Genomic DNA, 55,469 nt, shown 5'->3' with positions numbered 1-55,469 from the left:
GGTGCGACCGGCGCGGATGCGCTGCGGATCGCGTACTCGCCCTGTCCGAACGACACCTTCGTCTTCGACGCCTGGGCGCACGGCCGGGTCCCCGGCGCGCCCGCCCTGGACGTCACCTTCGCGGACATCGACGTCACGAACGCCTGGGCCGAGCGCGGGTCCGCGGACCACGACGTGCTGAAGGTCTCGTACGCCGTACTGCCCTGGGTCCTGGACGAGTACGCGCTGCTGCCCTGCGGCGGGGCGCTGGGCCGGGGCTGCGGCCCGCTGGTGCTGACCCGGGAGCCGGGCGTGGACCTGGCGGGGAGGACGGTGGCGGTGCCGAGCGAGCGGTCGACGGCGTACCTGCTGTTCCGGCTGTGGGCGGCGGACGTGCTGGAGCAGGGCGTGGGCCGGGTCGTCGTGATGCCGTTCCACGAGATCATGCCGGCGGTGCGGGACGGCCGGGTGGACGCCGGGCTGGTGATCCACGAGGCCCGGTTCACCTATCAGGACTACGGGCTGCACTGCCTGGCCGACATGGGCGCGCACTGGGAGGACACCACGGGCCTGGCGATCCCCCTCGGCGCGATCATCGCGAAGCGCTCGCTGGGCGCGGAGCGGCTGCACGCCCTGGCGGAGGCGGCGCGCGCGTCGGTGCGGATGGCCTGGGAGGACCCGGAGGCCTCGCGGCCGTACGTTCGGGCGCATGCGCAGGAGCTGGACCCGGCGGTGGCCGACCAGCACATCGGGCTGTACGTGAACGAGTTCACGGCGAACCTGGGCGAGCCCGGGTACGCGGCCGTGCGGGGGCTGCTGACGCGGGCCGCGGCGGAGGGGCTCGTACCGGCGGTGCGGCCGGAGGCGCTGGCCTTCCCTTAGCGGGGGCCGGCCTTCCCGTAGCGGGGGTGAGGGGTGCGGGAACGGAAGCGCTCCGCCACCCCTTCGGGTGACGGAGCGCGCCGACGGCTCCCGTGCGGAGTCCGGGGCTCAGACGTCGAGCTGGTCGGCCACGGCCCGCAGCAGGCCGGCGATCTTCGCGCCGTGCACCTTGTCGGGGTAGCGGCCTCGCTCGAGCATCGGCGTGATGTTCTCCAGCAGGGTGGTGAGGTCCTGGACGATCGAGGCGAGCTCGTCGGGCTTGCGGCGCTGGGCGGCCGCGACCGAGGGGGTCGGATCCAGCACGGTCACCGAAAGGGCCTGGTCACCGCGCTGCCCGGCGACGACGCCGAACTCGACGCGCTGGCCGGGCTTGAGTGCGTCGACCCCGGCGGGGAGCACGGACGAGTGGACGAAGACGTCGCCGCCGTCGTCCCGGGAGAGAAAGCCGAAGCCCTTCTCGCTGTTGAACCACTTGACCTTGCCGGTAGGCACGTCTGTTCCTCGTCCTTGTACTCGTCGGGGTCCGTTTCGCCGCAAAAACGGCTCTGGACAGCAGGAGAGCGGGTCGCGTGACCCGCCTGCCCCCAGGCTAATGCTCCAGGGCCCTGTGACAAGACGTCCCCGGGTCCTTCCTGCGGGCGGCTCAGGACAGGGAACTACCCTGGTCGGGTGACTGGTACTCCTGCTTCCGCCGCTTCCGCCGGTTCTGCTGCCGCGGCCGGCTCCGACGAGGCCCGGCCCGGCGACGGGCTGGTGCGGGCCGGCGGCATCGTGTTCATCGTCGGCGCCGTCGCGACGCTGGTGACGATGGCCCCGCTGTTCCTCGGCACGGATCCCTTCCCGCCGGTCGCGTACGCCGTGTGCATGCTGATGGGCGTCGGCTTCGCGATCTCGGGCGCGGGCGTGCTGCGGTCGGCCGCGGCGCAGCGGCGCGAGGCCCGGTCCGTCCAGGCCCGTACGGGGCGCTAGCTCCGCCAGGGCTCGTACGGGGCTCTAGGCGGGCTGGGGCGGCTGGGCCCTCGGTCAGGCCGGGCCGGTCAGACCGACGCGGTCGGCTCGGCTGCCGTGCGGTGCTCCCGGTACGCGGCCAGCCAGGCCGGGAGTTCCGTCAGGTCGGCGAGGACCACGTCGGCGCCGGCCGCGCGCAGCTCCTCCGCCGAGCAGGGGCCGGTCGGTACGGCGACCGAGACCGCCCCCGCCGTGCGGGCCCCGCGTACGTCGCCCACGTGGTCGCCGACGTACACCGAGGCGCCGTGCTCGCGGAGGGCCTCCGCCTTGGCCTCGGCCCAGAGCCAGCCGATGACGGCGTCGGGGTGCATCCCGAGGTGGTCGAGGTGCAGCTTGGCGTTCGGCTCGTGCTTGGCGGTCACGACGATGGCCCGCCCGCCGGCCGCCCGCACCGCCTCGATGGCCTCGCGGGCCCCCGGCATCGCGGGGGTGCGGTCGATGGCGTGGGAGGGGTAGAGCTCCCGGTAGCGGTCGGCCATCTCGGGGATCTGCTCCTGCGGGAACCAGTAGGCGAGTTCCTCGTCGAGCGGGGGGCCGAGGCGGGTGACGGCCTGGTCGGCGTCGATGAACGTGCCGGTGCGGGCGGAGAGCTCCAGGTAGGTGGCCCTGATGCCGGGGCGGGAGTCGATGAGCGTCATGTCGAGGTCGAAGCCGACGGTGAAGGGGGCGGGGGTCGGCTGCGGGGTCGCGCTCGGGTTCGGGTTCGGGGTGGCATCAGGGGTCATGCGGCCATTCTTGCGGACGGGGGTGGCGGGTGGGGGAACGCGGGGTGACGCTCCGCTGCGCGGGGGCTGGTTCCCCCACCCCGCCCCTTCCCGATCCCGGGGCTCCGCCCCGGACCCCGCGCCTCAAACGCCGGCGAGGCTGGGATTTGCTGCGCAAATCCAGCCCGCGCAGGGGGTCCCCCCGGACGAAGTCTGGGGGAGTTTGAGCGCACCGGGCGCGCAGCGCACGGTCCGGGGGTCCGGGGGCCTGCCCCCGGTTTCGGGAAGGGGCGGGTAGGGGAACCGGACCCGTGCACCGGGACCCGGGGTCACGGGCGGCGGGAGCGCCACGCCAGGTACAGCGCCGACGCGACCGCCGCCCCGCGGACCACCCACGGCCACAGCCCGGTGAACGCCTCGTCCGCCCGGTCCGCGGCCAACGCCTCCCCCCACCTGCCGTCCGAACGCCCCCACAGCCACACCAGTGCCCCGCCCAGCACCGCGCCCGGCAGCCCGAAGACCACCACCTTCTTCTCGGTCGGCCCCAGCACCCGCGAGGCGTACGCGACCAGCCAGCCCGCCGCGAGCAGCAGCCAGGACCCGCTGACCGCACCGCCGACCAGCACCGCCGCGGCCAGCAGCAGGAAGACGTGCGGCCGCGGCCCGCGGTCGGCGGCCGGTCCGGCGGCAGGGGGCGCCTCCGCGGCCGGTACGGACTTCAGCTGGCGGCGGCGCTCGCGCAGGGCCCGTACGACGGTCCGGGTGCGACCCACCGGTTCGGGGGGTGGAGGGGCGGAGGCGGCGGCAGGGGCCCCGGTGCCGGACGCGTCAGGCTCCCCATCCTCGCCTTCGGCGCCATCAGCGTTCTCTGCGTCCTCGGCCTCCGGCCGCGGCTTGCGCAGCATCGCCGGGATCTCGATGCCGCCCGCGAACCCGGCGGGCACCTCCGGGCCGGCGCCGAAGGGCAGGGGTTCGACCCGCCACCAGTCGGGTTCCGCTCGGCCCGAGCCGAGTTCGTCCTCGCCCGCGAGGTGCGGCGGCAGGGCAGCCGTGCTTGACGGGGGCGCGGGCGGCGGGGGCCCGTCCGACGCGGGCTTCTTGCGGAAGAAGCGGGCGGCCCGCTGCTGCGGCACGGCCGCCGCGCCCGGGGAGGCCGCCGCGCCCGGCGAACCCGAGGAACCCGGCGAGCCCGGCGCGCCCGGCGCGCCCGCGGAGCCGACCGCAGGGGCTTCGGGGCGCGGGTCCGGCACGGAAGCGGAGGCACCGCCACCGCCACCGCCACCGCCGGACACCGTCGCGACGACCTCCTCCGGGCTGCCGATGCGGGCCAGGATGCGGCGTACCGCGGCCGGGGTGTCCGGCTCGTACTTGGCTCGCTGCCGGTCGATCTCGTTGCGGAGGCCGGATACGAGCCTCATGCGGTCCCCCGACGGGACCTGCTGACGCTGTGCCAGATCACCGATCCGGCTCAGGTAGTCGTAGACCAGCTGGTCGCTCTCGATTCCCACGCCCCGGCTCCCTCCCGTACCGCCAGAGCTGACGTTAGCGCCTGCCCCGCGGGGACAGGGGCTAACGTTGGCCGGATCGACCAGGAGGCGAACGTGTCCGAAGGAAGCAGCCCGACCGCCGCCGCGGTGTCCGACGGCGCCGCGGCGCCCGTCGCCGCACCCCGTTCCCTCGCGGAGGCCCTGCGCGCCCGCGACGACGCCTCGCTCGCGGGCCTGCTGCGCGCCCGCGCCGATCTGCTGGGGCCCGTACCGGGGGACCTGACCCAGCTGGCCACCCGGGCCGGGACCCGCGCCTCCGTGGTGCGCGCCCTCGAACGCCTCGACCGGTTCGCGCTCCAGACCGCGGAGGCGCTGGCGGTGGCTCCGGACCCGTGCCCGTACGGGGTCCTCGAAACGCTGATGACGGGCGACGAGCCGGAGGAGGGAGGGGGATGGGCCTTCTCCACGGGCCCCGGCCCCGGATACGCGCCCGACCCCGCCTCCCCCGCCGCCGTCCGCCGCGCCCTGCCCGCCGCCGTCGCCCTGCTGCGCGAGCAGGCGCTGCTGTGGGGCGACGACCAGCGGATGCGGCTGGTGCGCACGGCCCGCGAGCTGCTCGCGCCGGCCGCCTCCCGGCCCTCGCCCACCGGTCTCGGCCCGACCGTCGCCGAGGCCACCGCCGGGATGTCCCCCGGCCGCGTGCAGGAGATCGTCGCCTCGGCGGGGCTGCCCGCCACCCACGACCCGGTGTCGGCCGTCACCGCGCTGACCTCGCTGTTCACCGACCGGACCCGGATGGCGGCCCTGCTGGACGAGGCCCCGGCGGAGGCGCACGTGCTGCTGGGTCGGCTGGTGTGGGGGCCGCCGTACGGGGAGGTGACCGCCGATCCGGCGCCGCCGGTGCGCTGGCTGCGCGACCGCGGGCTGCTGCTGCCGGTGTCGGCGCGGACGGTCGTCCTGCCCCGCGAGGTGGCGCTGTACCTGCGCGGCGGGCGCGCCCACCGCACGCCCGAGCCGGTGGCCCCGCCCGTACCGGCCGCGCGCGAGCACCGTCCACAGCTTGTGGACGGCAATGCGGCCGGGCAGGCCCTGGCGGCCGTCGCCACGGTCGCCGAGCTGCTGTCCTCCTGGGAGCACGCCGGGCCGCTCGTCCTGCGCGCGGGCGGGCTGAGCGTCCGCGACCTCAAGCGGACCGCCGCGGCCCTCGACCTGACCGAGCAGACCACGGCCTTCTGGATCGAGCTCGCCTACGCGGCCGGGCTGCTGGCCAGCGACGGCGAGGCGGACGAGCGGTACGCGCCCACGCCCGCCTACGACGACTGGCTGGAGCTGCCCCCGGCCGAGCGCTGGTCGGTGCTGGCCGCCGCCTGGCTGCCCGCCACCCGCACCCCCGCCCTCGTCGGCGAACAGGACGCCAAGGGCCGCACCCTGGCCGCCCTCGGCCCGGACCTGGACCGCTCGCCGGCCCCCGAGGTCCGCCGCCGGGTGCTCGGCCTGCTGGCCGCCCTCCCGGAGGGCGGCGCGCCCGACGCGGACGCCGTGCTGACCCGGCTGGCCTGGGAGCGGCCGGTGCGCGGGGCGGGCGACCTGCGGGCCCGGCTGGCCCGGTGGACCCTGGACGAGGCCGAGCTGCTGGGCGTCACCGGGCGCGGCGCGCTGTCCTCGTACGGGCGCGCGCTGTACGACGTACCGCCCGCGGGGCACGACGCCCGCCCGGGCGGGGACGCGCAGCCGGACGGGGGCCCGCACCCGCAGGACCCGCACCACCACCCGCACCCCGGGCTGCGCCCCCACCCCGCCGCCGCGGCCCTGCTGGCCCCGCTGCTCCCCGAGCCCGTGGACCACGTCCTGCTCCAGGCCGACCTGACGGCCGTGGCCCCGGGTCCGCTGGAGCGGCACCTCGCCGACACGCTGGCCGTGCTGGCCGACGTGGAGTCGAAGGGCGGCGCGACGGTCTACCGCTTCACCCCCGGCTCCGTACGGCGGGCGCTGGACGCCGGGCGGACGGCCGCCGACCTGAAGGAGTTCCTGGCGGCGCACAGCCGTACGCCGGTCCCGCAGCCCCTCGCGTACCTGGTGGACGACGTGGCCCGGCGCCACGGGCACCTGCGGGTCGGGGCGGCCTCCTCGTACGTGCGCTGCGACGACGACTCGGTGCTCGGCGAGATCCTCGCCGACAAGCGGTCGGCGGGCCTGGGGCTGCGCCGCCTGGCCCCGACCGTCCTGGCCTCCACCGCCGAACCGACCTCCCTGCTCGACGGGTTGAGGTCCCTCGGCTTCGCCCCGGCCGCCGAGTCCGCCACCGGCGACGTGCTCGTCGCCCGCGCCGCCGCGCACCGCACCCCGCCGCGCACTCCGCCCGTGCCCGTCCCGGACGGCCCGCCGCTCCCGGACGCCACCCTGCTGTCCGCGGCGGTACGGGCCATCCGCGCCGGAGACCTCGCGGCGACCGCCGTCCGCAAGGAGCCGGCGGCCTCCGCTCCCGGTGCGGCGCCGCTCGCGCCGGGCGAACTCCCGCGCACCAGCTCCGCGGAGACCCTGGCCACCGTGCAGGCGGCGGCCCTGACGGGCTCGGCGGTGTGGATCGGCTACGTGAACGCCGACGGGGCGGCCAGCCAGCGCGTCATCGCCCCGGTCAGGGTCGAGGGCGGGTTCGTCACGGGCTACGACCACACCGCCGACGAGGTCCGCACGTACCCGCTCCACCGGATCACGGGCGTGGCCGAACTGGCCGAGGACCAGGTGTAGCGGCGCCCACCGGGCCGGGGGCCGTACCGCACCCCGGCCCGCCCCGTAAAACCGCTGGCAGCGGCCACCCCGCAGCGCGCACCCTTTCCCCATGCCCGAGCCGACCCGCGAACAGCCCCTGCCGCACCGCCAGATCAGGGCCCTGCACACGGAGACCACCGTCACCGTCTACCAGGCCTACGCCCCGCGCCTGGGCCTGCCCGCCGCCCGCGACGGCCGCTTCCCGGCCGCGTGGAAGCGGGAGCGGATGACGTGGATCAAGCCCTCGTTCCTGTGGATGATGTACCGCTGCGGCTGGGGCGCGAAGACCGACCAGGAGACCGTGCTCGCCGTCGAGATCACCCGCGCGGGCTTCGAGCGGGCCCTCGCCGGGTCCTGGCTCTCCCACCACGACCCGCGCGTGCACGCCGACAAGCAGGCCTGGAAGGACGGGCTGGCCGGCCGCGAGGCCCGCGTCCAGTGGGACCCCGAGCGGGACCTGCACCTGCGCCCGCTGCCCCACCGCTCCCTCCAGCTCGGCCTGTCCGGCTCCCTGTCCCGCGCCTACGCCGACGACTGGACGGTCTCGATCCGCGACGTCACCCCGCTGGCGCACGGGGTCCGCGCCCTGGTCCGCTCCGGCGACACGGCGGCCGCCCGCGCGCTCCTGCCCCGCGAGAGCCCGTACCCGCTCCCCGAGGGCCTGCCCGCCCACCTGCGCTGACGCCGCCCGGCGGGCCCGTACCGAAAGCAGCTGCGCTGACCCGCCCCGCAGCGCGGGCCGTACGGCACACTGGAGGTTTGGCCGTGCGCACCCGGACGGCCGCCGCCCCCCTGCCGGAAACCCGGGAAGGACGCACGCCAGGTGAACGGTCCGCTCATCGTCCAGAGTGACAAGACGCTGCTCCTCGAAGTCGACCACGAACTCGCCGACGCCTGCCGCCGGGCCATCGCGCCCTTCGCGGAGCTGGAGCGGGCGCCCGAGCACATCCACACCTACCGGGTGACCCCGCTGGGTCTGTGGAACGCGCGCGCGGCCGGGCACGACGCCGAGCAGGTCGTGGACGCCCTCGTGGAGTACTCGCGCTACCCGGTGCCGCACGCCCTGCTGGTGGACGTGGCCGAGACCATGGCCCGGTACGGGCGGCTGACCCTGTCGAAGCACCCCGTGCACGGGCTGGTGCTGACCAGCACCGACCGGCCGGTGCTGGAGGAGATCCTGCGCTCGAAGCGCATCACCCCGCTGGTGGGGGCGCGGATCGACGCGGACACGGTCGCGGTGCACCCCTCGGAGCGGGGGCAGATCAAGCAGACCCTGCTGAAGCTGGGCTGGCCCGCCGAGGACCTCGCCGGGTACGTCGACGGGGAGGCGCACCCGATCGACCTGGCCGAGGACGGCTGGGCGCTGCGCCCGTACCAGCGGCAGGCCGTGGAGGGGTTCTGGCACGGCGGCTCGGGTGTGGTGGTGCTGCCCTGCGGCGCCGGGAAGACCCTGGTCGGCGCGGGTGCGATGGCCGAGGCGAAGGCGACCACGCTGATCCTGGTGACGAACACCGTGTCGGCGCGCCAGTGGAAGCACGAGCTGGTGAAGCGGACCACGCTGACCGAGGACGAGATCGGCGAGTACAGCGGTACGCGCAAGGAGATCCGGCCGGTCACGATCGCCACGTACCAGGTGCTGACGACGAAGCGGAAGGGCATCTACCCGCACCTGGAGCTCTTCGACTCCCGTGACTGGGGCCTGGTCGTCTACGACGAGGTGCACCTGCTGCCGGCGCCGGTGTTCAAGTTCACCGCCGACCTCCAGGCGCGGCGGCGGCTGGGGCTGACGGCGACGCTGGTGCGCGAGGACGGCCGGGAGTCGGACGTGTTCTCGCTGATCGGCCCGAAGCGGTTCGACGCCCCGTGGAAGGAGATCGAGGCGCAGGGCTACATCGCGCCCGCCGACTGCGTGGAGGTCAGGGTGAACCTGACCGAGAGCGAGCGGCTCGCCTACGCGACGGCCGAGACGGAGGAGAAGTACCGCTTCTGCGCGACGACGGCCAGCAAGCGGAAGGTGACCGAGGCGCTGGTGAAGAAGCACCGGGGCGAGCAGACCCTGGTGATCGGCCAGTACATCGACCAGCTGGACGAGCTGGGTGCGCACCTGGACGCCCCGGTGATCAAGGGCGAGACGTCCAACGCGCAGCGGGAGAAGCTGTTCGACGCCTTCCGCGAGGGCGAGATCAGCGTGCTGGTGGTGTCGAAGGTCGCGAACTTCTCCATCGACCTGCCGGAGGCCACGGTGGCCATCCAGGTCTCGGGGACCTTCGGGTCCCGCCAGGAGGAGGCGCAGCGGCTGGGCCGGGTGCTGCGGCCGAAGGCGGACGGGCACGAGGCCCGGTTCTACTCGGTGGTGGCGCGGGACACGATCGACCAGGACTTCGCGGCGCACCGGCAGCGGTTCCTGGCCGAGCAGGGGTACGCGTACCGGATCCTGGACGCCGACGAGCTGCTGGCCGGCGGCTGACCGGCCGGACCGGACAGGGGGCGCGGGTGGCGGCCGCCGTCAGCGGCGGACCACGCCCGCGTCCTCGGCGTACTCGCCGAGCACGACCACGCTGACGGCGGTGGCCGCGAAGACCTTGAAGGCGCGCAGCAGGCTGCCGACGCGGTGCGGGGGGTGGGTGTCGGAGGTGGCGGTGGCGCCGCTCGGGCGGGCGCCCTGCAGGGGGGTGAAGGTTGCGGTGCTCATGTATCCATGGTGCGCCGCCGGCGGCCCCGGCACATCGGCCCGCGGGCGGAACCGCGGGGCGCGCGGGGTCCTCCTCACGTCGCACGGCATCCCCCGCAGGGCTACCCGGGGTCTCATACCTCCGGTCGTTCACCCCTACGGGTGCGGGCGCCCGGCCCGGTTCCCCGGCCCGTAATCCGTTCGCCTCCGCCCCGCCCGCTGACTACAATCTCCGCTCTTGCCGCCTCCCGCCTCCGCGCCGGGGAGAGCCGCCGCCCGGACGGAAACCGGCCGGCTCACGTCACCGCCCGATCCCGAGGACTGATCCAGAGAGCTGGAGGCAGCACCGTGCCCGCGCACGCCCCCGAACACCAGCAGGACACCGCCCGTACGCCCGCCGAGCCCGCCGGACCGGCGGGGGCGTCAGACCCCGCCGACCCGCTCGGCCGCGAGCGCGCGCACCTGGCGGCCTCCCGGTCCGCGCTGCGCGCGATGCGCGAGGACGTCGAGTCCCTCGACATCCGCGACGTGACGGCGAACTGGGTCAACGCGATCGTGCTCCAGGCCCAGATCGACGACCGCATCAAGGCGCTGGCCGACCTCGCGCACACCCCGCTGTTCTTCGGCCGCCTCGACTACCTGCACGCGCCGGGCGCGGACCGGGCGGAGGGCGCCGGGGGCGAGCAGTTCTACATCGGCCGCCGGCACGTGCACGACGGCGAGGGCGACCCGATGGTGATCGACTGGCGGGCGCCGGTCTCGCAGCCGTTCTACCGGGCCTCCAAGCAGGACCCGCAGGACGTCGGGCTGCGCCGCCGCTTCGGCTACACGGGCGGGGAGCTGACGGCGTACGAGGACGAGCACCTGTCGGACCCGGCCGAGGCCGCGGGCGTGAGCAAGCTGCTCCAGCAGGAGATCGAGCGGCCGCGCGTGGGCCCCATGCGGGACATCGTGGCGACGATCCAGCCGGAGCAGGACGAGATCGTGCGGTCCGGGCTGTCGGGCTCGGTGTGCGTGCAGGGGGGTCCGGGGACCGGGAAGACGGCCGTGGGCCTGCACCGGGTGGCCTACCTGCTGTACGCGCACCGGGACCGGCTGGCCCGTACCGGCACCCTGGTCATCGGGCCGAACCGGTCCTTCCTCCACTACATCGAGCAGGTGCTGCCGGCCCTGGGCGAGCTGGAGGTCAAGCAGGCCACGGTCGGCGACCTGGTGGCCCGCCCCGGCGTGGAGGTCCGCGCCGAGGACCCGGCGGCGACGGCCGTGGTCAAGGGCGACGCGCGGATGGCGGAGGTGCTGCGGCGGGCGGTGCGCGGGCACGTCACCATGCCGTCCGAGCCGCTGATGGTGGTCCGCGGCTCGCGGCGCTGGCGGGTGCCGGCGTACGAGCTGGAGGAGATCGTCACCGAGCTCCTCGGGCGCGACATGCGGTACGGGGCGGCCCTGGCCGCGCTGCCGCAGCGGATCGCGCACGCGGTGCTCGTACGGATGGAGCAGGCGGGCGAGGCCCCGGACGACCGGGTGCAGGACCAGGTGGCGCGCAACGCGGCCGTCAAGGCGGCGGTGAAGCAGGTGTGGCCGGTGGTGGACCCGGCGAAGCTGGTGCTGCGGCTGCTGGCGGACGCGGAGTTCCTGGCCGTACACGCGGAGGGGGTCCTCACGGAGGACGAGCAGAAGCTCCTGCTGTGGCCCAGGCCCTTCCGCAGCGTGAAGTCCGCGAAGTGGTCCCCGGCCGACCTGGTCCTGATCGACGAGGCCGCGGACCTGGTCGAGCGCACCCATTCGCTCGGGCACGTGGTCCTCGACGAGGCCCAGGACCTCTCCCCCATGCAGTACCGGGCCGTCGGCCGCCGCTGCACGACCGGCTCGGCGACCGTCCTGGGCGACCTGGCCCAGGGCACCACGCCGTGGGCCACCCGCAGCTGGTCCGAGGCCCTCGCGCACCTGGGCAAGCCGGAGGCGGTACTGGAGGAGCTGACGGCGGGCTTCCGCGTGCCGCGCGAGGTCATCGCGTACGCGTCCCGGCTGCTCCCGGAGATCTCCCCCGGGCTCGCCCCGGTCTCCTCGGTCCGCGAGAACCCCGGCTCACTGGTCGTACGGCGGGTCGGGCACGACGGGGAGGACCCGGCAGCGACCGGAGCGGAGGGGAGCGGCGGTGCGGGACCGGAGGGCACCGGACCGCAGGCCCTGGTCCCCGCCGTGGTCGAGGCCTGCCGCGAGGCCCTGCGGCACGAGGGCTCGGTCGGCCTGATCGCCGCCGACGCCCGCCTGCCGCTGCTGGCGGAGGCCCTGACCGCGGCCGGGCTGCCGTACCTGGCCCCCGGCGAGGAGACCACGGCCGAGTCCCGCCTCACCCTGGTCGCGGCCTCCCTGGCGAAGGGCCTGGAGTACGACTACGTGGTCCTGGACGAACCGGCCGCCGTCGTGGACGGCGAACCCGACGAGCGCACGGGCCTGCGCCGCCTGTACGTCTGCCTCACCCGCGCCGTCTCGGGCCTCACGGCCCTCCACCACGCCCCGCTCCCTGCGGCCCTGGCCGCCGCGGACGGCGGCGCGGCGGCCTGAGCGGCGGGGCGGGGCGGCTGCGCCTCACCCGCACGGCGGCGTCAGCCGTCGAGGGCCCGGCGCCAGTCCTCGACCGCGGCCGGGGAGACCGGGGCGTCCCAGCCGTCGGGGCGGGCCGCGCCGCCGATGTGGAAGGCGTCGATGCCCGCGGCGAGCAGTTCCGGCACGTGGGTCAGCTGGAGTCCGCCGCCGACCAGGATCTGCGGCTCGTACCCCGGCTCGCCCCGCCGGGCGGCCTCCGCGACCAGGACCGGGAGGCCGTCCTGGACGCCGGAGGCGGAGCCCGCCGTGAGGTAGGTGTCGAGGCCGGGGAGGTCGGCGAGGGCCTTGCGGAGCTGGTCGCGGTCGGCGGCGCGGTCGATGGCCCGGTGGAAGGTCCAGCGGCAGCCGTGGAGCTCGGCGGCGAGGGTCTCCACGGCCTGGAGGTCGGGCGTGCCGTCCGGGAGCAGGAAGCCGAGTACGAACTCCTCCGCGCCCTCCGCGCGCAGCCCGCGGGCCGCCTCGACCAGGGCGTCGAGGTCCGCGCGGCCGCCGGCGGCGAAGCCGTCGGACAGCCGGAGCATCACGCGCAGCGGGATGTCGACGGCGGCGCGGATCGCGGCGAAGGTCTCGCGCGGCGGGGTCAGTCCGTCCGCGGCCATGTCGGTGACCAGTTCCAGACGGTCCGCTCCACCGGCCTGGGCGGCGGTCGCGTCCTCGGCGCTGAGGGCGATCACCTCCAGGACCGCACGGCCTGCACGGCTGCTCATAGGGCCTCATTCCTTCGGGAAGACGGATATACACACGCAAGCTCAGAAAGCTGACGATATGGAGAATAGGTCTAGTCCAATTACAGGGTACGGGCGCCGAGCCGCGTTCCACCAGCACATTCACGCCACCGCCACCCCTCCCACACCGTCACCTCCCCCGCCCGGACGACAATGGCCGCATGGCTACCGACACCGCCCGGACCGCACCAGAACTCGCGGATCGGCTCGTACAACGCTGGCACGAGACCGTCCGCGCCGCCCGCGGAGCGGCCGCGGCCGCAGACCGGCCCGCTGACGCATCCGCCGCGCCGGCCGCCACCCCCGCAGCCGACGCAGCCACCGCCGTCGACCCCGCGCCCTACGCGGCCCGCCTGCTGACCGCCTGGGCCGAACCGCAGCGCCGGTACCACACCACCGCCCACCTGGCCGCCGTCCTGGACCACGTCGACGCGCTCGCCGCCCACGCCGAGGACCCCGAGGCCGTCCGCCTCGCCGCCTGGTTCCACGACGCCGTCTACCGGCCCGACCGCTCCGAGAACGAGGAGCGCAGCGCCGCCCTCGCCGAGCGGGCCCTGCCCGAGCTCGGCCTGCCCGCGGCCCGTACCGCCGAGGTCGCCCGCCTGGTCCGGCTCACCGTCACCCACGACCCCGCGCCCGGGGACACCAACGGCGAGGTGCTGTGCGACGCCGACCTCGCGGTGCTCGCCGGGGACCCCGACTCCTACGCCGCGTACGTCGCCGCCGTCCGCGAGGAGTACTCCTTCGTGCCCGAGGACGCCTTCCGGGAGGGCCGCGCGGCCGTCCTGCGCCAGCTCCTCGACCTCCCCCGGCTCTTCCGCACCCCGTACGGCACCGCGCACTGGGAGCCCGTGGCCCGCCGCAACCTCGCCGCGGAACTGGCCACGCTGACGTAGCCCCTCCCCCGGAACCGGCTCCGGAACCGTGAACGCCGTGTGACGCCCCGCACGGCGGGGGAATGGACCGGACTTGCTCGGGGTTGATCCAGTTCATGCCCGCAGCGACCGAACGCCCCCGTATGCCCGTGGCCGTCTACATCCTCGGCCTGTCCGTCTTCGCCCTCGGCACCAGCGAGTTCATGCTGTCCGGGCTGCTCCCGCCGATCGCACGGGACATGGACGTCACCATCCCGCAGGCCGGACTGCTCATATCCGCGTTCGCGATCGGCATGGTCGTCGGCGCCCCGCTGCTGGCCGTGGCCACCCTGCGGCTGCCCCGCCGCACCACCCTGGTCTCCCTGATCACCCTCTTCGGCCTCGGGCAGGTCGCGGGCGCCCTCGCCCCCTCGTACGAGCTCCTCTTCGCCTCCCGGGTGCTCAGCGCGCTCGCCTGCGCCGGGTTCTGGTCGGTGGGCGCGGCCGTGGCCATCGCGATGGTCCCGCAGAACGCCCGGGCCCGCGCCATGGCCGTGATGATCGGCGGGCTGTCCATCGCGAACGTGCTCGGCGTGCCGGCCGGGGCCTTCCTCGGCGAGTACTGGGGCTGGCGCTCCGCCTTCTGGGCCGTGGCCGCCGCCTCCGCGGTCGCCCTCGCCGGGATCCTGCTGCGCATCCCGCACATCCCGCTGCCCGAGCAGAAGCCGACGCTCCGGCGCGAGCTGCGGATCTACCGGGACCGGCAGGTGTGGCTGTCCGTGGCCGTGACCGCGCTCGCCGCGGGCGGGGTCTTCTGCGCCTTCAGCTACCTGGCGCCGCTGCTGACGGACGTCGCCGGGCTGGACTCCGGCTGGGTGCCGTGGGTGCTGGGGCTCTTCGGGCTGGGCGCACTGATCGGTACGGCCGTCGGGGGCCGGTACGCCGACGCGAACCTCTTCCGCGTCACCATCGGCGGAACGGTCCTCTCCACCGCCTTCCTGGCCGCCCTGGCCCTCCTCGGCGGCCTGGCCGCGGCCGCCGTCGCCCTGGCCTTCCTGCTCGGCGTCTCGGCCTTCTTCACGGCCCCCGCGCTGAACGCCCGCATGTTCAACGTCGCGGGCGCGGCCCCCACGCTGGCCGGTGCGACCACGACCGCGGCCTTCAACCTGGGCAACACGGGTGGGCCGTGGCTGGGCGGCACGGTGATCGACGCCGGGCTCGGCTATCCGGCGGCCGCCTGGGCCGGGGCGGCCATGACCCTGGCGGCGGCGGCCCTGGCCGTCGTCTCCCTGCGCCTGTCGCACCGCACCCCGCCACCCCCGACCCGCATCGTGGCCACCCACCCCGCGGCCCCGGCCCGGCCAACCACCACCCCGGTCGCGTAGCCGCCGGGTCCGCTGCGCGGGCCCTTCCCCTACCCGCCCCTTCCCGAAACCGGGGGCAGGCCCCCGGACCCCCATACCGTGCGCTCCGCGCCCGGTGCGCTCAAACGCCGCGCAGGCTGGATACCTCCAGCCCCGCCGGCGTTTGAGGCGCGGGGTCTGGGGCGGAGCCCCAGTTCGGGAAGGAGGGGGTCCCCCCGGACGGAGTCTGGGGGAGGGTAGGGGAACAGGCCCCGCGCAGCGGGACCCGGGGTCAGGGGGCGGGGCGGCCCTTGGGGCGGCGGAGGCCCGCGGCGGTCAGGCGGCGGACCAGCTCCTTGCTCCCGACCTCAACCGCCCCCGCAGCAACGGCAGCCGCATAGTGCTCAGACGGCACGTCGTAGTGATCCCCGTCAAACGCCCGCTCCGGCGCCCCGATCACCACCGCAAACGCGTGCAGCTCCTCGTACGACACGTCACTGACCAGGTGCGACCACATCCGCCCGTGCCCCGGCCAGGTAGGCGGATCGATGTAGACCGTCACGCGCCCAGGTCCCGCCCGCCGCCGCCGAAGACGGCGGACAGCGTCCCGACCGACGCCACCTTCACCCCGGCCTTCCCGCACACCCAGTGCGGATCCGGCCCGAGCTCCGGCTCGACGTCCAGCGCGTGCGGCTCCCCGTGCCCGCAGACCGGGCACAGCGGCCAGCGCCCGTACTTCTCCAGCAGCGCGTCCTGGACGTCCTGGGCGACCAGCCCGGCCAGGTAGTCGACCCCCTCCGGCCACTGCTCCACCCACCACCGCCGGTGCACGACGGAGTCCTCGACGAGCGAGACGACGTCGGCGTCGGCGACCCGCCCCGCGACGAGATCGGCGAGGACGAGGGCACGGGCGGCGTGGAGCGCCGTCTCCAGCGGGGTCGAGTGGTCCATGGGCCCATTGTGGCCCCGGAGGCGTCCAGGGACGAAGGGCCTCGTCCTCCACTCCCTAAGACACGTTTTTGTCATGCCTTACGCCGTCTTGAACTGGATCACTGCTGAAAATACCTTTCAGGTGTGAGCACGCCACGGAAGAAAACCTTCACCGAGGCCCCGTCCCGGCCGCCGGCCCCGACCGCAGCCGCCCCCGCCGCCCTCCGCGCCCGCATCCGCGGCCTCGCCCCCTCCATGACCCGCTCCATGCAGGCCGTGGCCGAAGCCGTCGCCGCCGACCCCGCCGGCTGCGCGGCCCTCACCGTCACCGCCCTCGCGGAGCGCACCGGCACCAGCGAGGCCACCGTCGTCCGCACCGCCCGCACCCTCGGCTACCCCGGCTACAAGGAGCTCCGCCTCGCCCTCGCCGGGCTCGCGGCCCAGCAGGAGTCCGGCGCCGCCCCCGCCGTCACCGCCGACATCACCGTCGAGGACCCCCTCGCCGACGTGGTCGCCAAACTCGCCGCCGACGAGCGCCAGACCCTCGCCGACACCGCCGCCGCCCTGGACCTCACCGCCCTCGCGGGCGCCGTCGCCGCCCTCGCCGCCGCCCGCCGCATCGACATATACGGGGTCGGCGCCAGCGCCCTCGTCGCCCAGGACCTCGCCCAGAAGCTGCTGCGCATCGGCCTGATCGCCCACGCCCACGGCGACGCCCACCTGGCCATGACCAACGCCGTCCAGCTCCGCCCCGGGGACGCCGCCGTCGCCGTCACCCACTCCGGCACCACCGGCGACGTGGTCGACCCCCTCCGCACGGCCTTCGGACGCGGCGCGACCACCATCGCGATCACCGGCCGCCCCGAGGCCCCCGTCACCCGCTGCGCCGACCTGGTCCTGACCACCTCCACCGCCCGCGAGAGCGAGCTGCGCCCGGCGGCCATGTCCAGCCGTACGAGCCAACTGCTCGTCGTGGACTGCCTGTTCGTCGGGGTGGCCCAGCAGACGTACGAGACCGCGGCCCCCGCCCTCGCCGCCTCCTACGAAGCCCTCGCCCCCCGCCACCGCACCCCCTGACCCCGCCCCGCCCGCCCGCACCACCGACTGGAGACCGCACCCGTGAACACCCCCCTGTACACCGAACTCCGCGCCCAGCTCGACGCCCTCACCACCGAGGCCTTCCGCCCCGAACTCGCCGACATCGACCGGCGGTCCACCCTCGACATCGTCCGCACCATGAACGCCGAGGACGCCACCGTCCCCGCCGCCGTCGCCGCACAGCTCCCGCAGATCGCCGCCGCCGTCGACGCCGTCGCCGCCCGCATGGCCCGCGGCGGCCGCCTCGTCTACATGGGCGCCGGGACCGCCGGCCGGATGGGCGTGCTCGACGCCAGCGAGTGCCCGCCCACCTTCAACACCGACCCCGCCCAGGTCGTGGGCCTGATCGCGGGCGGCCCCTCCGCGATGGTGACGGCCGTCGAGGGCGCCGAGGACTCCCCCGAGCTGGCCGCCCTCGACCTGGCGGCCCTCCACGTCGGCCCGGACGACACCGTGGTCGGCATCTCCGCCTCCGGCCGCACCCCGTACGCCGTGGGGGCCGTGGAGTACGCCCGCAGCCTCGGAGCGCTCACGGTCGGGCTGTCCTGCAACGCCGGCAGCGCCCTGGCCGCCGCGGCCGAGCACGGCATCGAGGTGGTCGTCGGCCCCGAGTTCCTGACCGGCTCCACCCGCCTGAAGGCCGGTACGGCGCAGAAGCTCGTCCTCAACCTGCTCTCGACGGTCACGATGATCCGCCTCGGCAAGACCTACGGGAACCTGATGGTCGACCTGCGCGCCTCCAACGAGAAGCTGCGCGCCCGCTCCCGCCGGATCGTCGCCCAGGCCACCGGCGCCCCAGACGAGGAGATCGAGGCCGCACTCGCCGCCAGCGGCGGCGAGGTCAAGCAGGCGATCCTCGTCATCCTCGGCGCGGTCGACGCCCCCACCGCCGCCCGCCTGCTGGACGCCTCCGCGGGCCGCCTCCGCGAGGCCCTGGCCGCGGCGGCCGCAGACGCCCGCTGAGCCCGCACCTCCCCCGAGCACCCCGCACTGCCCGCACCCCCCGAAGCAAGGCACCCACCATGGCCGATGACAAGAACCGCGCCACCGCCGCCGCGATCCTTCCGCTGGTCGGCGGCCCCGACAACATCACCTCGATCGCCCACTGCATGACCCGCCTGCGGATCGGCCTGCGCGACCGCAGCCTGGTCCAGGAGGAGGCCCTGAAGGCCGTCCCCGCGGTCATGGGCGTGGTCGAGGACGACACGTACCAGATCGTCCTGGGCCCCGGCACGGTGGCCCGGGTCACTCCCGAGTTCGAGGCCCTCGTCGCCCAGGGCCGCACGCCGACGGACAGCCCGGCCCCAGCCCCCGGAAACCCGACGACGGCCGACGAACTCGCCGCCCAGGGAGCCGCCCTGAAAGCAGCTCAGAAGGCGAAGAACTCCACCCCCTTCAAACTGCTCCTCCGCCGGATCGCGAACATCTTCGTCCCGCTGATCCCCGCCCTCATCGGCTGCGGCATCATCGCTGGCCTCAACGGGCTCCTGACGAACCTGGGTTGGGCCCCGGCCCTGGTCCCCGCCCTGGCCGCGATGGCCTCGGGCTTCATGTCCCTGATCGCGGTCTTCGTCGGCTACAACACCGCGAAGGAGTTCGGCGGCACCCCGATCCTCGGCGGCGCGGTCGCCGCGATCATCGTCTTCCCGGGCGTCGCGAAGATCACCGCTTTCGGCCTGACCCTCTCCCCCGGCCAGGGCGGCGTCCTCGGCGCGCTCGGCGCGGCCGTCCTCGCCGTGTACGTGGAGAAGTGGTGCCGCCGCTGGGTGCCGGAGTCCCTGGACGTCCTGGTCACCCCGACCCTCACGGTCCTGATCTCCGGCCTGGTCACCATCTTCGGCCTGATGTTCGTCGCGGGCGAGGTCTCCCAGGCCATCGGCACCGGCGCCGACTGGCTCCTCACCCACGGCGGCGCCCTCGCCGGCCTGGTCCTCGGCGGCCTCTTCCTCCCGCTGGTCATGCTCGGCCTGCACCAGGCCCTGATCCCCATCCACACCACCCTGATCGAGCAGCAGGGATACACCGTCCTGCTGCCGATCCTCGCGATGGCGGGCGCCGGCCAGGTCGGCGCGGCGATCGCGGTCTACTTCCGCCTCCCCCGCAACGGCTCGATCCGCAGCACCATCAAGTCCGCCCTCCCGGCCGGCTTCCTGGGCGTAGGCGAACCCCTCATCTACGGGGTCTCCCTCCCCCTCGGCCGCCCCTTCATCACCGCCTGCGTCGGCGGCGCGGCCGGCGGCGCCTTCGTCGGACTCTTCAACCAGCTCGGCCTGTCCTTCGGCTCCACCGCCATCGGCCCCTCGGGCTGGGCCCTCTTCCCCCTCCTCGACGGCGACCACGGCATGCTCGCCACCATCGCCGTCTACGCGGCGGGCCTGGGCGTCGGCTACCTCGTCGGCTTCCTCGCCACGTACTTCTTCGGCTTCACGAAGGAGATGCTGGCCGAGTTCGACACGGGCGAAGAGGACCCCGCGCCCACCCCGCCCCCGACACCGGACCGTGAACCCGCCCTGACCTGACCCCTCCGGCCCCACCGAACCACCCCGCGCCGCGCCGTACACCTCACGGCGCGGCCGGTGTCCGTCCACGGGTCCCGGTCAGAGGGCACTGCTCACACAGCCTCCCCCGCCGACGACTCCCCCGTCAGCTTGGCCAGCCTGTCCGCCACCGCTTGCGGATCGACAGGGCCGTTCACCCGCTCGCAGTCGGCGAGCAACTCGTCCAGCGCGTCCCGCTCAAGCTGTCGGTGCGCGGCGCGTTCCAGATACGCGGAAACGCCACGCGGCCCGACCCGCTCGCGAATGGCCTGGAGCGTGCCCGCCGTCAGCGTGACGGAGATACCGCTGCTCGGCCCCTCACCGGGTACCGGGGCTTCATCGGCCTCACCCATGCCGGCACCACGCCTCTCGGACGCCTCCGGAAAGCCGGCTCACGCCTGAGACCGCTCGTGCAGTACGGCGGCCAGCCGCATGGCCGTGTCGAGGTTGCAGCGGCCCAGGTCGATCAGCGGCAGCCCGTACGCCCCGGCGGCCGACACCTGGTCCATCCCGAGGGACGGCAGCACGACCCCGACCCCGTCCAGCGCCTCCCTCAACTGCGTGATCGCCTCCTGAACCGCCTGAAACCGCTCGTGCGCCTGGAGCACCATGGGGGCGCCGCCTTTCCACTCTGCCGACTCTGAGTATTCGACTTCTGTACACAGCGTGGCGACGGCGTCGCTAGCCTTTCAAGGACGGCAGCCGAACAACGGCACCTGTTGCCGAGGGAGTTCTCATGGCAGCGAAGAACCTCGACCCGTCCTCCTCACCACGGGCGCTGCTCGGCGCGGAGCTGCGCGTGGCACGGGAACGGGCGGGCAAGAGCCAGGCCGAACTGGGCGAACCGCTCTTCGTCAGCGGCTCGTTCATCGGCCAACTGGAGGCGGGTACGCGGCGGATGCACGTGGACTTCGCCCGGCAGATCGACGAACTGCTCGGCACGAACGGCTTCTTCGAGCGGAACTGCGGGGCAGCGGCGAAGTCGAAGTATCCGGACCACTTCGCGGAGGCGGCGGAGGCGGAGACCGAGGCGACGACGATTCGGGAGTACGCCCCCCTGATCGTTCCGGGCCTGCTCCAGACCGAGGCCTATGCACGCGCCATCTTCCGCGCCTATCAGCCGACGGCAACGGAAGACGTCATCGAGGAGCTGGTGACGAACCGGCTGGAGCGGGCCGCCCTTCTGCGGGACCCAACACTGCCCATGTTGTGGTGCGTTCTAGACGAGGCCGTAGTACGCCGCGTGGTCGGTGGGCGCCCCGCCATGGCGGAGGCTTTGAGGCACATCGCGAAGCTGATCCGTGCGCACCGGATCATCGTGCAGGTGCTCCCGTTCGCCCAGGGCGCGCACGCGTCGCTGGCGGGAACGCTCAAGCTCATGACCTTCGCCATCGCACCCCCGCTGGCGTACGTGACGGCTCTTGGCGCGGGCCAGCTCTTCGACGATCCGGCTACTGTCGCCCACCACACGCTGACCTACGATCTCCTCACAGCCAGCGCGCTTTCACCAAGCGACTCCCTGGCTCTGATCGAGTCGGTGGCGGAGGACTACGAACATGACCAAGACGCCTGAGTACGACCTGTCTACAGCCACCTGGCACAAGTCCAGCTACAGCGCAGGGGACGGCGGCGACTGCCTGGAGATGGCCACTTGGCGCAAGTCCACCTACAGCGGCGGCGACGGCGGGAACTGCCTGGAAGTCGCAGACGGAGTGACCGGCATCGTCCCCGTCCGCGACTCCAAGCGGCCCGACGGCCCCCACCTGGCGTTCAACGCGCCGGCGTGGGCCGTCTTCGTGGCCTCGCTCTAGACGCGCCGGGCCGCGGCCCGGCGGCGGGACAGGGCGAGGAAGCCGCCGCCGAGGCCGAGGGCCACGGCGGCGGCCCCGCCCGCGTACAGGGCCGTCGTACCGGTGACCGCCAGGTCCCCGCCGCCACCGCCGCCGCCGGTACCGGACGTGCTGCCCGTACCACTCGTACCGCCGGTGCTGCTGCCGGTCGTACCGGAGTCACCACCGGCCGTGTTGCCGCCGGCAGTGGACCCGCCCGCGGTGGTGCCCTCCGTGCCGCCGGTGGAGCCCGTGTCGCCGCCGGCGGAGCCCGTACCGCCCGTGGTACCGGTGTCGGTCGGGTTGACCACCAGCTGCGCGGTGTTGTTCTTCGGCTGCACGTCGCCCTCACCGTCCTCGGTGATCCAGGTCTTGAAGGTGCCCGCCGCGTCCTTCAGGTCCTCGTCCAACTTCAGCTTGAACGTGAACTCCCACTCGTCACCGGGCTTGATGTAGTCCCGGTCGGGCACGTGCACGCTGCAACGCCAGCTCGGCACCGGGCCCGGGTCCGGCGTGCCGTCCCCGTCCTCGCCGCGGTCGCCCTCCCACTGCGGGCAGCGCGGGTCGCTCTCCACCATGGAGACGCCGTCGGGCAGCTCCAGACTGGCGACCACGCTGTACGGGTCGGCGAGCATCCACGCAGGGCCGTTGTTGCGCACCCCGACCCTGGCCGTGACCGTGTCGCCGGCCTTGCCCGTGACCGAACCGCCGAGCGCCTCGAAGTCGGCGTTCGTGCCCGGCACCCGCAGCCGCACCCGCTCCCCGTTGTTCCACGGGTTCGTGTCCTTGACCCCGTCCATCGCCGCCGCGCGGGCCGCCGGGGCCTGGACCTCCTTGAGCGCCAGCGCGGCGCCCTTGCCCTTGCGGATCGCGCGGTCCAGCTTCCAGGCCTTGCGGTTCGGGGCCACGTCCTCCAGGACCTCGAAGGAGAAGCTCTCGTTGTACCGGGCGTGCGGAAGCACCTTCACCGACATCGGCGCGCTCAGCTCGTACGTCTTGCCGGGCAGGAAGGTGCCCTTGATCCGGCACATGTACGTCGTACTGCCCGTGGTGCCCGCGTGGAGCACGGTGCCGTCCGCGTACGCGCAGTTGGAGTACTCGGCGCCGCGCGCCAGCCCGTACGAGGCGTCGCCGATCAGGAGGACGTCGGTGACGGCCTCCTGGCCCTTGTTGGAGAAGGTGTGGGGAACCGAGAAGCGGCGGCCCGGCTTCGCCTGCACATCGGTGCCGCCCTTCCAGTGCACGGCCAGGTCGGGGCCGCCGACGACCACCTCGGTGCTGCCCGCCACGACGGTCCGGCCGTCGATCTCGGCCGTCACCTTCACGGTCCCGCGGGCGCCCGGCTTCGCGTCCTCCTTCGCGTAGAGGGACAGCCCGGTGAACTCCCGCAGGCCCCCGGCCCGCAGCCGCACGTCCTCGATCTCGCAGACGACCTTCGTGCCGACCGTCGGGCAGTCGTCGTACGGGAAGTCGACCACGCCCCAGCCGAAGTCGGCGATCCCGGCGAAGTCGAGGACGAAGGTCATCTTTCCGCTGTACTCGGCGCCCTTGTTCTCGAAGAACGCCTTCAGCTCCTGCCCGCGGCCGGGGGCGAGGTTCACCTTCCCGGGCGCGATCGAGAAGCGGACCTGCCCGTCCTCGGCGGGCGGAGCCTTCACAGTGGTGAGGGCGGACGGAGCGGCGGACACGGCGGCGACGGCGGCCGGGGCGGACAGCCCGAGGGCGACCAGCCCGGCCGCGGCGAGGAGCGGGAGACGAGACTTCATGCCCGGTTGGACCCGGACGACGGGCCGATCGTTGTACGGACCTAGATCACGAAGGGATCACACCTACCGGACCGGGACACTCCGGGCACCAGCCCCGCCCCCGAGCCGCCGGACAGCCCCCGCCACGTAGCGATCCGCCGCGGCCGGTGGTCCTTCCGCCCGAAGGGCGGGGCCCAGAGGAACGGGATCAGCTGGGCCGACGCTGACCGGCGACGGCTCCCGCCCCGGAATCACCGTCACGCATGGCGGGATGCCCCCAACCGGCCACCCCGCCAACCCCGCTGAGGGCCACAGCTCAACCCGCAAGCGAGGGCCTACCTCTCAGCTCCCCGCGTCCGCGTCCGCGTCCGCGTCCGCCAAAATGCTTGTACGGTCGGCAGGTTGACCGTTCATGTCCACGGGGGGACGCCATGAGTACCGAAACCACGGGAAACGCATCTCCTGCGCCGGAGCCGACGGCGGCAGCACCCGCACCCGCACCCGCACCCGCACCCGCAATCCAACCCCCACAGGAAGCTCAACCCCCCGCCCCCTCAACCCCCCGCCCCCCAGGCCGCCTTCGGCGCGCCTGGGCCCGGTTCCGGCGGGCCGGGGCCGCGAATCAGATCGCGGTGGTGACCCTGGTGCTCGGGCTGGTGCCGCTGCTGACCCCGGCAGCCACGTCCGCATACGAGGCCGCCTTCGGCGAGCCGGCCCTCGGCGTGCACACCGGGCTCGGCAACGACCCCTGCGTCAGCACCTGGATGGTCAACCCGGGAAACGAGCACCTGCGCGCCCGCCTGACGGACATCGACACGCAGGACCGGTTGCTCACGCGCTGGGAGCGCGAGCGCCGCATCACCCACCACCGCGAGGTGGACGCCTCGGTCTCGATGCGGGCAGCCACCCAGACCCCCGTACAGATCCAGGAAGTGAAGGTCACCGTCCTCCGCCGGGAGGCACCGCTGCCCGGCCGCCCCGTCCCGCCCGCCGGCTGCGGCGGAGACGTCAGCCGGGCCCTGTTCGTGGACCTCGACACCCTGCCGGTCGGCAGGCCCGTGAGCTGGCGCTACCTCCAGAACAGCCCGCACCAGAAGGCGGCCCGCGCGGAGTCCCTCCGCTGGAACAAGATCCCGCTCACCCTCCCCTACAACCTCACCCGCCCCAAGTACCTCGGCCTGCTCTTCGTCGGCCGCACCCAGCAGCACTACACGGAGTGGCGGGCCACCGTCACGTGGTGGGACGGGGAGCAGGTCCACGAGACGGTGCTCGACGACGAGGGCAGGCCGTTCCGGGTCTCCGCAGCGACAACAGACGCAGCCGCGGGCGAAGCACCCGCAGAACCGACGGCCACCCGATGAACGAGCCCCACACCCAGCCCCAGCCGCGCACCCACACCCAACCCCGACCCGAACCCCACACCCCCTACACCGCAGCCGCCCTGGCCGTAGCCGCCGTCCACACCCTCGGTACGCTGCCCTTCCAGATCGACTGGGCCGACGAACTGGGCGAGGCGACCTCCGTCCCGGACCTCTTCCGGCTCCTGACCGTCTCGCCGAGCCTGCTCATCAGCCCCCACACCGGCTTCGCGGCCTTCGCCGCCGAGGCCTGGTGGCTGCTCGCCTTCCTGTGTCTGCTCACCGCACCCGCGGCACTCCTCGCCCGCCGCGCCGCCCCGGGCGCCGACCGCGGCAACGCGCTCCAGATCGCCTACGCGGCAGCCGCCGCGCCCGCCGCACTGCTCGCCCTCGCCCTCACCCGCCTCGGCAGCCTCGCCGCCGCCTCCGCGGACCGGGGCTCGGACACCGTGCTCCTGCTCTCCGACGCCCGCGCGGCCACGGGCCACGCCCTGCTGCTCGGCGTGGTGGGCGGCATCACCGCAGCCGTGACCCATGCCCACCAGGCCCTGGGCACTCCCCAGCCCGCACCCGCACCCACCCCCGAGGAAGACTCCGCACCCACCCCCCACCTGGGCCGCGCCCTCCTAGGCCCGTACGAGACCTTCCCCGCCCGCCTGGGCACCTCGCTCCTCGTCACCGCCGCAGCGACCGCCCTGCTCCTGCTCCTCTGCACCGGCACGGTCAGCGGCTGGCTGGCCCCCTGGGCGCAGTGGTGGTGTACGGGCGACTCGTTCGACGAGGCGCAGTGCGCGGCGGAGCTGGCGGCGCAGGCCGCGCTGCCGCTGCCCGACCCGGTGCGGCTCTTCGACGCGCCCGAGCTCCGGCGGGTCGCCCTCGCCCTCGGCTCGCTCGCCTTCGCGTCCTGCTTCTTCTGCATCCACTTCCTGGCCTCGCGCCACCTGCAAGGCCTGCCGCGACTCCACCGCACCGCCCTGGCCGCGGCCATCGCGTACACCGTCGCCGCACCCCTCTACCCCGCCTCGCTCCAGCGCCTGTCCGGCGAGTACGGCGGACTGCCGGACTCCGGCATCGGCTGGGCCCTGGCCACGGTGGCCGGCCCCGCCACCTTCTCCCCGGCCCTCTTCGCCGCCCCGGCCCTGGCCGCAGCCTGCACAGCCGTGGCAGCCGCCACCCTCCGACTCCGCAGGACCCCCCACCACCACCCCGACGTTCCGCACCCACCTCACCCCCGCCCAGGTCCGCGCGCACGCGGCGCGGGTCCGTGCGGCGGGCGGATTGCGCGAAAGGACCCCCGGATGACCCTTCAACCGGTCCGCGGACCCGCTGCCGGGGCACCATGGAGTCGAGGAGGCGACGCCATGACCCGCAGCACCGCCGAGCACGCCGCGCACGCCCAGATGTCCGTGAAGGATTTCGAAGCCCTGGCCCGACATGCGCCGGAGACCGTCACGCTCGAATTCCTCAACGGAAAGCTAGAGGTCAAGCCCGTGCCCGACGGCGACCACGACGAGATCATCATGTGGGTCGCGGACCAGTGCATGGCGCACCGGCCCGATCTGCGCCTGTACCGCGAGCGGGGGCTGCGCACCGAGCAGTACCGCAACGGGCGCGCCCGTCCCGACGGCACCCTCGCCCCCCGCGGGCACTTCACCGGACACGGGGAGTGGTCCGACCCGGCCGGCGTGCTGATGGCCGTGGAAGTGACCTCGCACGACCGCGACACCGACCGGCGCGACCGCCACGACAAACGGGACGGCTACGCCGCGGCAGGCATCCCTGTGTACCTCCTGGTCGACCGGGATTCCGGCACGTTGACCGTCTACGGGTCCCCGGAGGGCGGCGCCTACCGGCACGAGGAGACCCGCCCGTACGGCGAGGAGCTCGACCTGCCCGAACCGGTCGGCTTCCCGCTCGACACCGAGGAGCTCAAGGGCTTCGCCAGCTGAACCCGGCCCCCACCAGCACCCACCAACCCCGGCCCCACCCCGCCCCACCCCCGGAAACGCCCGAAGGCGGCACCCCTCCCTCTCGGGAGAAGTACCGCCCTCGGTGCGGACTGGACCGTCCGCTCAGAACACCGATCGCTGCCCGGAGGCGACGATCAGAAGTCCATGTCACCGCCCGGCATGCCGCCCGGAGCGGCGGCAGCCTTCTCCGGCTTGTCGGCGATGACGGCCTCGGTGGTCAGGAACAGGGCCGCGATGGAGGCGGCGTTCTGCAGCGCGGAGCGGGTGACCTTCGCCGGGTCGATGATGCCCTCGGCGATGAGGTCCACGTACTCGTTGGTCGCGGCGTTCAGGCCGTGGCCGACGGGCAGGTTGCGGACCTTCTCCGCCACGACGCCGCCCTCGAGGCCGGCGTTGACGGCGATCTGCTTCAGCGGGGCCTCGAGGGCCAGCTTCACGATCGCGGCACCCGTGGCCTCGTCGCCCGTGAGGTCGCCCTCGAGCTTCTCGAAGACCGAGGAGGCCTGGAGCAGGGCCACGCCGCCACCGGCGACGATGCCCTCCTCGACGGCCGCCTTCGCGTTGCGGACGGCGTCCTCGATGCGGTGCTTGCGCTCCTTGAGCTCGACCTCGGTCGCGGCACCGGCCTTGATGACCGCAACACCGCCGGCGAGCTTCGCCAGGCGCTCCTGCAGCTTCTCGCGGTCGTAGTCCGAGTCGGAGTTCTCGATCTCGGCGCGGATCTGGTTGACGCGACCGGCAACCTGCTCGCTCTCGCCGGCACCGTCGACGATGGTGGTCTCGTCCTTGGTGATGACGACCTTGCGGGCGCGGCCGAGCAGGTCGAGGCCCGCGTTCTCCAGCTTGAGGCCGACCTCCTCGGAGATGACCGTGCCGCCGGTGAGGATGGCGATGTCGCCGAGCATGGCCTTGCGGCGGTCGCCGAAGCCCGGGGCCTTGACGGCGACGGACTTGAAGGTGCCGCGGATCTTGTTGACGACCAGGGTCGACAGGGCCTCGCCCTCGACGTCCTCGGCGATGATCAGCAGCGGCTTGCCGGACTGCATGACCTTCTCCAGCAGCGGAAGGAGGTCCTTCACGTTGCTGACCTTGGAGTTCACGATGAGGATGTACGGGTCCTCGAGCGCGGACTCCATGCGCTCCATGTCGGTCGCGAAGTACGCCGAGATGTAGCCCTTGTCGAAGCGCATGCCCTCGGTGAGCTCGAGCTCCAGACCGAAGGTGTTCGACTCCTCGACGGTGATGACGCCTTCCTTGCCGACCTTGTCCATCGCCTCGGCGATGAGCTCGCCGATCTGGGTGTCGGCGGCGGAGATGGAGGCCGTGGAAGCGATCTGCTCCTTGGTCTCGACATCCTTCGCCTGCTCCAGCAGGGCGCCGGAGACGGCCTCGACGGCCTTCTCGATGCCGCGCTTCAGAGCCATCGGGTTGGCACCGGCGGCCACGTTGCGCAGGCCCTCGCGGACGAGCGCCTGGGCCAGGACGGTGGCGGTGGTCGTGCCGTCGCCGGCGACGTCGTCCGTCTTCTTGGCGACTTCCTTGACCAGCTCGGCGCCGATCTTCTCGTACGGGTCCTCCAGCTCGATCTCCTTGGCGATGGAGACACCATCGTTGGTGATCGTGGGGGCGCCCCACTTCTTCTCGAGGACGACGTTGCGGCCCTTGGGGCCGAGGGTGACCTTGACGGCGTCGGCGAGCTGGTTCATGCCGCGCTCGAGACCGCGCCGGGCCTCCTCGTCGAACGCGATGATCTTGGCCATGTGAAGTGGTCCTCCCGGACTGGGGTGGATTGCTCCGGACCGCGCCTGGCGCCCGCGACGGACGGCCTGCGTGAGCGGCGGTTTCCTTCCCGCCGACCCCGCGGACCTCACCGACCCGGTCCTCGTTTTTGTCACTCTCACCAGGAGAGTGCTAACGCCAATGATTAGCACTCGACCCCCTCGAGTGCAAGCGCCTTCCCATGACCCGGAAGGAAGGCCTGGCCAGGACGCACGAAGGGCCCGCACCCTTGTCGGGTACGGGCCCTGCGCGCGTGAAGTGCGTCGTGGCCGATCGCGTCGCGCTCAGTTGGCGGACAGCTTGACCATGTCCGCCTGCGGACCCTTCTGGCCCTGCGAGATCTCGAACTCGACTCGCTGACCTTCTTCAAGGGTGCGGTAGCCGTCCATCTGGATCGCGCTGTAGTGGACGAACACGTCCGCACCACCGTCGACCGCGATGAAGCCGTAGCCCTTCTCCGCGTTGAACCACTTGACGGTGCCCTGAGCCATGCCTAACTCCCCTGTTACTGGCCCTTGCGCAGGACCACACTGCGCAGGACCGCACTTCGCGGTCCCGGGTCAGAAATTGCGTCGGAACGCGTCGACCGCGGCTGAATGTATCCGGACCGACGCTGTCTGCAACAGGTCAGTCCGACGAGAATTCAGGACAGGGAGAAAGCGCGACTTCCGGCGATTTCGACACAGATTCCCGGGCAACTCGGGCGGGACAAAACCGGCCTCAACCCCCATACGGGGCAAGGACTTTGGCCCGATGTCGACGCTCACATGGCCAGCGCATATGCGCCCGGCAGCAACAAAAGCGGGCACTACCCCAACCCTACCGCGCCCAACCAAGCAGAATTGCCCCCTCCGCTTTTGCGGAGAGGGCAATCCGGGAGAACAAGCGGAAGGTACGGGAGGGGCTCAGCAGCCGCCCGCGACCGCCGGGATGATCGAAACGCCGGCGCCGTCGGGCGTCGCCGTCTCCAGGCCGCCCTCGAAGCGCACGTCGTCGTCGTTCACGTACACGTTCACGAACCGGCGCAGCGCGCCCTGGTCGTCGAGCACGCGCGCGGCGATGCCGGGGTGGCTGGCCTCCAGGGAGGCGATGACCTCGGCGAGGGTGGCGCCCTCGGCGGGGACCTCGGCCCGCCCGCCCGTGTAGGTGCGCAGGATCGTGGGGATGCGGACGTTGACGCTCATGGCTCTACTGCCTTCCGTTGGTGCAGGGGGGATGGTCAGGCCAGGCCGGCGGCGCGGAACGCGTCCAGGCTGGGGCGGATGACGGCGGTCTGGCCGGTGTCCCCGGCGACCGCGTCGAGGGTCTTGAGGCCGTCTCCGGTGTTGAGGACGACGGTGGTGAGGGCGGGGTCGAGGACACCGTCCTCGATGAGCTTCTTCGTGACGCCGACGGTCACGCCGCCCGCGGTCTCGGCGAAGATGCCCTCGGTCTGCGCGAGCAGCTTGATGGCGTCAACGACCTGCTCGTCGTTGACGTCCTCCACGAATCCGCCGGTGCGCCGGGCGATGTCGAGGACGTACGGGCCGTCGGCCGGGTTGCCGATCGCCAGGGACTTGGCGATGGTGTTCGGCTTCTGCGGGCGGACCACGTCGTGGCCGGCCTTGAAGGCGGTGGACACCGGGGAGCAGCCCTCGGCCTGGGCGCCGAAGATCTTGTACGGCTTGTCCTCGACCAGGCCCAGCTTGACCAGCTCCTGGAGACCCTTGTCGATCTTGGTGAGCTGGGAGCCGGAGGCGATCGGGATGACGATCTGGTCGGGCAGCTGCCAGCCGAGCTGCTCGCAGATCTCGTACGCGAGGGTCTTGGAGCCCTCGCCGTAGTACGGGCGCAGGTTGACGTTGACGAAGCCCCAGCCCTCGCCCAGCGGGTCGCCGATGAGCTCGGAGCAGAAGCGGTTCACGTCGTCGTAGTTGCCCTCGATGCCGACGAGGTCGCCGCCGTAGACCGCGGCCATGACGACCTTGCCCTGCTCCAGGTCGTGCGGGATGAACACGCAGGAGCGGAAGCCGGCGCGGGCGGCGGCGGCGCCGACGGCTCCGGCCAGGTTGCCCGTGGAGGAGCAGGAGAGGGTGGTGTAGCCGAAGGCGCGGGCGGCCTCGACGGCGATGGCGACGACGCGGTCCTTGAAGGAGTGCGTCGGGTTGCCGGAGTCGTCCTTGACGTACAGCTTGCCGGTGACTCCGAGCGCCTTGGCGAGGTTCTCGGCGTCGACGAGCTTGGTGAAGCCGGGGTTCAGGTTCGGCTTGCCGGCCACGTCCGCGGGGACGGGCAGCAGGGGCGCGTACCGCCAGATGTTGGCCGGGCCGGCCTCGATGCGCTTGCGCAGGGCCTCGGGGTCCCCCAGCGGCAGCTCGTACGCCACCTCGAGGGGGCCGAAACACTCGGCACAGGCGAAGAGGGGACCGAGGTCGAAGCGCGTTCCGCACTCGCGGCAGGAGAGGGCGACAGCGGGACCGAGGTCGACCGTGTCGGCCTGTGCGGGGGTAACAGTCTGTACAGCCATGATGGCGAGGCCCTTTCTCCTCATCTTCCCCATGGCGGACGTCGCCATGAGACGGAATTGGCACCTTCCCGAGCCGGGAGCCTCGCGGCGACGATGCGCACGAGACCGGCTGGAGGGTTGCCGGGGCTTCAACGGGCCGTGTCCCTCTGCCCCTCTGGATGAGCGGTATTCGATTGTCGGCGCGGCATTCGACCCCCGACATGCGATGGTCGTCCGCGTTGTTCAAGACTGTAACCGAAGGTGCGGGTGTCTGAGACAGGCGTCCGAACCGCGAGATGGATCACAAAAGGGGAGTACGGACCGTGCTGGAAGAGGTGGAGCGCTGGCTGGCCGGCCGGTCCTGGACGGCCGCGGACCGTCCGCTCGACCGGCTGCTCTCGGCCAAACGGGCTTCGGGGACGACGGTCAGCGTCGTCCTGCCCGCGCTCGACGAGGAGGAGACGGTCGGGGAGATCGTCGAGGTGATCCGGCGCGACCTCGTGGAGGCCGTCCCGCTGGTGGACGAGCTGGTGGTGGTCGACTCGGGCTCCGCCGACCGGACCGCGGAGGTGGCCGCGAAGGCGGGCGCGCGGGTGGTGCACCGGGACGGGATCCTGCCGCGGATCCCGGCCCTGCCCGGCAAGGGCGAGGTGCTGTGGCGCTCGCTGCTGGTCACGGACGGGGACATCGTGTGCTTCGTCGACGCGGACCTGCGGGACTTCTCGGCGGACTTCGTCTCGGGGATCGTCGGCCCGCTGCTGACCGACCCGGAGCTGCAGTTCGTCAAGGCCATGTACGACCGGCCGTGGACGGGGACCCCCGGCGGCGCGGGCGGCGGCGCGGGCGAGCCCGAGCAGGGCGGCCGGGTCACCGAGCTGGTCGCCCGCCCGCTGCTGAACCTGCACTGGCCGCAGCTGGCCGGATTCGTCCAGCCGCTGGGCGGGGAGTACGCCGTACGGCGCTCGCTGCTGGAGCGGCTGCCGTTCCCCGTGGGGTACGGGGTCGAGCTGGGCCTGCTCGTGGACGCCCTGCACACGGTCGGGCTGGACGCCCTCGCGCAGGTGGACGTGGGCGTGCGGCTGCACCGCCACCAGGACGGGCGGGCCCTCGGCCGGATGGCGGCGGCCATCTACCGGACCGCCCAGCTGCGGCTCTCGCGCGGGCACCTGGTGCGGCCGGAGCTGACCCAGTTCGAGCGCGGGCCGGAGGGCTTCGTGCCGCGGACCTACCCGGTGGACACCGAGGAGCGGCCGCCGATGCGCGAGGTCGAGGAGTACGCCGTACGCCGCGCCAGCGGACCCGCGGCCTGAGGCCCGCACACCCCCGCCGCAACCGGCGCGCGCCGTCTCCCGCAGCCCGCGCGCGCCGGTTGCGGCAGCTTTGGCCGGAAACAGCCGGAACGTTTGAGCGGAACCGAGCCGGGCTAGGTTCGCCGCATGGCTTCCCAGGTGCTCGTCGCAGCGAACCGTGGCCCGCTCACCTACTCCCTGGCGGGGGACGGCTCACTCGCCGCCCGCCGCGGCGGGGGCGGCCTCGTCTCCGGACTCTCCGCCGCCCTCGCGCAACAGCCGGACGCCCTGTGGGTGTGCGCGGCCCTCGGCCCGGCCGACCGCGAGGCCGTGGCCCGCGGGGTCTCCGAGCCCGGGGTCCGGATGCTCGGCATCCCCGAGGAGGTGTACGACGCGGCGTACAACGGGATCGCGAACAGCGTGCTGTGGTTCACCCACCACCAGCTGTACGAGATCCCCCGCGAACCGGTCTTCGACGCCGCCTTCCGCCGCCAGTGGGAGGCGTACACCGCCTACAACCGGACCTTCGCCGAGGCCCTGGCCGCCGAGGCCGCGCCCGGAGCCGCCGTCCTCGTGCAGGACTACCACCTGGCACTGGTCCCCGGGCAGCTGCGCGCCCTGCGCCCCGACCTGCGGATCGCCCACTTCACCCACACGCCCTGGGCCGCGCCCGACTACTTCCGGATGCTGCCGCACGAGGTCCGCGGGGAACTGCTGGAGGGGATGCTCGGGGCCGACCGGGTGGGATTCCACACCCCCGTCTGGGCGGACCTGTTCGCCGGCTGCGTCCGTCAGCACGGGCTCGGGGACCGGCTCGGGGACCGCCTGGCGGTGTACCCGCTGGGCGTGGACGGCGAGGAGCTGCGGGAGCTGGCCCGCCGCCCGGCCGCCGAGGACCGGCTCGCCGCCCTGCGGGCCGAGACCGGGGACTGCCTGACCGTGGTCCGCGTGGACCGCACCGAGCTGTCGAAGAACATCGTGCGCGGGCTGCTGGCCTTCCGGGAGCTGCTGCGCGAGCGGCCGGCCTTCCGGGGCCGGGTGGTCCACCTGGCCTTCGCGTACCCCTCCCGCCAGGACCTGGCGGTCTACCGGCAGTACACGGCGGACGTGTCGAGGCTGGCGGAGGAGGTCAACGAGGAGTTCGGGACGGCGGACTGGCGGCCGGTGCACCTGTACGTGGAGGACGACTTCCCGCGCTCGCTGGCGGCCTACCGGCTGGCCGACGTGGCCCTGGTCAACCCGGTGCGCGACGGCATGAACCTGGTCGCGAAGGAGATCCCGGTGGTCTCGGACCAGGGCTGCGCGCTGGTGCTGTCGACGGAGGCGGGGGCGTACGCGGAGCTGCACGAGGACGCGGTCACCGTGAACCCGTACGACGTCAGCGCGACGGCCCGCGCCCTGGAGGAGGCCCTGTCGATGCCGGGGCCGGAGCGGGCGGAGCGCACGAAGCGCCTCGCGGCGGCGGCGACCGCCCTGCCCCCGGCCCGCTGGTTCACCCGGCAGCTGGAGGACCTGGGGAGCCTGCCGGGCGCGGCGGGGCAGCCGGGCCTTCCGGGCCTGCCGGGGATTCCCGGTCGCTGAGCGCGGCGGCGAGGGAGGCGAGGAAGGCGACCACGGACGCGGGGCCGTCGAGGACGAGGTCGGCGCGGGCGGCCAGTTCGGGGACCTCCGTGGAGCCGCTGCACAGCAGGAGGCCGGGCAGCCCGTCCGCGCGGAGCTTCTCGACGGCGGCGAAGGCGGCGAGGTCCCCGAGGTCGTCCCCGGCATAGAGGACCGCGCGGGCGCCGGTCTCGGCGAGGTACTCGGCCAGGGCCACGCCCTTGTCCATGCCGGGGGGCCGCAGCTCCAGGACGGCCCGGCCCGGTTCGAGGATCAGGCCGTGCCGGCGGGCGAGCTCCGCGAGGGGCGCGCGCAGGGCCTCGAAGGCGGCTTCGGGGTCGGCGGCCCGGCGGGTGTGGACGGCGACGGCCCGGCCCTTCTCCTCGATCCAGGTACCGTGCCAGGCGCCGACGGCGTCCAGGGCCCCGGGCAGCTCGGCGCGGACGGCGGCGACCCCGGGGTGCTCGGCGGGGGCCCGGACGATCCCGCTGACGGCGTCCCAGCGCTCGGCGCCGTAGTGGCCGAGTACGGACAGGTGCTCCAGTCCGGGGACCCCGGCGAAGCCGCCGTAGCGGACGGCCACCCCGGCCGGGCGGCCGGTGACCACGGCCACGGAGCGGACCTGCGGGGCGAGGGCGGCGAGGGCGGGTACGGCCCCGGGATGGGCGCGGGCCCGCTCGGGGTCCGGCACGATCTCCGCGAGGGTCCCGTCGAAGTCGAGCGCGACGACGGAGTCGCGGGGCGAGCGCAGCAGCGCGTCGAGCCCTTCGCGTCCGGCGGCGGTGCCGGACACGGGTATCCGTACCGGTACGGGTGTCGGCTGGCTCTCCGGATGCTGCGGATGCTGGTCCGGGCTGTTCGGATGGCTCCCCATGGCTCCGACCCTACTGGCCCTCAGCGCCGGGCGCGCCGGTCCTCGCGGATCCGGCGGAGCCGGTTGACGGTGCCGGGGGCGTGGGCCAGGGCTCGGGGGTCGTCCATGAGGGCGTTGAGCAGCTGGTAGTAGCGGACCGGGGACATCCGCAGGTCTTCGCGTATGGCCCGCTCCTTGGCTCCGGGGCCGGGCCAGGTGCGGGCCTCGTAGGCGAGGACGGCGGTCTCGCGCTCGCTCAGCGGCTGCGGCTGCGGCTGGGCGCGCGCCGGCTGCGGCTGGGGGTGCGGGTGGTCCGTCATGCCCTCCAACATAGCCGGGGGCTGTGACGCCCGCCCCCGGCCACCGGGGAGGGGTCAGCCCTGCTCGGTCATCGAGCCGTCGGCGGTGCGGGCGGTGCCCGCTATCTCCTCCAGGACCTTGTCGGCGCGGCCGCCCGGCATGAAGGCCTTGCCGATGTTCTGCTTCACGTCCTCGCTGACCGCCGCCCAGGACTTCTTGCCGACGGGGTAGAGCCGGGAGCTGGGCAGGGCCGACAGGAAGGTCTTGAGCTGCTCGGAGCTGCCGCCGGTGGCGCCGAGCATGGCCCGGTAGCCGGTGGTGGTGACGGGCAGCAGGTCGTACGTGCCGGTGAACTCGGTGACGTTCTTCTCCTCGTACATGAAGTCGAGGAACTTGCCCGCCTCCTTGCGGTGCCCGCCGCTCTTGAAGGCCATGACCCAGTCGGCCACGCCCATGGCCTGGGACTCCTGGCCGGTCTCGGTGGGCAGCGGGACCATGCCGAACTGCACGCCCTTGTCCGCGGCCTGCTTCATGAGGGTGGGGTGGCCGTTGAGCATCCCGACCTCGCCACGCGCGAAGGCGTCGAAGGCGTCCTGGCGGTTGAGCTTCCAGGGGGCGGTGGGGCCGGTGAGGCCGGGGGCGTAGAGGTGGTCCTTGAGCCAGTCGATGGTCTTGACGTTCTGCGGGGAGTCGATCGAGTAGCTCTCGTCGCTGTCGGTGTAGCCGCCGCCCCCGGCGAGCAGCCACATCATGGTCTCGGCCTGGGCCTCCTCGCGGCCCAGCGGCAGCGCGAAGGGGGTCTTGGCCACGCCCTTGAGCTTCTTGGCGGCGGCCTCCAGCTCGGCCCAGGTGGTGGGGGCCTGGGCGATGCCGGCCTCGGTGAAGAGCTTCTTGTTGTAGAAGAGCAGCCGGGTGCTGGAGACGAAGGGCATGCCGTACTGGACGCGGCGCATCTTGCCGGCGTCGGCGAGCGGGGCGAGGAAGTCGGCCTCGGTGGTGACGGACAGCAGCTGGTCGGTGGAGTACAGCTTGTCCTCGGCGGCGTAGTCCGCGTACGCGCCGATCTGCGCGATGTCGGGGGCGTCGCCGGCCTTGTCCATGGCGGCGACCTTGGCGTCCACCTCCTCCCAGGAGTAGACGCTGACCTCGACCTTGATGCCGGGGTTCTTCTCGGTGAAGGCGGCGGCGAGGGAGTCCCAGTACTTCTTGGAGGAGTTCTCGGGATTGTCACCGTAGTCGGCCGCCACGAGGCGGAGGGTGACCTCGTTGTTCCCGGTGACGGTGCCGCAGCCGGCCAGGGCCAGGGTCGCAGACAGTGCGGCGGCTGTGGCAGACAGGTTCCGGTACCGGCGATTCACAGACATTCCCACCCTTGTAGTCCCGCTCGTTTCCCGTACGTCGTCCGTAAGGTCTACACCACCAGACCCTTCCGGTTACAGGCGAGGTGGCCGATTCGGCACGGACTTCGGGCCCGATTTTGTATGGCAGCTCAACAATCCCCCCCCAGTGGACTAGACCTTTCCCCTACACACGCGCGAGACTGTCCTTCGTGAAACCCGTGAAACACGTCATCGCCCTCGATGTGGGCGGCACCGGGATGAAGGCCGCCCTGGTCGGGGCGGACGGAACACTCCTGCACGAGGCGCGCCGGGCCACCGGCCGCAAGCGCGGACCCGAAGCCGTCGTCGAGTCGATCCTGGCCTTCGCCGCCGACCTGCACGACCTGGGCCGCGAACGCTTCGGCGAGAGCCCCCGCGCCGCCGGCGTCGCCGTCCCCGGCATCGTCGACGCCGACCTCGGCACCGCCGTCTACGCGGCCAACCTCGGCTGGCGTGACGTACCGCTGCGCGCCCTGCTCAGCGAGCGGCTCGGCGGGCTCCCCGTCGCCCTCGGGCACGACGTGCGCACCGGCGGCCTCGCCGAGGGCCGCATCGGCGCCGGCCGCGAGGCCGACCGCTTCCTGTTCGTCCCGCTCGGCACCGGCATCGCCGGCGCCATCGGCATCGCCGGCCGCATCGAGGCCGGGGCGCACGGGTACGCCGGCGAGATCGGGCACATCGTGGTCCGCCCCGGCGGCCCCGCCTGCGGCTGCGGGCAGCACGGCTGCCTGGAGACCCTCGCCTCCGCCTCCGCCGTCACGCGCGCGTGGGCGGACGCCAGCGGGGACCCCGAAGCGGACGCCGCGGACTGCGCCAAGGCCGTGGAATCCGGGGACCCGAAGGCCGCGGCCGTCTGGAACGAGGCGGTCGGCGCCCTCGCGGACGGCCTCGTCACCGCCCTCACGCTGCTCGACCCGCGCACACTGATCATCGGCGGCGGGCTCGCTGAGGCCGGGGAAACCCTGTTCGCACCACTACGGACGGCCGTACGGGAACGCGTGACGTTCCAGCGGCTGCCGAACATCGTGCCGGCTGCCCTCGGGGACACCGCCGGCTGCCTGGGCGCGGGCCTGCTCGCCTGGGACCTACTCGCCACGGAGGTATCCGCCTGATGTCCGGAAGCGCCCGCACCACCGTCCTCTCCGGCGCCAGGGTGGTGCTGCCGACCGGAACCGTCGAGAACGGGCGGGTCATCGTCGAGGGCGCCCGCATCGCGGGCAGCGCCCCCGAGGGCGCCCCCGTCCTCGACCTCACCGGCCACTGGGTGGTCCCCGGCTTCGTCGACATGCACAACCACGGCGGCGGCGGCGCCTCCTTCACCTCCGGCACCCCCGAGGAGGTCCTCAAGGGCGTCCGCACCCACCGCGAGCACGGCACCACCACCCTCGTCGCCTCCACCGTCACCGGCGAGCTCGACGAGCTGGCCCGCCGCGCCGGGCTCCTCGCCGAGATCGCCCAGCAGGGCGATATCGCGGGCATCCACTTCGAGGGCCCGTTCATCTCCCCCTGCCGCAAGGGCGCGCACAAGGAGGACCTGCTGCGCGACCCCGACCCGGCCGAGGTCCGCAAGCTCCTCGACGCCGCCCACGGCCACGCCCGCATGGTCACCCTGGCCACCGAGCTGCCCGGCGGGCTGGAGTCCGTACGGCTGCTCGCCGAGCACGGCGTGATCGCCGCGGTCGGACACACCGACGCCTCGTACGAGCAGACGGTCGAGGCCATCGACGCGGGCGCCACCGTCGCCACCCACCTCTTCAACGCGATGCCCGCACTCGCCCACCGCGCGCCCGGCCCGATCGCCGCGCTGCTGGAGGACGAGCGGGTCACCGTCGAGCTGATCAACGACGGCACCCACCTGCACCCGGCCGCCCTGGAGCTCGCCTTCCACCACGCCGGCGCCCACCGCGTCGCCCTCATCACCGACGCCATGGACGCCGCCGGCTTCGGCGACGGCACCTACCACCTCGGCCCGCTGGAGGTCGAGGTCAAGGACAGCGTGGCCCGGCTCGTCGAGGGCGGCTCCATCGCGGGCTCCACCCTCACCCTGGACACCGCCTTCAAGCGGTCCGCGACCGTCGACCGGCTCCCCGTCGAAGCCGTGGTCCAGGCGATCTCCGCCAACCCGGCCAAACTCCTCGGCCTCTACGACCAGGTCGGCTCCCTCGACCCGGGCAAGTACGCCGACCTCGTCGTCCTCGACGCCGAGTTCGAGCTCGAGGGGGTCATGCGGCGTGGCGAATGGATCGTCACCCCGCCCGCGGCCGCCCGTACCTGACCTCCGGTCAGCGGCCCGCCGGCCGGCCGCACCCGCCCGGCGGGACTGCGCCGACCGGCTGGTACCCGCGAGACGGCCCGCCCGCAGGACTGGGCGGGCCGCCTTCCGTTTGGCATGATCCCGGCACAAGACTGGGGGGTGCACCGATGATCCTGACCGTGACGCTGAACACCGCACTGGACGTGACGTACCACGTGCCGCAGCTGCGGGCCCACGCCTCGCACCGGGTCTCCGACGTCTCCGAGCGGCCCGGCGGCAAGGGCGTCAACGTGGCCCGCGTCCTCGACGCCCTCGGCCACCCCGTCACCGCCACCGGCTTCGCCGGCGGACCCGTCGGCGAAGTGCTGCGCAGCTCCCTGGCCGCCTCCTCGCCCGGGGTCGTGGACGCCCTCGTGCCCTGCGCCGGCACCACCCGCCGCACCCTCGCCGTCGTCGACGAGACCAGCGGGGACACCACCCAGTTCAACGAGGCCGGGCCCGTCATCACCCCCGCCGAGTGGACCGCCTTCCTCACCCGGTACGAGGAGCTCACCGCCGGCGCCCGCGCCGTGGCCCTCTGCGGCAGCCTGCCCCCGGGCGTGCCCGTCGGCGCGTACGCCGCCCTGATCCGCACCGCCCGCGCCGCCGGGGCCGCCGTACTCCTCGACACCAGCGGGGAGCCGCTGCGCCGCGGGGTCGCCGCCCGGCCCGACATCGTCAAGCCGAACGCCGGGGAACTGGCCCAGCTCACCGGCTCCCGCGAACCGCTGCCCGCCACCCTGGCCGCCCGCCGCCGCGGCGCCCGCGCCGTGGTCACCTCGCTCGGCCCCGCCGGCCTGCTCGCCGCCACCCCGCAGGGCATCTGGCAGGCCGCCCCGCCCGCCCCCATGTCCGGCAACCCGACCGGCGCCGGCGACTCCGCCGTCGCAGCCCTCCTGTCGGGCCTCACCCGAGACCAGGACTGGCCCACCCGCCTCACCCACGCGGTCGCCCTCTCCGCCGCAACGGTCAAGGCCCCCGCGGCCGGGGAATTCGACCGGGGGACCTATGAACTCCTGCGGGAGAAGGTGACCGTGACGGCGGGCTAGGGGGACAATCAGACAATTTCACACACTTTTAGGGCGCGCGGCCCCAGACCCTCAGGAGACCCGGGCGCAGCGCCCTACCCTTACGTATCGAACATGCATTCGATACGTAAGAGGGTCACAGTGAACACCAAACTCCGGACAGCCCTGACTACTGCGGGCGTCGCAGCGGCAGCGATCCTGGCACTGCCGGGGCAGGCCCACAGCGCCGAGATCGCAGGGGTCTGGATGTCGAACGGTCACTCGTTCAACATCCGGACAAGCGCGAGCACTTCGTCAAGCAAGATCGCTACGATCTCCAACCCGCGGACCCGAGTCGCGTGCACGACGACCAACTGCACCAGGAACAACAACGGTGGCTCATACACCTGTTGGCCGGGCGGGCCGTCTGACAACGACTGGCTTCAGGTCAAGTACGGGAGCCGCATCGGCTGGGTCGCCGCCCTGTGCGTTGAAGTGGGGCGTATCTAGCTCGGCGCAGCGGCTCGCCGCGGGACGGCGGGCCGCTGCGGCCGTCAGTTCTTCACGTTCCCCTTGGCCAGCCGGATCTGGTCGATCACGGCGTCGCACTGGTTGCCCTGCTCGCAGGACATCTTCAGCACGTTCGTACCGGCCGAGAGGTGCAGCCACGAGTAGCTGTGGGTCCAGCCGTCCTTCCACTGGCCCTCGGCCGCTCGCGCGAAGTTCTCCAGGTTGATCGGGCGCTCCTGGACCTTCCCGTTGATCGTCAGGGTGGCGTTCGCGTCCTTGCCGGGCACGCCGTAGTTGACGAACAGCGTGTAGTCACCCGTCTTGGGGACGTCCACGGTCCAGGTGATGGACGCGCCGACCGTGTTGAAGCCGCCGACGTACTGGCCGTTCGCGCTCTTGGCGCCCTCTATACCGCTCTGGACCTGGGCGCCGCCCGCCAGGGCCACGCCGGGGCCGGAGGCCGCGTCCGCCTTCGGCAGCTCCTTCTCGGCCTTCTTCGAGGGCTCCGGCTTCGGGGACTCGCCGCCCGGGGTCTCGGGGGCCTCGGAGGCCTGGTTCCCGCCGCCCGCCGCGGGGTCCTTGTCCTTCTCGTCGCCCTTCGAGGAGATGATGGCCACACTGATGCCGATCACCACCGCGCCGACCACCGCGACCGCGCCGATCAGCAGCCCGCGGCGGCCGGAGCCGCGCTGGGGCGGGGCCGGGGGCGCGTAACTCTGCTGCGGGACGCCGTAACCGCCGGCCGCGAGGGTCTCCGGGGCCGGGTACTGGGGCTGCGGGGGCTGGTAGCCGCCCTGCGCGTGCTGCTGCGGCGGAACCTGGGCGCGCTGGCCGCCGTACGTCCGCTCGCCGACCGTGCGCACCTGGTTGTACGAGGTCCTGGGGACGCCGGGCTGGGCAGCGCCCACCTGGCCCGGGTAGCCGTAGCCGCCGCCCTGCCCGGGCGGGGTGGCGCCGGCCGCCTGGCCGTCCGCGTAGAGGTAGCCGAACGGGTCGTCGTCCTCGGGCGTGTTCGCGCCGCCGTTCGGTCCGTTGTTCGCGGGCGTCGTCATCGCAGGTCACTCCTTTCGACCCCCGGGAGCCTACCCCGAACACGTGAACCCACGGGCTCCGGATACCCTCAGCCGGCCCTGCGGTGGGCCTTGGAACGCGACCTCTTCTCGATGTACATGCGCTGGTCGGCGGAGCGCAGCACCTCGTCCGCGGACATTCCGCAACTGGCCCACCCGATGCCGAAGCTCGCCCCGACCCGGACCGCCCGCCCGTCCACCCGGATGGGCGGGATGATCGCGTTGCGCAGCCGGACGGCGAGGTCGGCGGCGTCGGCCGCGCCCAGCCCGTCCGCGAGGACGACGAACTCGTCACCCCCGAGCCGGGCCACCGTGTCCCCGTCCCGGACCCCGGTGGTCAGCCGCCGGGCCACCTCGATGAGGACCGCGTCACCCGTGTGGTGCCCGAAGCGGTCGTTGATCGACTTGAACCCGTCGAGGTCGCAGAAGAGGACCGCGAGCCCCTTCGTACCGTCGTCGACTTCGGTGGCGGGCGCGACCGTGTGCACGTGGTGGTCGTACGGGCCGGGCCCGGCCGCACCGGGCGGCACGCCCGCGTACGCCCCCTCCGCGAAGGGGTCGGGGTAGCCCTCGGGCCGGTACCCGTCGGGCGGGAAGCCGTGCTCCGCGCCCCGCTCGCCGCCCCCGCCCTCCGCCGGCCGCCCGTCGTACGCCGCGTCCAGGGCCTCCACGGCGCTGGCCCGCGCGGACAGGGGCCGCCGGCACAGCCGGGCGGCGAGCCGGGAGCGCAGCTCGGCGCTGTTGGGCAGGCCGGTCAGGGAGTCGTGGCTGGCCCGGTGGGCGAGCTGGAGCTCGTGCCGCTTGCGCTCCTCGATGTCCTCGACGTGCGTGAGGAGGAAGCGGGGGCCGTCGGCGGCGTCCGCGACGACGGAGTTGCGCAGCGACACCCAGACGTACGAGCCGTCGCGCCGGCCCAGCCGCAGTTCGGCCCGGCCGCCCTCGGCGGAGGTCCGCAGCAGGGTGCCGATGTCCTCCGGATGGACCAGGTCGGAGAAGGAGTAGCGGCGCAGTACCGAGGCCGGGCGGCCCAGCAGCCGGCACAGGGCGTCGTTGGTGCGCAGCAGGCGTCCGTGCTGGTCACCGCCCATCTCGGCGATGGCCATCCCGCTGGGCGCGTACTCGAAGGCCTGCCGGAAGGACTCCTCGCTGGCGCGCAGCGCCTGCTGCTCCCGTTCCAGCCGGACGAGTGCGCGCTGCATGTTCGCGCGGAGGCGGGCATTGCTGATCGCAATGGCCGCCTGGAACGCGTACATCTGGAGGGCTTCACGGCCCCAGGCGCCCGGCCGGCGCCCGTTGCGCGGCTTGTCTACCGAAATCACGCCGAGCAGTTCGCCGCCGGACGCGTACATGGGCGCGTACAGCCGGTCCTCGGGGTGCCACTCGTCCTCGAAGCGCGGTTCGGGGCCCTCGGTGTGCCACTGGGGGACGTCGTCCTCCAGCAGGATCCAGCCCTCGGTGTGCGGGATGAAGCGGAGGTCGCCCCAGGACTCGCCCATGGACAGGCGGCGCTCCCAGGAGGTGCGGGAGCCGACGCGGCCGGTGATCAGGGCCTCGGCGGCGGGGTTCCCGGCGAAGGCGGCGACGACCAGATCACCGTCGGGGCGAACGAGGTTGACGCACGCGAGCTCGTACCCGAGGCCGACGACGATGCCGTCGACGACGGTCTGGAGGGTGTCGGCGAGGCTCCTGGCCGTGTTCAGTTCGGCCACTACTTGGTGAAGCTGCCGCAGGGTCGCAAGACGGACGTACGGCTCCGACTCGGTCTCCATTGCTCGCTCTCCCCGAGACCTCGACAGCAACTCCAGGTTTGTCATCGGCGTTTCGTTGCGGTGTCCGCTCCACTGAATCACAGTGAGCTGTTCCGCCGGTACACAGGGTCAACAAATCTTGCCCTCTGTGACTTAAGTCACATCAGATGAAAACCGGAGGCCTCAGGGCGCGACCGGCACTGGGAGCGCTCCCCGCCCTTCCCGGCAGCAAACGGCGCGCACGGTGTACGCGGGCATGGGCCGTCCGGCCTAGGTCGCGGCTCGGACCGTGGTCCGATGTGCGGCGCGGAAGGGCGAGACTAGCGTTCCAGGCGTGCTGAAGACGAGACCTGTGACCCCTCATGCTGAAGGGGTGAGCAATGACGAGTTCCGCGCCGCCATGTCACGGCTCGCGGCGGGCGTGGTGCTGATCACCGCCAAGGAGCCCCCGCTCGGTGCGGGCGGCCCGGACGGCGAGGACGTCGGGATGACCGCGACCGCGTTCCTGTCGGTGTCCCTGGACCCGCCGCTGGTGATGGTCAGCGTGCGCGAGGGCTCGCGCATGGACGACCTGCTCGCCGAGCAGCCCCTGTGGGCGGTCTCGGTGCTCGCGGAGGGCCAGCGGCAGGTGGCCGCGCGGTTCGCCATGAAGGGCCGGATCAGCGACCGGCTGCTCTTCGAGGACCTGCCGTACGCGCGGGGGGAGGTCAGCGGGGCCCCGCTGATGGGCGGGGCGCTGGCCACCCTGGAGTGCCGTACGGAGAAGAGGGTCGAGGCCGGGGACCACACGCTGGTCATCGGACGGGTCCTGACGGCGGCCGTACCGGCCTCGGAGGGCGGCCCGCTGACGTACTTCCAGGGGCGCTACCGGCACCTGGGCTGACCGGGCCCGGCCCGGACCGGCCTGCGAGCGGACCCGCACGGGGGTGGGGTCCGGGGCGGGGGCGGGGTCCGCGGGGCCGGGGCGCGCCGGGCCCGGCGGTCACCAATCGCGGCCGGAGCGGCCCCGCTTGGTCTCCGCGCGGGCCTTCTTCTCCCGCAGCCGCCGCTCGTTGATCCCCCGCGGGATCTTCGTGGCCCGGCGCGGCTTGGGCGGCGGCGCCGTCGCCTCCGCCAGCAGGGCGGCCAGGCGGACCGCGGCCATCTCGCGGTTGCGCCACTGCGAGCGGTGTTCGGAGGCCCGGACGGTCACCACCCCGCCGACCAGCCGGCCCGCCAGCCGCTCCAGCGCGCGCTGCTTCCACACCTCGGGCAGCGACTTGGTCTCCGCCAGGTCGAAGCTCAGCTCGGCCCTGGAGTCCGAGGTGTTCACGTGCTGCCCGCCCGGACCGGACGAACGCGAGAAACGCCAGACGAGCTCGGACTCCGGCAGGACGACCGAACCGCGGATGACGTAAGGACCAGGCATGGGCCAATGATCCCGCGCCGGCACCGGCCCGTCACCCCTTTTTGGGCGCGGTGGAACCTGCGGGACCCCTCGCCGCGTTATGAAGGTGAGCGGTAGCTTTCGTACCCGGCCGGTCCCACCGTCCGGCGGGCGCGCGGCCACCGCGGACGGACCACGAGGATCAGAAGAACAGAAGGGGACATCCCATGGCGGTAAGCCTGTCCAAGGGCGGCAACGTCTCGCTCACGAAGGAAGCCCCGGGGCTCAGCGCCGTCACGGTCGGCCTCGGCTGGGACGTCCGGACCACCACCGGCGTCGACTTCGACCTCGACGCCTCGGCCATCGCGGTCAACGCGCTCGGCAAGGTCGTCTCCGACGGCCACTTCGTGTTCTTCAACAACAAGTCCACCCCGGACCAGACCATCGTGCACACCGGTGACAACCGCACCGGCGAGGGCGCGGGCGACGACGAGGCGATCAACGTCAACCTCGCCGGCCTCCCCGCCGACGTGGACAAGATCGTCTTCCCGGTGTCGATCTACGACGCCGACTCCCGCAGCCAGAACTTCGGCCAGGTGCGCAACGCGTACATCCGCGTCGTCAACCAGGCCGGCGGCGCCGAGATCGCCCGCTACGACCTCTCCGAGGACGCCGCCACCGAGACCGCCATGGTCTTCGGCGAGCTGTACCGCAACGGGGCCGAGTGGAAGTTCCGCGCGGTCGGCCAGGGCTACGCCTCCGGCCTGACGGGCATCGCCCAGGACTTCGGCGTCAACGTCTGAGACCTCTGACCGGCTGGGCCCCGCGGACGCGTGCGTCCGCGGGGCCCCGCGCGTCTCCCCGCTGCCGGGCCCGGCACCGCACCGGCACCACAGCGGCACCGCACCGACACCGGCCGACGCCCCTGACCGGCGCCCGTCAGGGCAGTTCCGGCTTGCCCTCCCCGTACAGCCAGTCGTCCCAGACCTCCGTCAGGTCCCGGCCCGTGCGCTGCTCGGCGTACCGGGTGAACTCCTCCGTACCGGCGTTGGCGTGCCGGTGGTCGCGGGCCCAGCCGCGGACCAGGTCGAAGAAGGCCTTGTCCCCGACCTCCTGCCGGATCCGGTGCAGGACCATCGCGCCGCGGTAGTAGACCGGCGAGCCCGAGACGTCCTCGGGGCCGGGCGGCTCGGCGGGCGGGAACTCCCAGACCGGCTCCCCGGCGCTGGCGTCCACGTCGGTGTCGCCCTCGTAGAAGGCGTCGAAGTACTCCTCGGCGGTGTACCCGCCGTGGTCCTCCTCCCACAGCCATTCGGCGTAGGTCGCGAAGCTCTCGTTGAGCCACATGTCCTGCCAGGTCTTCGGCGACACCGAATTGCCGAACCACTGGTGCGCCGCCTCGTGCACGAGCAGCGGGACGTCGGGCGCACCGGGGAAGACCGGCCGGGTCTGGGTCTCCAGCGCGTAGCCGAGGGTGCCGCCGCGCTCGACGATCGCGCCGGCCGAGTCGAAGGGGTACGGGCCGAAGCGCCGTACGCCCCAGTCCACGATCTCCGGCAGCTCGCCGAGGGCCCCGGCGCTCTCCGCGGCCTCCGCCGGGGTGACCGCCGTGTACAGCGGCACGCCGGCCTTGGTCCGGCCGGTGGAGACCTTGTACGGGCCGATCGCGACGGTCGCCAGGTAGGTGGCCATCGGGTCGGAGCCGTGCCAGCGGAAGGTGGTCCGGCCGCCGCGCTCCGTGCGGGAGCGGAGGCTGCCGTTCGAGACGGCCTCGTAGCCCTTCGGGACGGTCACGGTGATGTCGTGGCGGGCCTTGTCGGAGGGGTGGTGGTTGCCCGGGTACCAGGTCATCGACCCCACCGGCTCGCCGACCGCCACCGCACCGCCGGCGGTCCGGATCCAGCCCTCCTCGGAGCCGTCCGGGTCCTCGTAGGCCTCCGGGACCCCCGAGTAGCGCACGACCGTGCGGAAGGTCTCGCCCTTCCTGAGGTCGTCGGCGGGGCGGACGGTCAGCTCCTGCCCGGCCCGGTTGAACCGCGCCCCCTCGCCCTCCACCTCGACCGAGTCCACCGTCAGCCCCGAGAAGTCGAGGTTGAAGGCGCTCAGGCCCTGCGTGGCGGTGGCGGTGACGGCGGCCGTGCCCTCGAGCCGCCCGGTGCGCGGGTCGTAGTCGAGGGTGATCCCGTAGTGGGACACGTCGTAGCCGCCATTGCCCGCCCGGGGGAAGTACGGGTCGCGCAGGCCCGAGGCACCCGGCCGCCCCTGCACCGCGCCGCCCGTGCAGGCGGTCAGCGCGGTGAGCGCGAGCAGGGCGGCGGTGGCGGGGGCGATGATCCGCAGGCTGGGGGCGTGTTCCACGCTCACGATCCTAAGCGGGGGCTCCCAAACGGTACGGATCGGGCACCGGGGGCTGGGCCCGGGGCACGGCGCCGGGGGGCGGCCGTGGGGCCCCGGGCCCGGGCGGGGTCAGTCCTGGACGGCCTCGACGCCGGCCTTGGCGTACTTCTCGTCCAGGTCGCCGCTCGGGGCGCCGGCGACACCGATGCCGGCCACCGGGGCGCCCTTGTACTGGACCGGGGTGCCGCCGCCGAGGAACAGCGTGCCCGGGATGTCCTTCAGGTTCGGGGCCTGTGCGAGGCGGCCGGCCAGGACCGAGGTCGGGGCGTTCCACGACACGGCGGTGAAGGCCTTGCGCTCGGCGGACTCGTACGACTGCGGGCCGGCGCCGTCGCCGCGCAGGGTCACGAGGGTGTTGCCGTTGCGGTCCACGACGGCCACCGTCACCCGCTGGTTCTCGGCCTCGGCGGCCTTCAGCGCGGCACGGGCGGCGCGGGTGGCGGCGTCGACGGTGAGGTGCGTGCTCGTGGTGAAGTTCCGGTCGCCGTCCTTCTTCGCCGCCGCGGCCGGGGCGGCCTGGGCGGCGGGAGCGGCGGCGCTGGCGTTCACGGCGCCGAAGGTGCCGGCGGCGAGGACGGCCGCAACGGCGGCACCGGTCGCGACACGGGTACGGGTCTTCATGGAGTGCTCCTCGTTCGGGGTTCTTCGGGGACTTCGGTGGGGCTGCTCCCAACCTGGGTCCGCAACCGGGCCCGCCCCCTCGGCGTACCGGCTGGCCCTGGCCCGCGTACCGGCTGACCCGCGGGTCAGCCGATCGGTTGATGCGCCACCCCCCGCCCGGGTGGGGAGATGATGGGCAGGCGGCGCGACAGCGCCCCGGCGCGGCGCCCGCACGGGCAGGAACGGGCCCGGCACAGGCACAGGGCACAGGCACGGAGGTCACCCATGGCACGGCAGCGCGGCGACGCGGCCACCGGCCCGGACGGCACCCCGCCCGCCGGACCCGCCCCCGGAACGCCCGCCGGGCCTCCCCCCGGACCGCCCGCCGGCCCGGCCGGGGTCCGCTCCCTCGCCACGGTCGCGCACGCCGCCTTCTTCCTCCTCCTCGGCGCCTCCCTGGCCCGCTTCCTCATGCGGCACCCCGGCGAACCGCGCACCCCCTGGATCCTCGCCCTCAGCCTGACCCTGGCCCTGCTCTACGTGCTGGGCCCGGTGCTGGGGGCGGCGCCCACCGTGCGCCGGCTGGTCTGGCTCGGGCTGGTCCTGGCCGTCTGGGTCGTACTGGTGCTCCTCGCGCCGAGCTTCGCCTGGTGCGCCGTACCCCTGTTCTTCACGGCGCTGCGCACCCTGCCGCCGCGCGCCGCGATGGTGCTGGTGGCCCTGCTGACGGCCTTCGTGGTCGCCGCCCAGCTGCGCCTCGCGACCGGCTTCGACCCGAACCTGCTGCTCGCACCGCCCGCCGTGGCCGCCCTGGCCACCGCCGTGTACGTCCACATGGAACGGCAGGCCCAGGCCCAGCGGGAGCTGATCGACGACCTCATCCGCACCCGGCGCGAGCTCGCCGCCACCGAGCGCCGCGAGGGCACCCTCGCGGAGCGGCAGCGGCTGTCCATGGAGATCCACGACACCCTCGCCCAGGGCCTGTCCAGCCAGCAGATGCTGCTCCAGGCCGCCGAGCGCACCTGGGACTCCGACCCCGGCACCGCCCGCTCCCACGTGCACACCGCCGCCGGGGTGGCGGCCCGCGGGCTCGCCGAGGCCCGGCGGCTGGTCGCCGACCTGGCCCCGCCGCAGCTCGCCGACGGGGCCTCGCTGGCGGACGCCCTGCGGGCGCTGGACGCGGGCCCGGAAGTCACCGTCCGCTTCCACCTGGAGGGCGTACCGGTGGCGCTGCCCGACCGTACGGAATCGGCGCTGCTGCGGATCGCCCAGGGTGCGCTGGCGAACGTACGCGAGCACTCCGGGGCCCGTACGGCGGGCCTGACCCTCAGCTTCCTCGGCGACGAGGTGCTGCTCGACATCGCCGACGACGGCCACGGCTTCGCACCCCCGGCCCCCGGGGCGGCCGCCCCGCCCGGCACCCCGGAGCGCGGGCACGGGCTGCCGGCGATGCGGGCGCGGGTGCGGCAGCTGGGCGGCACGCTGACCCTGGAATCAGCGCCCGGCGAGGGCACGGTCCTCTCGGTCTCCGTACCCGCGACGGCCGCCGGCGCCCCGGCCACGGCCCCTCCCGCCCCCTCCTCCGCCCCCTCCCCCACCCCGGAGACCCCCCGATGACGACCCCGCCGACGACGATCCTGCTGTGCGACGACCACGTGGTGGTCCGGGCGGGACTGCTGGCCCTGCTCGGCAGCGAACCCGACATCGAGGTGGTCGGCGAGGCCGGCAGCGGTGAGGAGGCGGTCGCCCTCGCGGCCAAGCTCCGCCCCGACGTGGTCCTCATGGACCTCCAGCTGGGCGAGGGCATCGACGGGGTCGAGGCCACGCGCCGCATCACCGCCGCCCCCGACGCGCCGCACGTCCTCGTCCTCACCACGTACGACACGGACGCGGACATCACCCGGGCCATCGGCGCCGGGGCGACCGGCTACCTCCTGAAGGCGGAGCGCCCCGAGGAGCTCTTCGCCGCCATCCACGCCGCCGCGGCGGGCCGCACCGCCCTGTCGCCGCCCGTGGCCAGCCGGGTCATGGCCCAGATGCGCGGCACCCGGCCCACGCTGACCGACCGCGAGCTCGACATCCTGGGCCAGCTGGCCCACGGCCTCGGCAACCGCGACATCGCCCGCGCCCTCTTCATCAGCGAGGCCACCGTCAAAACCCACCTGGGCCGCATCTACGACAAGCTCGGTGTGGACACCCGGGCGGGCGCGGTCGCCGTGGCCAAGGAGCAGCGGCTCCTGCCTTGAGGGCGGGGGCGGCCGGCGGGGCTTCGCGGGTCCGCAGGGCCGGGGCTCACCCGGTGAGGTGCCAGCGGGTGGAGCGCCGCCGGGCTGGCCTCCCCGGGTGGCGGAGGCGGGGATTCCCGGTCGGATTCCGGACATCCATGACCTGAGTTCGGACAACCGTGCCCGCCAACTTGTCGTAGACCTGTCAGAAAACCCCCTTTCGCTGGCACTCTCTCAGCCACCCCCCACCCGGACCCGGCAAAGGAGCGAGCCCGAGTGCCCCACCCTCCGCCCGCTCCCGGGCCCGGCCCCCGACCCCGCACGGCGGCCACGGCCGCACCCCCGGCCCGACCGGCCCGCCCGCGCCGGACCCCGCCGGCCCGCTTCCGGCCCGTCCCGGCCCCCTGACTCACGGGCCGCGCGGTGCACACCCCGCGCGGCCCGTGACACCATCGGTCACGTGCTCGACATCGGCTACTCCCTCTCCCGGCGCTTCCCGGACCCCCCGCAGACCGACTACCGGACCGCGGACGTCCACACCCTGCGCCACGACCTCTTCTGCGGGGACGTCTACCTCGCCGACACCAAGGCCGACCGGGAGGTGTCCACAGCCTGGGGATGGGTGCCCGTCCTCGACTTCGCCTGGGCCCTGTGCGACATCGTCGAACAGCTCGACCGCGACCCCCGCGGCAGCCGCTCCGCCGAGCGCCAGTACGCCGAACTCGACTTCACCGAGTCCAGCGACTGCATGCTCTTCGAGCGCCGCTTCGGCTGGGTCGACATCGAAGCCGACTGGATGCCCGCCGAGGAAGCACCACTGACCTTCAGCCACCGGCTGCTGCGCCGCGAGGCCCGCGACTTCCTCCACGACCTCGTCGCCGACCTCACCGACATGCACGAGGGCCTCGCCGACAACCCGGCCATCTGGACCCTCCAGGCCCGCTTCCCCCGGGTGACCTGACCGGCACCGCATCCGCGTGCCGTCCGCCCGCCACCACCAGCACGCACCGCACCGCGGACACCACCGCCGCCGCCCCCGACCACCAGGGCGGCGGTACGGCAGTACGCCTCCCCCTGCCCGCCTCCCCGGCCGGGACGGCCTACGCCTCCACCCGCACCCCCAGCTGCGCCGCGAACGCCGGCGCCAGGTCCAGCAGCTGCGCAGGGCTGATCACCGCCCCCGCGAGCCGGTCCACCCCCCGCGCGACGGACAGCTCGGCGACCTCCCGCAGGTCCACGTCCGCCAGCCGCGCCCCGGTGAGGTCCACGCCCCTCAGCACGCAGTCCCGGAACTCCACCCGCTCCAGCACCGCGCCCCCGAGGTCCGGCTCCACCAGCACGCAGCCCTCGAAGACCACGTCCCTGAGCCGGGCCATGCGCAGGTTCAGATAGTCGATCTTCCCGCCGCGGACCACCACCCGCTCCAGCCCAGCCCCCGACAGCTGCACCCCGCCCAGCCGCGCATCCACCACCTCCACGTCCTGGAGCACCGCCCCGGACAGGTCCGTACCCACCCCCCTGACCCCGGAGAGCACCGAGTCCAGGAACCGCACCCGGGGCAGCGCCACCTCGTCGAGCACGCACTCGTACACCCCGCAGTCCAGGAACCGGGCCCCCGGCGCCTCCTGCCCCGCCAGGTCCAGGTCCCGGAACTCCAGCCCGTCGTAATCCCCGTCCGGCTCCAGCTCCGCGCCGCCGAACGCCCTCAGCTCCGGCAGCCGCACCTCGGCCCGCCGCACCGCCCGACTCTTCTTCTTCGCAGCCATCCCCCCATCATGACCACCCCCGCCGACACTCCCCCGGCACCACCGGGACACCCCCCCCTGACCTGCACGGGAGAAAAACTTTCCGCATCCATGTCACAGATCACCGCCCCCCACCCGTCCCCTCACCGAAACCCCGCACGACCACCCGCACCCGCACAGCGCTCCACCCACCCGGCACGGAAAGAGGGAGACCATGGACAAGCTCACCGTCATCGGAGGCGGCTTCGCCGGACTGGTCGCGGCCATCAGCGCCGCCGAGGCCGGCGCCCGGGTGACCGTGCACGAGTCCCACCAGACCCTCGGCGGCCGCGCCCGCACCGCCGAAGGCCCGTACCGCACCAACGAGGGCCCCCACGCCTTCTACAACGGCGGCCCCCACTGGCCCTGGCTCCTCCAGCGCGACCTGCTCGGCCCCCTGGCCCCGGTCGGGCTCGTCGACTCCACCCGGCTGCGCGTGCGCCGCGGCGGCAGGTTGCGCGCGATGCCCCCGCTCTCGCTCGTCAAGCTCGCCCGCCGCCCGGTCTCCGACGCGCCCGTAGACCTCGACTTCCACACCTGGGCCTCGAGGATCATCGGCGAGGAGGACACCCGCGCCGTCGCCAACTCCCTGGCCGTCGCCCTCTTCCACCACGACGTCGGCTCTCTGTCGGCCGCGTTCGTGCAGGAACGGCTGCGCCGGGTGGCCAAGTTCCCGCCGGAGGCCCGCTTCCCGCGCGGCGGCTGGCAGTCCGTCATCGACCGCATGGCGGCCCGCGCCCGCGACCTGGGCGCCGTCATCGAGACCGGCTCGCGCATCGACGAACTCCCCGACGGCCCGGTCGTCGTGGCCACCTCCCTCCCCGCCGCCCGCAAGCTCCTCGGCGACGATTCCCTCACCTGGGAGAGCGGCCGCACCGTCCTCCTCGACCTGGCCCTGCGCACCCGCCGCGGCGACCTGTATGCCCTCTCCGACCTGGACGAGCCCGGCTGGATCGAGCGGTTCACCACCCAGGACAAGACCCTCGCCCCCACAGGCGAGGAACTCCTCCAGGCCCAACTGCCCATCGCCCCCGACCAGTCCAAGGCCGTCGGCATCGAGCGCGCCGAACGCCTCCTCGACCTCGGCTACAAGGGCTGGCGCGACCGCACCACCTGGCGCCGCGAGGCCGTGGCCACCGGCCGCACCGGCGCGGTCGACCTCCCCGGCACCACCTGGCGCGACCGCCCGGCCGTCGACCGCGGCCAGGACGTCTACCTGGCGGGCGACCAGGTCGCCGCCCCCGGCGTCCTGGCCGAGGTCTCCTTCAACAGCGCAATCGAAGCCGTCTCCCTGGCCATGAGAACCCCCCACCCCCTGACCCCCCACACCGCCTGACAACCGCCCCGTCCCGACCCAGGAGTTCCACCTCACGGACCGTCGCCCACCCGAGGACGAGCCGGTCGTACGGCACCCAACTCCGGTCCGGGGTACGGAAATCAGCCCCCGGCCCGGGTCTCCTCCCCCGCCCCGGCACTCCACCCGACCGGTACTTGCCCACCACCCCCAGGGCGGGGCCCGGGTACGTCGTCCAGCTGCGGGCCCGGGTCTCCTCCCCCGCCCCGGCACTCCACCCGACCGGTGTTTGCCCACCAACCCCGGGGCGGGGCCCGGGTACGGGGATCAGCACGTACGGGGTTTGGTTAGCGGCCGGTGCTGTGGTGAGGAGTCGGGCCACCCCGAGTCCCTTCGCGCCCCGGCTATCCACCCCGGCAGGGGTCCCACCCGACCCCGACCCTCCAGCCTCGCCGGCGTTTGAGGCGCGAGGTCTGGGGCGGAGCCCCAGTTCGGGAAGGGGCGGGTAGGGGAACCTCGCTCCGCGCGGCGGCCCCCGCTACCCCCGGCCCACCGTGTCGCCCCCGACCCGGGTCGGGAAGGCTCTCCGGTGTCTGCTCGCATGTCTGACTGTGCGGCCGTCCCGCGGCACCCTGTCAAGGGCGCTCCCTCCGGTCGCGTCGCTGCGCGACTCCGCTGGCGCTCCGCCCTTGACAGGGCACCACGGGACGTCAAGTCCCAGACTTGCCAGCAGCCACAGGAGAAGAAGCAGCAGGGGGACCAAGGCCCAGGCCGGTCAGCGTCGGCCAGGCGAGCCAGAGCACCGGCCGACCCCCGCCCTCCGGGCGGAAAGACAACCGACACAAGCCGCGACGGATCGCTACACAGCCGCGGCCGTCTCAGCGGCCTCCGGCCCGGCCGGGGCCGGGCATAGGCCGCCACCGATCGCTACGCGCTCCGCCCGGCCCGGCGGCAGCCGGACCGCCCCGGGCCGAGGGGCGCGGCAGCCCAGGATCCCGCCGAGCCGCCCTCCCGTGCTCCGCGACCCGCCCAGCGGAACTCAGAGCACGGCAGACCGCACACACCCGCCCCACCACCGATGCCACGCCCGCCTGCCGTGCTCTGCGATCCGCCGGGCGGTATTCAACACACGTCAGGGGCCGGGCCGAATGCCCGGCCTGCCGCCGGTTCGTGGACCGCCCGCCTAGGGGCGCAGCAGCCCCCCGACGGCGACGGGCACCCGCCCAGGTCCAGGCATCAGCACGCGCCCCAGCGGACTGGAGCCCCTTCCAGTAACTGGCCAACCAACCCCCGCAGTTGTATCTGTCCACCGAGGGGACCCGGCGTCAGGACTAAAGATCACAAATTGCAGAATGACCGGTATGCCGAAAACGAACACTCCCCGGGCGATAACGCCCGACGACGCGTCAACGGTCAGCACCACTCTCGCGCGTGCCTTCAGCGACGACCCGATGATGCTGTGGTTCTTCCCTGAAGGCCCCGGCAGCGAGGCGGGGATGCGCGATTACTTCACCGCGCTCCACACCCACCAGTACGGCCCCCACGGCTTCTGCGAACAGACCGACGCTGCCGCCGCCTTCTGGGTAGCGCCGCACGCGCTGGACAAGTCGATGCCGGGCCCCGAGGCCCTGGCGGCCCTCGACGAGATTCTCGGCGACCGGGCCGCCGCCTACCGCGAGGCCGTCGCGGCGGCAGCCGCCGCCCCCGCGCGCGAACCCCACTGGTACCTGGCGGTCCTGGGCGCCGACCCGGCCGCGCAGGGACAGGGCCACGGCGCGGCCCTGCTCCGCTCCGGCCTGGCCAAGGCCGACGCCGAGGGGATGCCCGTATCCCTGGAGTCCTCCAAGCCGGAGAACATCCCCTTCTACGAGCACTTCGGCTTCTCCGTGGTCGCAGAACTGGAACTGCCCGGCGGAGGCCCCAAGGTGTGGGCCATGTGGCGCCCCGCGACCACCCGTTCGGCCACCGCCTAACACCGACCCACCCCCGGACCGGCCCGCCCCGGGCCGGTCCCCAACCCCGCCCGCCTCCTTCCCCGCCGAAAGTCCCGCCCAGCGGATCACAGAGCACGGCAGGCAGCATTTCGTCCCGTGGTGGGGTGGAAGCGTGCGGGCTGCCGTGCGCTGAGTTCCGCTGGGCGGGCCGTGGGGCACGGGAGGGCGGCTCGGCGGATTGCTGGGCTGTCGCACCCCTCGGCCCCGGGCGGTCCGGCTGCCGCCGGGGCCGGCCTGGCCGGGTAGCGGTCGGTGGCGGCTTCTGCCCAGCCGGAGGCGGCCCGGAGGCCGCTGAGACAGCCGGAGCGCGTAGCGATCGCCGGCGGCCTATGCCCAGCCCTGGCCGGTCCGGAGGCCGCTGAGACGGCCGCGGCTGTGTAGCGATCCGCCGCGGCTTGTGGTCTTTCCGCCCGGAGGGCGGGGGTCCAGGGGAACGGGGTGCGCCTGGCCGATGCTGGCCTGCCGGGGTCCTGGTCCCCCTGCTGCTTTTTCTCCTGTGGCTGCTGGCAAGTCTGGGACTTGACGTCCCGTGGTGCGCTGTCAAGGGTGGCCCGCAGGGCCATCGCGCAGCGACGCGACCGAAGGGAGCGCCCTTGACAGGGTGCCGCGGGACGGCCGCACAGTCAGACATGCGAGCAGACACCGGAGAACCTCTCCGACCCGGGCCGGGGGCTAGAGAGGTGGGCCGGGGGTAGCGGGGGCCGCTGCGCGGTGCTGGTTCCCCTACCCGCCCCTTCCCGAACTGGGGCTCCGCCCCAGACCCCGCGCCTCAATCGCCGGCGAGGCTGGATAGACGGGGTCGGGTGGGACCCCCGCCGGGGTGGATAGCCGGGGTCTAGACGGGACTCGGGGTGGCCCGACCCCTCACCACAGCACCGGCCGCTGCTAAACCCCATAAGGGCTAATCCCAATGCTGGTGACTTAGATGTTCTGTGCTCGTTGGTTGTGGTGTGGCGAGGGTGGGGCAGGTCAAGTCGCCTGCGGGTGAGCGGTTGTCGGAC

Annotated in this window: 50 protein-coding genes and 1 riboswitch (1 of these 51 running past the window's edge); of the genes, 27 read left to right on the top strand and 23 right to left on the bottom strand. The window is 73.7% G+C overall.

The features are described 5' to 3' along the window. Positions 1–861: the 3' portion of a 1,4-dihydroxy-6-naphthoate synthase gene (locus tag ACZ7JZ_RS05590; protein WP_470933525.1), read on the top strand. 54 nt of this gene lie to the left of the window's left edge; the window shows 861 of its 915 coding nt (coding positions 55–915); its start codon lies beyond the left edge, outside the window; the stop codon is at positions 859–861. 108 nt (positions 862–969) lie between these two features. Here ACZ7JZ_RS05590 and ACZ7JZ_RS05585 read toward each other — a convergent pair whose 3' ends face one another. Further along, positions 970–1,353 carry a cold-shock protein gene (locus ACZ7JZ_RS05585; RefSeq protein ID WP_046507938.1) on the bottom strand — a complete coding sequence of 128 codons (384 nt, stop codon included), beginning with the start codon at positions 1,351–1,353 and terminating at the stop codon, positions 970–972. A gap of 177 nt (positions 1,354–1,530) precedes the next feature. Between ACZ7JZ_RS05585 and ACZ7JZ_RS05580 the strand changes: the two genes are divergently transcribed. Next, a complete protein-coding gene (locus ACZ7JZ_RS05580) occupies positions 1,531–1,830 on the top strand; it encodes a hypothetical protein (protein WP_470933523.1) in 300 nt (99 codons plus the stop codon). Positions 1,831–1,898: 68 nt separating this feature from the next. Here ACZ7JZ_RS05580 and ACZ7JZ_RS05575 read toward each other — a convergent pair whose 3' ends face one another. Continuing rightward, the gene (locus tag ACZ7JZ_RS05575) at positions 1,899–2,594 is read right to left on the bottom strand and encodes an HAD family hydrolase (protein ID WP_470933521.1); all 696 of its coding nucleotides are present in this window, start codon (positions 2,592–2,594) and stop codon (positions 1,899–1,901) included. 308 nt (positions 2,595–2,902) lie between these two features. Then, positions 2,903–4,081 (bottom strand): hypothetical protein, encoded by a 1,179-nt coding sequence (locus tag ACZ7JZ_RS05570; RefSeq protein WP_470933519.1) that lies wholly within the window; start codon positions 4,079–4,081, stop codon positions 2,903–2,905. Between the two features lie 93 nt (positions 4,082–4,174). On the opposite strand from ACZ7JZ_RS05570, the gene ACZ7JZ_RS05565 reads away from it, so the two are divergent. The 3 genes from ACZ7JZ_RS05565 (at position 4,175) to ACZ7JZ_RS05555 (ending at position 9,296) form a co-directional block, all read left to right on the top strand. After that, a complete protein-coding gene (locus ACZ7JZ_RS05565) occupies positions 4,175–6,808 on the top strand; it encodes a helicase-associated domain-containing protein (RefSeq protein ID WP_470933517.1) in 2,634 nt (877 codons plus the stop codon). Between the two features lie 91 nt (positions 6,809–6,899). Further along, the gene (locus ACZ7JZ_RS05560) at positions 6,900–7,511 is read left to right on the top strand and encodes a DUF4291 domain-containing protein (protein ID WP_470933515.1); all 612 of its coding nucleotides are present in this window, start codon (positions 6,900–6,902) and stop codon (positions 7,509–7,511) included. Positions 7,512–7,652: 141 nt separating this feature from the next. Then, positions 7,653–9,296, top strand: coding sequence for a DNA repair helicase XPB (locus ACZ7JZ_RS05555; protein ID WP_470933513.1), 1,644 nt, complete (start codon positions 7,653–7,655; stop codon positions 9,294–9,296). 39 nt (positions 9,297–9,335) lie between these two features. On the opposite strand, the gene ACZ7JZ_RS05550 is transcribed toward ACZ7JZ_RS05555, so the two are convergent. Beyond that, the gene (locus ACZ7JZ_RS05550) at positions 9,336–9,521 is read right to left on the bottom strand and encodes a hypothetical protein (RefSeq protein WP_470933511.1); all 186 of its coding nucleotides are present in this window, start codon (positions 9,519–9,521) and stop codon (positions 9,336–9,338) included. Positions 9,522–9,848: 327 nt separating this feature from the next. Here ACZ7JZ_RS05550 and ACZ7JZ_RS05545 point away from each other — a divergent pair, with 327 nt between their 5' ends. Beyond that, a complete protein-coding gene (locus ACZ7JZ_RS05545; RefSeq protein ID WP_470933509.1) occupies positions 9,849–12,065 on the top strand; it encodes a HelD family protein in 2,217 nt (738 codons plus the stop codon). Positions 12,066–12,106: 41 nt separating this feature from the next. Here ACZ7JZ_RS05545 and ACZ7JZ_RS05540 read toward each other — a convergent pair whose 3' ends face one another. Beyond that, on the bottom strand, positions 12,107–12,814 hold the full coding sequence (locus ACZ7JZ_RS05540; protein ID WP_470933507.1) for a copper homeostasis protein CutC: 708 nt from the start codon (positions 12,812–12,814) through the stop codon (positions 12,107–12,109). A gap of 179 nt (positions 12,815–12,993) precedes the next feature. Between ACZ7JZ_RS05540 and ACZ7JZ_RS05535 the strand changes: the two genes are divergently transcribed. Next, positions 12,994–13,728, top strand: a complete 735-nt coding sequence (locus tag ACZ7JZ_RS05535) for an HD domain-containing protein (RefSeq protein ID WP_470933506.1) — start codon at positions 12,994–12,996, stop codon at positions 13,726–13,728. Positions 13,729–13,850: 122 nt separating this feature from the next. Beyond that, the gene (locus tag ACZ7JZ_RS05530) at positions 13,851–15,071 is read left to right on the top strand and encodes a Cmx/CmrA family chloramphenicol efflux MFS transporter (protein ID WP_470934162.1); all 1,221 of its coding nucleotides are present in this window, start codon (positions 13,851–13,853) and stop codon (positions 15,069–15,071) included. A 250-nt stretch (positions 15,072–15,321) separates the two neighbouring features. Here ACZ7JZ_RS05530 and ACZ7JZ_RS05525 read toward each other — a convergent pair whose 3' ends face one another. Then, positions 15,322–15,591 carry a DUF4031 domain-containing protein gene (locus ACZ7JZ_RS05525; protein WP_470933504.1) on the bottom strand — a complete coding sequence of 90 codons (270 nt, stop codon included), beginning with the start codon at positions 15,589–15,591 and terminating at the stop codon, positions 15,322–15,324. Further along, positions 15,588–15,980, bottom strand: a complete 393-nt coding sequence (locus tag ACZ7JZ_RS05520; RefSeq protein WP_470933502.1) for a hypothetical protein — start codon at positions 15,978–15,980, stop codon at positions 15,588–15,590. Before ACZ7JZ_RS05520 ends, ACZ7JZ_RS05525 begins: the two co-directional genes overlap by 4 nt. Before the next feature lie 213 nt (positions 15,981–16,193). On the opposite strand from ACZ7JZ_RS05520, the gene ACZ7JZ_RS05515 reads away from it, so the two are divergent. Genes ACZ7JZ_RS05515 through ACZ7JZ_RS05505 form a run of 3 tightly spaced genes read left to right on the top strand, consistent with a single transcriptional unit; the run spans position 16,194 to position 19,576 of the window. Continuing rightward, entirely contained in the window at positions 16,194–17,036 is an 843-nt protein-coding gene (locus tag ACZ7JZ_RS05515) for a MurR/RpiR family transcriptional regulator (protein WP_470934160.1), read from the top strand. Positions 17,037–17,078: 42 nt separating this feature from the next. Beyond that, positions 17,079–18,020 carry an N-acetylmuramic acid 6-phosphate etherase gene (gene murQ, locus ACZ7JZ_RS05510; protein WP_470933500.1) on the top strand — a complete coding sequence of 314 codons (942 nt, stop codon included), beginning with the start codon at positions 17,079–17,081 and terminating at the stop codon, positions 18,018–18,020. 59 nt (positions 18,021–18,079) lie between these two features. Then, positions 18,080–19,576 carry a PTS transporter subunit EIIC gene (locus tag ACZ7JZ_RS05505; protein WP_470933498.1) on the top strand — a complete coding sequence of 499 codons (1,497 nt, stop codon included), beginning with the start codon at positions 18,080–18,082 and terminating at the stop codon, positions 19,574–19,576. 92 nt (positions 19,577–19,668) lie between these two features. Here the strand turns inward: ACZ7JZ_RS05505 and ACZ7JZ_RS05500 are convergent, their stop codons facing one another. Beyond that, positions 19,669–19,947, bottom strand: coding sequence for a hypothetical protein (locus ACZ7JZ_RS05500; protein ID WP_470933496.1), 279 nt, complete (start codon positions 19,945–19,947; stop codon positions 19,669–19,671). A gap of 39 nt (positions 19,948–19,986) precedes the next feature. Beyond that, a complete protein-coding gene (locus tag ACZ7JZ_RS05495; protein ID WP_470933494.1) occupies positions 19,987–20,205 on the bottom strand; it encodes a hypothetical protein in 219 nt (72 codons plus the stop codon). 125 nt (positions 20,206–20,330) lie between these two features. On the opposite strand from ACZ7JZ_RS05495, the gene ACZ7JZ_RS05490 reads away from it, so the two are divergent. Both ACZ7JZ_RS05490 and ACZ7JZ_RS05485 read left to right on the top strand, forming a co-directional pair. Then, a complete protein-coding gene (locus ACZ7JZ_RS05490) occupies positions 20,331–21,167 on the top strand; it encodes a helix-turn-helix domain-containing protein (protein WP_470933492.1) in 837 nt (278 codons plus the stop codon). After that, a complete protein-coding gene (locus ACZ7JZ_RS05485) occupies positions 21,151–21,405 on the top strand; it encodes a DUF397 domain-containing protein (protein WP_470933490.1) in 255 nt (84 codons plus the stop codon). The genes ACZ7JZ_RS05490 and ACZ7JZ_RS05485 overlap by 17 nt, the downstream gene beginning before the upstream one ends. On the opposite strand, the gene ACZ7JZ_RS05480 is transcribed toward ACZ7JZ_RS05485, so the two are convergent. After that, entirely contained in the window at positions 21,402–23,189 is a 1,788-nt protein-coding gene (locus tag ACZ7JZ_RS05480) for a hypothetical protein (protein ID WP_470933488.1), read from the bottom strand. The two genes, ACZ7JZ_RS05485 and ACZ7JZ_RS05480, sit on opposite strands and share 4 nt — an antisense overlap. Before the next feature lie 614 nt (positions 23,190–23,803). Here ACZ7JZ_RS05480 and ACZ7JZ_RS05475 point away from each other — a divergent pair. Both ACZ7JZ_RS05475 and ACZ7JZ_RS05470 read left to right on the top strand, forming a co-directional pair. Beyond that, entirely contained in the window at positions 23,804–24,529 is a 726-nt protein-coding gene (locus ACZ7JZ_RS05475; RefSeq protein WP_470933486.1) for a hypothetical protein, read from the top strand. A gap of 1,358 nt (positions 24,530–25,887) precedes the next feature. Next, on the top strand, positions 25,888–26,475 hold the full coding sequence (locus ACZ7JZ_RS05470) for a Uma2 family endonuclease (protein WP_470934158.1): 588 nt from the start codon (positions 25,888–25,890) through the stop codon (positions 26,473–26,475). Between the two features lie 155 nt (positions 26,476–26,630). On the opposite strand, the gene groL is transcribed toward ACZ7JZ_RS05470, so the two are convergent. From groL to thrC, 4 genes are all read right to left on the bottom strand, one after another. Further along, a complete protein-coding gene (gene groL / locus ACZ7JZ_RS05465; RefSeq protein ID WP_470933484.1) occupies positions 26,631–28,256 on the bottom strand; it encodes a chaperonin GroEL in 1,626 nt (541 codons plus the stop codon). 303 nt (positions 28,257–28,559) lie between these two features. Continuing rightward, positions 28,560–28,766 carry a cold-shock protein gene (locus ACZ7JZ_RS05460; RefSeq protein WP_470933482.1) on the bottom strand — a complete coding sequence of 69 codons (207 nt, stop codon included), beginning with the start codon at positions 28,764–28,766 and terminating at the stop codon, positions 28,560–28,562. A 414-nt stretch (positions 28,767–29,180) separates the two neighbouring features. Beyond that, the gene (locus ACZ7JZ_RS05455; RefSeq protein WP_470933480.1) at positions 29,181–29,459 is read right to left on the bottom strand and encodes a MoaD/ThiS family protein; all 279 of its coding nucleotides are present in this window, start codon (positions 29,457–29,459) and stop codon (positions 29,181–29,183) included. A gap of 35 nt (positions 29,460–29,494) precedes the next feature. Then, positions 29,495–30,781, bottom strand: a complete 1,287-nt coding sequence (thrC, locus tag ACZ7JZ_RS05450; protein WP_470933478.1) for a threonine synthase — start codon at positions 30,779–30,781, stop codon at positions 29,495–29,497. Between the two features lie 17 nt (positions 30,782–30,798). Beyond that, positions 30,799–30,946, bottom strand: a riboswitch (SAM riboswitch). Positions 30,947–31,083: 137 nt separating this feature from the next. Between thrC and ACZ7JZ_RS05445 the strand changes: the two genes are divergently transcribed. Together ACZ7JZ_RS05445 and ACZ7JZ_RS05440 are read left to right on the top strand one after the other, a co-directional pair. After that, positions 31,084–32,070, top strand: a complete 987-nt coding sequence (locus tag ACZ7JZ_RS05445) for a glucosyl-3-phosphoglycerate synthase (protein ID WP_470933476.1) — start codon at positions 31,084–31,086, stop codon at positions 32,068–32,070. Positions 32,071–32,196: 126 nt separating this feature from the next. Then, positions 32,197–33,630 carry an alpha,alpha-trehalose-phosphate synthase (UDP-forming) gene (locus ACZ7JZ_RS05440; protein ID WP_470933474.1) on the top strand — a complete coding sequence of 478 codons (1,434 nt, stop codon included), beginning with the start codon at positions 32,197–32,199 and terminating at the stop codon, positions 33,628–33,630. Here ACZ7JZ_RS05440 and otsB read toward each other — a convergent pair. From otsB to ACZ7JZ_RS05425, 3 genes are read right to left on the bottom strand one after another with little or no spacing between them, the layout of a single operon-like run. Continuing rightward, the gene (otsB, locus tag ACZ7JZ_RS05435; RefSeq protein ID WP_470933472.1) at positions 33,542–34,522 is read right to left on the bottom strand and encodes a trehalose-phosphatase; all 981 of its coding nucleotides are present in this window, start codon (positions 34,520–34,522) and stop codon (positions 33,542–33,544) included. The genes ACZ7JZ_RS05440 and otsB overlap by 89 nt on opposite strands. A 20-nt stretch (positions 34,523–34,542) precedes the next feature. Beyond that, positions 34,543–34,821, bottom strand: coding sequence for a DUF3263 domain-containing protein (locus ACZ7JZ_RS05430; protein WP_470933471.1), 279 nt, complete (start codon positions 34,819–34,821; stop codon positions 34,543–34,545). Positions 34,822–34,875: 54 nt separating this feature from the next. Continuing rightward, entirely contained in the window at positions 34,876–36,165 is a 1,290-nt protein-coding gene (locus ACZ7JZ_RS05425; RefSeq protein ID WP_470933469.1) for an extracellular solute-binding protein, read from the bottom strand. Between the two features lie 194 nt (positions 36,166–36,359). On the opposite strand from ACZ7JZ_RS05425, the gene ACZ7JZ_RS05420 reads away from it, so the two are divergent. The 3 genes from ACZ7JZ_RS05420 to ACZ7JZ_RS05410 all read left to right on the top strand — a co-directional run bounded on the left by ACZ7JZ_RS05420 (position 36,360) and on the right by ACZ7JZ_RS05410 (position 39,522). Continuing rightward, entirely contained in the window at positions 36,360–37,292 is a 933-nt protein-coding gene (locus ACZ7JZ_RS05420; protein ID WP_470934156.1) for an ROK family protein, read from the top strand. After that, positions 37,292–38,455 carry an N-acetylglucosamine-6-phosphate deacetylase gene (nagA, locus tag ACZ7JZ_RS05415; RefSeq protein ID WP_470933467.1) on the top strand — a complete coding sequence of 388 codons (1,164 nt, stop codon included), beginning with the start codon at positions 37,292–37,294 and terminating at the stop codon, positions 38,453–38,455. The genes ACZ7JZ_RS05420 and nagA overlap by 1 nt, the downstream gene beginning before the upstream one ends. A 146-nt stretch (positions 38,456–38,601) precedes the next feature. Beyond that, on the top strand, positions 38,602–39,522 hold the full coding sequence (locus tag ACZ7JZ_RS05410) for a 1-phosphofructokinase family hexose kinase (RefSeq protein ID WP_470933465.1): 921 nt from the start codon (positions 38,602–38,604) through the stop codon (positions 39,520–39,522). A gap of 512 nt (positions 39,523–40,034) precedes the next feature. Here the strand turns inward: ACZ7JZ_RS05410 and ACZ7JZ_RS05405 are convergent. Both ACZ7JZ_RS05405 and cdgB read right to left on the bottom strand, forming a co-directional pair. Then, positions 40,035–41,042: a CBM35 domain-containing protein gene (locus ACZ7JZ_RS05405; protein ID WP_470933463.1), complete on the bottom strand. Its 1,008-nt coding sequence runs from the start codon at positions 41,040–41,042 to the stop codon at positions 40,035–40,037. 68 nt (positions 41,043–41,110) lie between these two features. After that, positions 41,111–42,829, bottom strand: coding sequence for a diguanylate cyclase CdgB (gene cdgB, locus ACZ7JZ_RS05400; protein ID WP_470933461.1), 1,719 nt, complete (start codon positions 42,827–42,829; stop codon positions 41,111–41,113). Between the two features lie 313 nt (positions 42,830–43,142). Here cdgB and ACZ7JZ_RS05395 point away from each other — a divergent pair, with 313 nt between their 5' ends. Beyond that, on the top strand, positions 43,143–43,691 hold the full coding sequence (locus tag ACZ7JZ_RS05395; RefSeq protein WP_470933459.1) for a flavin reductase family protein: 549 nt from the start codon (positions 43,143–43,145) through the stop codon (positions 43,689–43,691). A 99-nt stretch (positions 43,692–43,790) separates the two neighbouring features. Here ACZ7JZ_RS05395 and arfB read toward each other — a convergent pair whose 3' ends face one another. Continuing rightward, positions 43,791–44,216 (bottom strand): alternative ribosome rescue aminoacyl-tRNA hydrolase ArfB, encoded by a 426-nt coding sequence (gene arfB / locus ACZ7JZ_RS05390; protein WP_470933457.1) that lies wholly within the window; start codon positions 44,214–44,216, stop codon positions 43,791–43,793. A 185-nt stretch (positions 44,217–44,401) separates the two neighbouring features. On the opposite strand from arfB, the gene ACZ7JZ_RS05385 reads away from it, so the two are divergent. Then, on the top strand, positions 44,402–44,977 hold the full coding sequence (locus tag ACZ7JZ_RS05385) for a TerD family protein (protein WP_470933455.1): 576 nt from the start codon (positions 44,402–44,404) through the stop codon (positions 44,975–44,977). Positions 44,978–45,113: 136 nt separating this feature from the next. On the opposite strand, the gene ACZ7JZ_RS05380 is transcribed toward ACZ7JZ_RS05385, so the two are convergent. Together ACZ7JZ_RS05380 and ACZ7JZ_RS05375 are read right to left on the bottom strand one after the other, a co-directional pair. Beyond that, complete coding sequence (locus ACZ7JZ_RS05380; RefSeq protein ID WP_470933453.1) at positions 45,114–46,532, bottom strand: M1 family metallopeptidase; 1,419 nt, start codon at positions 46,530–46,532, stop codon at positions 45,114–45,116. 108 nt (positions 46,533–46,640) lie between these two features. Next, positions 46,641–47,192 (bottom strand): GlcG/HbpS family heme-binding protein, encoded by a 552-nt coding sequence (locus tag ACZ7JZ_RS05375; RefSeq protein ID WP_470933451.1) that lies wholly within the window; start codon positions 47,190–47,192, stop codon positions 46,641–46,643. A 264-nt stretch (positions 47,193–47,456) separates the two neighbouring features. Here ACZ7JZ_RS05375 and ACZ7JZ_RS05370 point away from each other — a divergent pair, with 264 nt between their 5' ends. From ACZ7JZ_RS05370 to ACZ7JZ_RS05360, 3 genes are all read left to right on the top strand, one after another. Then, complete coding sequence (locus ACZ7JZ_RS05370; RefSeq protein ID WP_470933449.1) at positions 47,457–48,788, top strand: sensor histidine kinase; 1,332 nt, start codon at positions 47,457–47,459, stop codon at positions 48,786–48,788. Further along, on the top strand, positions 48,785–49,417 hold the full coding sequence (locus ACZ7JZ_RS05365) for a response regulator (RefSeq protein WP_470933447.1): 633 nt from the start codon (positions 48,785–48,787) through the stop codon (positions 49,415–49,417). Before ACZ7JZ_RS05370 ends, ACZ7JZ_RS05365 begins: the two co-directional genes overlap by 4 nt. Positions 49,418–49,856: 439 nt before the next feature. Beyond that, positions 49,857–50,357 carry a hypothetical protein gene (locus ACZ7JZ_RS05360; protein ID WP_470933445.1) on the top strand — a complete coding sequence of 167 codons (501 nt, stop codon included), beginning with the start codon at positions 49,857–49,859 and terminating at the stop codon, positions 50,355–50,357. A gap of 139 nt (positions 50,358–50,496) precedes the next feature. Here ACZ7JZ_RS05360 and ACZ7JZ_RS05355 read toward each other — a convergent pair whose 3' ends face one another. After that, a complete protein-coding gene (locus tag ACZ7JZ_RS05355) occupies positions 50,497–51,162 on the bottom strand; it encodes a pentapeptide repeat-containing protein (protein ID WP_470933443.1) in 666 nt (221 codons plus the stop codon). Between the two features lie 193 nt (positions 51,163–51,355). Here ACZ7JZ_RS05355 and ACZ7JZ_RS05350 point away from each other — a divergent pair, with 193 nt between their 5' ends. Continuing rightward, positions 51,356–52,516 (top strand): FAD-dependent oxidoreductase, encoded by a 1,161-nt coding sequence (locus tag ACZ7JZ_RS05350; protein WP_470933441.1) that lies wholly within the window; start codon positions 51,356–51,358, stop codon positions 52,514–52,516. Positions 52,517–53,826: 1,310 nt separating this feature from the next. Next, positions 53,827–54,447: a GNAT family N-acetyltransferase gene (locus tag ACZ7JZ_RS05345; RefSeq protein WP_470933439.1), complete on the top strand. Its 621-nt coding sequence runs from the start codon at positions 53,827–53,829 to the stop codon at positions 54,445–54,447. The last annotated feature ends 1,022 nt before the right edge of the window (positions 54,448–55,469 follow it).

The organism is Streptomyces sp. NPDC038213, assembly GCF_055600495.1.
This window is presented reverse-complemented; position numbering and strand designations above follow the sequence as displayed.

Coding starts and splice junctions, on each gene's coding strand:
- ACZ7JZ_RS05575 (WP_470933521.1), bottom strand. CDS start 2,594: ATGACCCCTGATGCCACCCCGAACCCGAACCCGAGCGCGACCCCGCAG.
- ACZ7JZ_RS05560 (WP_470933515.1), top strand. CDS start 6,900: ATGCCCGAGCCGACCCGCGAACAGCCCCTGCCGCACCGCCAGATCAGG.
- ACZ7JZ_RS05550 (WP_470933511.1), bottom strand. CDS start 9,521: ATGAGCACCGCAACCTTCACCCCCCTGCAGGGCGCCCGCCCGAGCGGC.
- ACZ7JZ_RS05540 (WP_470933507.1), bottom strand. CDS start 12,814: ATGAGCAGCCGTGCAGGCCGTGCGGTCCTGGAGGTGATCGCCCTCAGC.
- ACZ7JZ_RS05535 (WP_470933506.1), top strand. CDS start 12,994: ATGGCTACCGACACCGCCCGGACCGCACCAGAACTCGCGGATCGGCTC.
- ACZ7JZ_RS05530 (WP_470934162.1), top strand. CDS start 13,851: ATGCCCGTGGCCGTCTACATCCTCGGCCTGTCCGTCTTCGCCCTCGGC.
- ACZ7JZ_RS05520 (WP_470933502.1), bottom strand. CDS start 15,980: ATGGACCACTCGACCCCGCTGGAGACGGCGCTCCACGCCGCCCGTGCC.
- ACZ7JZ_RS05505 (WP_470933498.1), top strand. CDS start 18,080: ATGGCCGATGACAAGAACCGCGCCACCGCCGCCGCGATCCTTCCGCTG.
- ACZ7JZ_RS05500 (WP_470933496.1), bottom strand. CDS start 19,947: ATGGGTGAGGCCGATGAAGCCCCGGTACCCGGTGAGGGGCCGAGCAGC.
- ACZ7JZ_RS05495 (WP_470933494.1), bottom strand. CDS start 20,205: ATGGTGCTCCAGGCGCACGAGCGGTTTCAGGCGGTTCAGGAGGCGATC.
- ACZ7JZ_RS05490 (WP_470933492.1), top strand. CDS start 20,331: ATGGCAGCGAAGAACCTCGACCCGTCCTCCTCACCACGGGCGCTGCTC.
- ACZ7JZ_RS05485 (WP_470933490.1), top strand. CDS start 21,151: ATGACCAAGACGCCTGAGTACGACCTGTCTACAGCCACCTGGCACAAG.
- ACZ7JZ_RS05480 (WP_470933488.1), bottom strand. CDS start 23,189: ATGAAGTCTCGTCTCCCGCTCCTCGCCGCGGCCGGGCTGGTCGCCCTC.
- ACZ7JZ_RS05470 (WP_470934158.1), top strand. CDS start 25,888: ATGACCCGCAGCACCGCCGAGCACGCCGCGCACGCCCAGATGTCCGTG.
- groL (WP_470933484.1), bottom strand. CDS start 28,256: ATGGCCAAGATCATCGCGTTCGACGAGGAGGCCCGGCGCGGTCTCGAG.
- ACZ7JZ_RS05460 (WP_470933482.1), bottom strand. CDS start 28,766: ATGGCTCAGGGCACCGTCAAGTGGTTCAACGCGGAGAAGGGCTACGGC.
- ACZ7JZ_RS05455 (WP_470933480.1), bottom strand. CDS start 29,459: ATGAGCGTCAACGTCCGCATCCCCACGATCCTGCGCACCTACACGGGC.
- thrC (WP_470933478.1), bottom strand. CDS start 30,781: ATGGCTGTACAGACTGTTACCCCCGCACAGGCCGACACGGTCGACCTC.
- ACZ7JZ_RS05440 (WP_470933474.1), top strand. CDS start 32,197: ATGGCTTCCCAGGTGCTCGTCGCAGCGAACCGTGGCCCGCTCACCTAC.
- otsB (WP_470933472.1), bottom strand. CDS start 34,522: ATGGGGAGCCATCCGAACAGCCCGGACCAGCATCCGCAGCATCCGGAG.
- ACZ7JZ_RS05430 (WP_470933471.1), bottom strand. CDS start 34,821: ATGACGGACCACCCGCACCCCCAGCCGCAGCCGGCGCGCGCCCAGCCG.
- ACZ7JZ_RS05425 (WP_470933469.1), bottom strand. CDS start 36,165: ATGTCTGTGAATCGCCGGTACCGGAACCTGTCTGCCACAGCCGCCGCA.
- nagA (WP_470933467.1), top strand. CDS start 37,292: ATGTCCGGAAGCGCCCGCACCACCGTCCTCTCCGGCGCCAGGGTGGTG.
- ACZ7JZ_RS05410 (WP_470933465.1), top strand. CDS start 38,602: ATGATCCTGACCGTGACGCTGAACACCGCACTGGACGTGACGTACCAC.
- ACZ7JZ_RS05405 (WP_470933463.1), bottom strand. CDS start 41,042: ATGACGACGCCCGCGAACAACGGACCGAACGGCGGCGCGAACACGCCC.
- cdgB (WP_470933461.1), bottom strand. CDS start 42,829: ATGGAGACCGAGTCGGAGCCGTACGTCCGTCTTGCGACCCTGCGGCAG.
- arfB (WP_470933457.1), bottom strand. CDS start 44,216: ATGCCTGGTCCTTACGTCATCCGCGGTTCGGTCGTCCTGCCGGAGTCC.
- ACZ7JZ_RS05385 (WP_470933455.1), top strand. CDS start 44,402: ATGGCGGTAAGCCTGTCCAAGGGCGGCAACGTCTCGCTCACGAAGGAA.
- ACZ7JZ_RS05375 (WP_470933451.1), bottom strand. CDS start 47,192: ATGAAGACCCGTACCCGTGTCGCGACCGGTGCCGCCGTTGCGGCCGTC.
- ACZ7JZ_RS05370 (WP_470933449.1), top strand. CDS start 47,457: ATGGCACGGCAGCGCGGCGACGCGGCCACCGGCCCGGACGGCACCCCG.
- ACZ7JZ_RS05365 (WP_470933447.1), top strand. CDS start 48,785: ATGACGACCCCGCCGACGACGATCCTGCTGTGCGACGACCACGTGGTG.
- ACZ7JZ_RS05355 (WP_470933443.1), bottom strand. CDS start 51,162: ATGGCTGCGAAGAAGAAGAGTCGGGCGGTGCGGCGGGCCGAGGTGCGG.
- ACZ7JZ_RS05350 (WP_470933441.1), top strand. CDS start 51,356: ATGGACAAGCTCACCGTCATCGGAGGCGGCTTCGCCGGACTGGTCGCG.
- ACZ7JZ_RS05345 (WP_470933439.1), top strand. CDS start 53,827: ATGACCGGTATGCCGAAAACGAACACTCCCCGGGCGATAACGCCCGAC.